A 56,653-nucleotide genomic window follows, 5' to 3' on the forward strand; every position below is an offset into this window, starting at 1 on the left:
CTGACGAGTCTTCGAGAACGCCGGAATCCATCCCGCAAAGCGGCGCGGCTCGCTGCCATCGCCCGGGTCGATGACGAAGGTGGCCGGACGATTCAGGTAGTCGGCACGGTCCAGTTCCAGCGGATGGGTCAGCTGGACGGTGACCTCGTAAGGCTTGCCGAGGGTCTCGACGGCCTTGAACGAGACCACCGACAGGGCGATGGCGGTGGGCGCGGCGGGGACTTCGAGGCGGTAAGCGGCCCGCCCGGTTGCGAGCCCGGCGAGATCGACGCCGGATACCAATCGATCTTCGACAACCATGATTTGCGTATCGATGCACTGGTGTAGTGCGTCGCACGCTACATGGATTGCCAACTTCTGAGACCGCTGAATGGCTGATGTCTAATTCAGCGCAAGGGAGGAGGGGGGTAAAGCAGGAATTCGTGGTATTGCGATAGACAAGAAACATCGAACGCGATTCCGCGGCTCCGGTGCGTCGTCAGATCACTGGCGACGCGCCGGAGCCGACTTCGGAAAACGCCTATTGATTCTTCATCGCCTCGGCCAGGCGCGAGATGATTTCACCTTCGCTCTTGAAGGCCTTCTGGGCGTAGGCCGCGTATTGCTCAGGGCCCATGTAGTTCGTGACCATGCCGTACTGGCGGGTCACGTTCAGGAATTTCGGGTCCTTGAGCGCGTTGCGGAAGGCTTCGTCGAGGCGCTTGACCACGGCCGGTTTCATGTTGGCCGGGCCGATGATGCCGAACGGCGAGTTCGACCACACCGGGTAGCCGATTTCCTTCAGAGTCGGGGCGTTCGGAAAGTCGGCCGCGCGCTTTTCGGAGAGCGTGGCGAGCACGCGCATCTGTCCGTTCTGCACGTAGGGCAGCAGCGTGTTCGACAGCACGGCCACATCGGACGAGCCGCTCAGCAACGCGGTGATGGCCTCGGCGTCGCCCTTGTACGGCACGTGCGTCCAGTTCGATTGCGACACGCGCGCCAGTTCGGAGATCGTCAGGTGCTGGCTGCCGTAGATGCCGGTGGTGCCGTAGCTGATGCCTTTCTTGTTCGCCTTGGCGTCGGCGATCAGTTCCTGCATGGTTTGCCACTTCGCATCCTTCTTCACGGCCACAGCAAAGTTGTAGTCCGCGATCATCGATACGTAGGTCAGGTCCTTGAGCGCGTCGTAGCGCATCTTCTGGACGTGTGGCAGGCGGAAGATCACCACGGGTGCCATGCTCAGCGTGTAGCCGTCGGGCTCGGTGGTCACCATCTGGGTGGCGCCCAGCGTGCCGCTGACGCCGGGCTTGTTTTCGACGACGATGGACTGTCCCAGTTCGCGGCCGGCGGCGTCGGCCAGCGCGCGTGTCACCTGGTCGGTCACGCCGCCGGCGCCGTACGGCACGATGAGCCGGATCGGACGGGTGGGGAAGTCATCGGCAGCCAGTGCCTGGGGGCCGAGCGATGCCGCCAGCGTCAGGCCGGAAGCGGCCAGCGCGACGCGGAAGAAACGACGTCGTTGCATGAAGTTGTCTCCTGATTGTCTGCCGGATCGCGCATGTCCGGTCTGCGAGGTTGTCCGCGCAGTATGACAATGCCGCCGGGCGGCGGCTATCGGGAAACGGCGGGGGTGCCGGGCTTATCCACCGATTTCATCGCCCGCATGCGGGGGCTGCATGCGGGTTCTGGTCGGGAAAGCGGATGCCTAGCGGTTTTCGATCACGCGCGAGCGGATGAACGCGTCGTGCGCCATCAGCGTTTCGGCCCAGCCGGCCGGCGGCACCAGGCTGATATCGGTAATGACGTAGCCGATGTCGCCTTCGGTCTGCAATTGCTGGGCCTCGATGTTGGCGCCGATTTCGGCCAGCGCCTGGTTCAGATGCGACAGCGTGCCGGGACGGTTGTAGTGAATGTTCAGGACCCGCGCCGGCGAATCGAGCGGATTGGGCTGGATCTGCGGCAGATTCACCGCGCCGATCGTCGCACCCGTTTCCAGGAAGTTGGCCAGTTTGGTGGCCACTTCCACGCCGATATTCTCCTGCGCTTCCTCCGTGCTGCCGCCCACGTGCGGCGTCAGGATCACGTTCGGCTTGCCCTGCAGCGGCGTGACGAACCGGTCGGCATTGCTGCGCGGCTCTTCCGGAAACACGTCGATGGCGGCCCCGGCGATATGGCCATCGTCTAGCAGTTTCGCCAGTGCCTCGATATCGACGACGGTACCGCGCGAAGCATTGAGCAAAATGCTGCCCGGCCGCATTGCAGCCAGCGCCTTGGCATTGAGCAGGTTGCGCGTCTGGGGTGTGGCAGGCACGTGCAGCGTTACCACGTCGGCGGCGCCCAGGGCGTCTTCCAGCGAATGCATCGGTACCGCACCGCCAATCGACAGGCGAGGGCGGATATCGTAGAACACCACGCGCATGCCCATGGCTTCGGCCAGGATGCCCACCTGCGCGCCGATATTGCCGTAGCCGATCACCGCCATGGTCTTGCCGCGGATTTCGAACGATCCCTTTGCCGACTTCTGCCATTCGCCCTGGTGCGCGGCGCGGCTTTTCTCGGGCACGCGGCGCATCAGCATGATGGTCTGGCCGATCACCAGTTCCGCCACCGAACGCGTATTCGAGAACGGCGCGTTGAATACCGGAATGCCGGCATGGGCAGCCGCGTTCAGGTCGACCTGCGACGTACCGATGCAGAAGCAGCCCACGCTGAGCAGGCGTCCGCTGTTGCCAAAGTGTTCGGCGGTCAGGTGCGTGGCCGATCGGATGCCCAGCAGGTCGTGGTCACGTACGGCGGCCAGCAGTGGGTCGCCAGCCAGCGCCTTGCTCTGGGTGGCGACGTCGATATGGTGGCGGCCCAGTAGTTGCTGCCCGCTGGCGTGGATGTTTTCGAGGAGGATTGCGCTTGCCATGATTCGGGCGTGCTTCAGGAGAGTTGAGAAGGCATGTCAGGCGTCCTGTCCCGGACGCGCACACCCAGACCATAGCACCGAACCTTTCCCGTGATGGCGATGTGGGCAAGGCACATGGGGCATGCATGTCATCGTACAAGTGCTTGCTGTGTGGCGATTTTTCTCATAGGATGTCGGACAACTATAAAGGTCCGTCCGGACCATTTCCAATCCGATGAGGAGACAGCATGGATACGAAAAAGGCGGGCGTGGACGCCCGGCGTCGTCACTGGCTCAAGGCTGGCGCCGCGCTCGGCGCTGCAGCCGCCAGCGGCCAGGCGCTGGCCCAGGCCTTCGACTTCAAGGCCGCGCAACGCTACCCCGACCCGGCCGTCGAAATCCTTGACCCCAGTTTCGGCAAGTACCGGCTGTTCAGTTCCACCGTGGAGCAGGTAGCCACCGGATTCCGCTGGGTGGAAGGTCCGATCTATTTTGCCGACGGCCGCTATCTGCTGTTCTCCGATATCCCGAACAACCGCATCATCCGGTTCGACGAAACCTCGAACCAGTGGAGCGTGTTCCGCTCGCCGGCCAACTTCACCAATGGCCATTGCCGCGACAAGCAGGGTCGCCTCGTCAGCTGCGAACACCTGACGCGGCGCGTTACCCGTACCGAATACGATGGCTCGATCACGGTGCTGGCCGACCGTTACCAGGGCAAGCGTTTCAATTCGCCGAACGACATCGTGTGCAAGTCGGACGGCTCGCTGTGGTTCACCGACCCGCCGTTTGGCATCGCGGGCGACTGGGAGGGCGACAAGGCAGCCCCGGAACTGCCGCACGCCGTCTATCGGATCGATCCGAAGGACAACAGCGTGACGCAAGTCATTGCCGACCTCAACGGGCCGAACGGGCTCGCATTTTCGCCAGACGAGAAGAAGCTCTACGTGATCGAATCGCGCGCCCAGCCGTATCGCGTGATGTGGGCCTACGACGTGGGTGCCGACGGCCAGCTTGGCAACAAGACCAAGCTGATCGACGCCAATGGCCCGGGCGCGCTCGATGGTTTCAAGGTGGACGTGGATGGCAATATCTGGGCCGGCTGGGGCAGCAGCGGCGCACCGGGTGCCGATCCGTCGAAGCTCGACGGCGTACGCGTGTTCAACGCCCAGGGCAAGGCCATCGGCCATATTCACCTGCCGGAGCGTTGCCCCAACCTATGCTTCGGTGGCCCCAAGCGGAACCGCCTGTATATGGCCAGCAGCCATTCGGTCTACGCGCTGTATGTGGAGACGCGCGGCGCGGTCTGAACGAATGTCGGATTTACTTCCGAACATTTAGCCCGATCGCGATGGGCCGCTGGATCCAGCTTTCGTAACTGCCCTGCGCCAATACGAAAACGCTGCCCGTGTAACGTCCGGCAGGCAGGTCGGGATTATCTGCCGGACGATATTCGAGTTCGAGATCGCTTTGCTTGCCATATCCTCCGCAAGCAAAGGTACTGTTCATTCGGACCTTGCCGCATTCGCCGGTCAAGCGTCGCGCGCGCACCACAACGGGATAACGTGCTCCGGTAGCCGCATCGGCAACGGTCAGCTTCAATTTTGTGTCCTGCGGTGCCGTATCCAGTATTGGGGTTCGGGGTCCTGCTGCGTCAGACTGGGCCGGCACCAGAAAACCAATCGTGCCAAGCTTGATATGGCGATCCATGCCTCGCACCGCCGCCGGCATTCCCGGCCGGAGTTCGCGCCATACGCCAGGCACGAATATCCTGATATTGGCATGGATGGAACGCCGGTACGCGATGTCTTTCCAGCCGATTGCTTCTATTGTCAGATTTCCCTCATAAAGGCCTTCGGGCAGGCCGCGATTATCTTCACGATCGAAAAACAGTTCGAGCCGGCTGTTCTTGCGATTCTGGCAATCCATTGCGACATGCATCGCCGCATAGGTGCATCCGTTATGCCGGTAGCCACGGATATTGACGGTCCGGCGGCTGCCATCGAGCCGGTTTGTCAATACGACCGCGAACATCGCCCGATCCGCAACGCCCGCCGACCATACCAGCGATGCCGGGCCGCCGGTGACGCCGGCCTGTTGGGGAACGACAAATCCGACCGTGCCTTTTTCGACGTCCCGGCCAAAATCGATCGGGAACAGCAGACTGCCGGTACGCCGGTTGCCATGCCATTTGTCCAGCGTCCCGCTGACAACGGGTGATACCTCGCCATAGCCCGCGTCACTCCGCCCGATGCGCATGTCGCTGACTCGCACCACGATCGACGGCTCGCTGGTGGTCGAATCCTTGCGCGCCGGCCGGTAGATACCGGTCTTCAGATAGGGCGTGCGGGCGATGGAAAGGTGGTACGCGTTCTGCCCCTTTTGCCGGTACACAAGCGTGCCATCCTTCCAGATTTCGACGATGCCGCTGGCGTCGGTTGCCCATTTCGCGTGGATGACCCAGTTGGTCAATGTACCCGGCACCACGTTGCCCGGCAGCTCGGTGGTGGAGCTCTGGATATTGGCGGGGCTGCCCCATGCGCGGGCCACCACCCATTTGTCGCCTTTATGATGAATGGCCAGGTTCGGAAAATTCCTATTCACCTTGTCCTTGCCCATGACCGCATGCCATTGCAGGACGATATATCCGGCCCGATCCGCGATCTGGTCGACCGCGATGCGCGCGCCGTACCAGCGTTCCTGCAGCCCTTCCTCGGCGGGAAGCGCCAGTTCCGAGCGGAATGCCCCCGGCGTGCCGGGCAGCGTGAATGTCGCGGGCAGGCGGCCAGGCAAGCCAGCCAACGGCTCCCTGGTAACGCGGTTGGACGTCAATGGCCGGACAGCCGGGTCATACAGCGCGTCGATTGAAAGCGTCCATTTCCGGAAATCGCCGCGAAAATCGTCCCGGAAGATGACTTTATCCGTCGTGTCGAATACATCCGACGGCCTGAGCTCCCGGGATGCATATTGCGCATTCGCAGCCGGCAGCCATGTGTTCGATATCAGTAACAAGGCGACCGTCGCAAACCAGCGGCGCCAGCTTCGGCGTGCGAGAAAACCTCCATGGATTCGCAGCATGGTGAACTCCAGTTCAATAATGATGGAAGGAACCAAGGCAAAAAGAAGTGCGGGAATAAAATCCCGCGCCAGATTCCATCAGCACCTGCCGGTTAGTCCGTTGTCTGCGGTCAACATGGAAACCATGGCGTACCGGATTTCAAGGCGATGCCACGTTTCAAAAAACATTGAATTCACTCATTTAGAAAAGTGAATTCCAGATGGGCGGGAATCTGAGACGATTCAGTACCTTTTCCGCTACCGCAGCACCCATCGCCCGCTAGGAGGCCCCATGAATCGCGCACGTTCGGCCGTCGTCGGTGTCTTGTCCGTGGGGAGTCTGCTGGCGCCATCGGCCGGACATGCCACCGAAGGCGCGCTCGGCCGGCCGGTGGCGGGCACCAGCGTGTCGGCGAACGTGGCGGTGATTCCTGACCAGCCGGTGTGGATCGCCAACCTGCAGCAGCTATATATGGATGGCTCGATCAGCAGCGGCCGCGAGGTGCCGATTGGCGGGCGGACCACGGCGGGCATCGACGCCAAGATCGCGTTCACGCTGGCGACGATCATGAAGGTCTGGGACACCGGGCCCGGCGCGTGGAATTTCGCGTCGAGCTTTACGCTGCCGTATGTCTGGACGACCGTGCATACAAGCGCCGTATTCACCGGGCCCGGCGGCGGTACGTTCTCGCGCGGCGCCTCCGATCGCGCGTCGAACCTCTATGACATGTACTTCAGCCCGCTGATCGCCGGCTACCACTTTTCCAAGACCACCCACATGGCGTTGAGCTTCAACGTCTGGGCGCCCACGGGCCAGTACGACAAGAACGCGCTGGCCAATCCCAGCCTGAACAACTGGACCTTCGTGCCGCAGGTGGCCTTCACGCACCTGATGCCGCAATACGGGCTCGAATTCAACGCCGTGGCGGCCTTCCAGTTCTACACGCGCAATACGGCCACCGACTACCAGAACGCGCCGCTGTTCACGCTGGACGTCATGGGGGTGAAGAAATTTGGCAATTGGGGAGCGGGGCTGGTCATGGGCACGGTCCAGCAGCTCGGCAGCGATACCGGCCCCACGGCCGACCGCCTCAATGGGTTCCGCGGCCATGATTTCACGATCGGGCCGATCGTCACGTACGACACCAAGCTGGGCGGCAAGGCGCCGCTGTCATTCAGCCTGCGCTGGGTGCCCACGGTGACCAGCAAGAACCGGCTCGACAGCACGGCCACCGTCATGGGCACGGCCACGCTGGTGTTCTGAGCCCGCGTGCCCGACCCGCAAATATCACCAAAACATCACATTCCTCCTTCGGTGACCAGGTCATCTTCCCGCCTGAAGATGACCTAGTGCCCCAGCGTCTGAAGCCAGAAGGGCAGGCCGGCGCCCGCCATGGCCACCGCCAGCGGGGCCAGCTGGGCCAGGCCCGCGCCAAGGCTGCGCAGGGTGGGGTAACGCGGGGACAGGAGGGTGCGAGAACGTGACATGGTGCTTGGGTTGTGGGAATCTGGCGGGCATCATGCGCCGTGGCACCTGAATGGCACCTGAGCATGCCGTTCAGGCGGCGTTCAGCTTGCCCGGCCGAGAATGCCGCAAATGACTGTCTCGCCCCCGCCCCCAACCGCCGTCCCGTGCTTGTCCGCCGACCGTACCGCCGCGCGCCTGCGTGGTGCCTGCCGCATGCTGATCCTGCTGGCCGTGCTGGGCGCCACGGGCGGTGCCGGCCTCGCGCTGGCCGATACCGACGCCGACCGGGCCCGCGCGGCCCTGCGCTCCGGCGAAATCCTGCCGCTAGCGCGCATCCTCGACACGGTCTCGCGCCAGTACGCCGGTGACGTCATCGACGTGAAACTGGACCGCGACGACGGCATCTGGCAATACGAAGTGAAGCTGTTGCTGCCCACCGGCTCCGTGGCCAAGCTGGAGTACGACGCCCGCGATGCCAGGCTGCTCAAGGCCAAGGGCCACGATCTCGACCGCGCCCGCAAGCCCTGACCCCCATGCGCATCCTCCTGGTCGAAGACGAAAGCACACTTGCCGCCCAGCTTGCGCAGGCGCTGACCCAGGCCGGCTATGCCGTGGACCACGCTGCCGACGGCATCGACGCCGAGCACCTGGGCACCGAACATCCCTATGACACCGTCGTGCTCGACCTGGGCCTGCCCCGGCTAGACGGCCTGACCGTCCTCAAGCGTTGGCGCCAGGCCGGCATCGACGTGCCGGTGCTGATCCTGACCGCGCGCGACAGCTGGGTGGAGAAGGTGGAGGGCATCGACGCCGGCGCCGACGACTACCTGACCAAGCCGTTCCGCACCGAGGAACTGCTGGCCCGCATCCGCGCGCTGATCCGCCGCTCGGCCGGCCGCACATCGCCCACGCTGGCCTGCGGCCCCGTGCTGCTGGCGCCGGGCAGCGGTCAGGTCAGCGTCAATGGCAATCCCGTCACGTTGACCTCCCACGAATTCAAGGTGCTCGACTACCTGATGCACCACCAGGGCGCCATCGTCAGCAAGACCACGCTGACCGAGCATATCTACGCCCAGGATTTCGACCGCGACAGCAATACCATCGAGGTCTTCGTGGGACGCCTGCGCCGCAAGCTCGGTGTCGACGTCATCGAGACCGTGCGGGGCCTGGGCTACCGCATGCGGCCGCCGGCCGACGCCGCATGAAGCGCGCCTCGATCGCCCGGCGCCTGCTGGGCATCGCCACGCTGTGGATCGCGGGCACGCTCTGCACGACCGGCTGGCTGCTCGATACGCTGTTCGGCCGGCACGTCGACCGCACCTATATCGCCGAACTTGACCGCGACCTGACCAGCTTGGCCGCCGCGCTGGAATGGCGCACCGACGGCAAGCTGGAACTGACGCGCCAGCCCGCCGATCCGCGCTTCGAACTGCCGTATGCCGGCGCCTACTGGCAGGCGTCTTCGGGCAGCCAGACGCTGCGTTCGCGTTCGCTCTGGGATGTCGATATCCCCGTTGCCGTGGAACGCCGCGTGGGCGAGGGGGATGCCGATATCCGCGGCGGCCCGCGCGGCCAGTCGCTGCTGGTGAAGTCGCGCCGCCTGCAACTGACCGGCGCCGATGCCCCGGTAGACATCACCGTGGCACTGGACCGCACCGAGCTGCGGCAGGCCAAGCGGTCGTTCCGCCATCTGCTGTGGCTGTCGCTGGGCGTGCTGGGCCTGGGCATCCTGGGTGCGGTGTGGGCGCAGATCCGTTTCGGGCTGGCGCCGTTGTCGCGGCTGCGTGCCGCGGTGGCGCGCCTGCACGCGGGCCGTGACCCGACGCTGCAAGGCGCCTGGCCGGCCGAGGTACAGCCGCTGGTCGACGAGATCCACCTGCTGCTGCGGCGCAATCACGAAGCCGTGGAACGGTCGCGCCGGCAGGCAGCAGACCTGGCGCATGCGGTCAAGACGCCGCTGGCCATTCTGGCCAACGACGCGGCAACGTTGCCGGCGCCCGCGTCGCAGCGCGTGATGCAGCAGGTGGACGCCATGCGCCAGCAGGTGGACCGCCATCTGGCACGCGCCCGGGCGGCCGGGGCGGGTGGGGCGGCCGGCGGTGCGGTGGCGGTGCGGCCCGCCGTCGATGAACTGGTGCGCGCGCTGAGCCGCCTGCACGCCGACAAACTGATCGCCGTCGATATCGAAGGCCAGGCCAGCTTTGCCGGCGACCGCCAGGATCTGGTCGAAATGCTCGGCAACCTGCTGGACAACGCGTGGCAGTGGGCGCAGACCAGAATCCGCGTCGATCTGGTGGCGCAGGCGGCCGAGCTGGAAATCCGCATCGACGACGATGGCCCAGGCATGCCGGCCTCCGCCATGACGCGCGCCGTGCAGCCGTACGCGCGGCTCGACGAGTCGGCCGAAGGCAGCGGGCTGGGGCTGGCCATCGTGCGCGATGTCTGCGCGCTGTACGGCGGCCGCTTCGAACTGGCCAGGTCGCCGCTGGGCGGGCTGGGCGTGCGCGTGCGGCTGCCGGCTGCGGTCAAGGCCGACTGACGGTTTTCGCCCCGCTCCGGGCAAGGGGAGCGGAGCGCCGCTCCGCCCATCGGGTATCATCGCGCCCTTTGCCGTTTGCGGTGTCCCCGCTGTCATCCCTTGTCTTCCGCCGTACCCAGCGCCGGGCAGGCCATTCGCCGGCGCCAGCGCCCGCCGGTCGCCCCGGCGCGTCTGCTCGGCCCGCAACACTTTGCCTACTACCGTGGCTACCTGCAGGGTCTCGACCTGGCCCGGCTGGCCACGCGCTATCTGACGCCGGGCCTGGACCTGCGCCAGGCCCGCACCACGCTGGGCTGGATCGAGACGGAACTGGCACGTGGCGTGAAGCGGCTGGCCACGCGTGTGCGCGCCGACGGCGAGGCAACCATCCTGACCGAAAAGACCTGGCTGGCGCTGATCGTGCCGCCAGCAGCCGAGAGCGCCACGGCACGGCAAACGCGCCAGCGCAAGCTGCTGCGGGCGCTGGATGCGCTGCAGCCACTGCTGCTGGTGCGCCCATTGGCGGGCGATGCCGTGGCGGGGTGGTTCACGCCGGCCATTGCCAGCCGGCTCGCGCAGACGGGTTGGACCACGCTGGCGACGCTGGCGGCAGCCATCGCCGCCGATCCGCGCAGCTGGCATCGGCACGTCCGCGGCATCGGGGAGGCCACCGCGCGCGAGATCGAGGCATGGCTGCGGATGAATGCGATGGTGCCGCACCGCGCGGGTATTGCCGATCCGCGACATGCCGAAGCCCCGGCGCTGGTCCCGCTCGAGGCGCTGCGCCACGTATCAGCGCAAGCCGATGTGCAGGCCATCCAGGCGTGGCTGGAAGACTACGGCCCGGAAGGCAGCCACACCTGGCGCGCTTACCGCGCGCAGGCCGAGCGGCTGCTGCTCTGGGCCATTTTCGTGCGGGGCAAGCCTCTGGCCAAACTGGACGCTGACGACTGCCACGCCTACCTGGCATTCCTGGCCGATCCCCAGCCGGCCGCGCAATGGGTCGGCCGGCGGGGCGCGCCGCGCAGTGGTCCCGACTGGCGGCCGTTCGAAGGCCCGCTATCGCCGTCAAGCATCCGCCATGCGACGCGGATTCTGAAGACGCTCTGTGCGTGGCTGACCCGACAGGGGCACCTGCGCGACAACCCGTTTGCATCGGCGGCACAGCCCACCGTGGCCGCAGCACCGCGCATCCAGGCCGGGCGCAGCCTCAGCCGCACCCAATGGCAGCACCTGAAGCGGTACGTGGGCGGGCTGCCTGCCGACGATCCGCGCACGGTACGCCTGCAGTTCATGCTGCGGCTGGTCCATGCCACGGGCCTGCGCGTATCGGAGCAGGCGCAGTTGACGGTGGCGCATCTGTCGCAATCCGACGGCTGGCGGCTGCACGTGCCAGGTAATCGGCCTCGCACGAACGACCTGCCCGAGACGGTGGTCGATGCCTTGCGCGATCACATGGAAGCACGCGGGCTGGGGCGCGACGTCGAGCGGTTGCCGGCCGACACGCCGCTGATCGGCCGCGTACTGCGCGAAGGCGATGACACGCCGCTATCCGTCGCACAGGTAGCGGCGATCTGGAAGCGGTGTTTCACGCGTGCGGGCCAGGCGCTGGGGGACGATGACCCCACGGCCGCCACCCACCTTGCCAAGGCCAGCGCGCACTGGCTGCGGCACACGGCTGGCGCCCACGCGCTGGCGCGAGGCATTGGCCGCAAGGCCGTGCAACACCAGCTGGGTCACGCGTCGGTCAGTACAAGCGCCGCCTATGCCGACCCGGACCTGCACTGAGTGCCACACGTACAGGCGTGGCGTGCCTATGCGTGGTCGCGGTGCGGCGCGTTGCCCACGTAGGGAATCGCGTCCTCGACGACATCCCAGATATAGCGGCCCGATGGGCTCTGCTGTTCCTCGACGATGTGGGCCACCAGACCGGCCGCGCGCGAAATCACCGCAAAGCCACGCATCACGTCCGTTGGCACGCCGATTTCGCCCAGCAGGGCGGCCACGGCGCCCGTGGCGTTGATCGTGATCGCGCGGCCATGGACCTCGTCCACGGCGGCGGACAGCCGCTTCAGCGCGCCAATATGCGCCCCGGCCAGATCGGCTTCCGCTTCTCCCAGGTCCAGCAGCTTGTAGGCGCGCGGGTCTACCGGCTTGTGCAGATGGTGGCCAAAGCCGGGCACGGGCGCCTTGCGCGCCTTGCAGTCGCGGGCAATGGCCAGCGCCTCGGCGTCAGGGTCCTGCGCGGCCAGGATGCGGTCCAGCAACACCGAGCAGTTTTCCATGGTGCCGACGAACGAACTGCCCACCGCCAGCAGCCCGGCCGACACCGCGCCCTGCAGGTTCTCGGGGGCGCTCATGTAGATCAGGCGCGTGGCAATGGCGCTGGGCGTCAGGCCATGCTCCATCAGCACGACCAGCACCATGTCGGCAATGCGGATGTCCACCGGCCGGGGCGTGCGGCCCAGAATCTGCATCAGCATGACCTCGGTGAACGTGGCCTTGCCGAGCAGGTCGTCCACGAGATTGGCGTCGCCATAGTGAAGGCTGGTCAGCGTATGGCTGCAGAGGCGGGTCACCGGCTTGTCTTGTTGGCTCATGCGTGGTCTCCGGATGGCAGCGCGGCCACGGCGTGGTCGCGCACGGTGTTCTTCAGTACCTTGCCCACCGTCGAGCGTGGCAGGCTGGCGTGGAAATGAATCTGCTTGGGCGTCTGCACGGGGCCGAGCCGCTCGCGCACGAACGCGATCAGGTCGGCGGCGGCGGCCTGGCAGCCCTCCCGCAGTTGCACGGCGGCGTGGACGGCCTCGCCCCATTTGTCGTCAGGCACGCCGAACACGGCGCACTCATGCACGGCGGGATGCTGGCCCAGGGCGTTCTCCACGTCGATCGGATAGACGTTGAAGCCGCCGGTGATCACCACGTCGCGCAGGCGATCCTTCAGGTACAGGAAGCCGCGCGCATCGATCAGGCCGCGGTCGCCGGTATGCAGCCAGCCGTCGATGATGGTGGCGGCGGTCAGGTCCGGACGCTTCCAGTAGCCGGTCATGACCAGGTCGCCACGCGCCACCACTTCGCCCACTTCGCCGGCGGGCAGCAGGCGGCCGTCGGGCGACATGATCGCCACGTCGCTGAACCAGGTGGCGCGGCCCACGGAGGCCAGGTTGCGCTCGTCGTTGAAATCGTCGGGGCCGATCACGGTCAGCAACTGCGGTGCCTCGGTCTGGCCGTAGGTGGTGGCCACCACAGGGCCGAAGAAGTCGCGCGCCCGGCGGATTTTTTCCGGGGGCATCGGCGCACCGCCGTAGATCAGCCGGCGCAGCGCGGGATAGTCGGCGCGGGTGGTGCCGGGCAGCGCCATCAGCATGTAGATCAGGGTGGGCGGCATGAAGCAGACCGTGCCGCGCCGGTCGCGGAAGGTGGCGCGTACCGCTTCGGCACCGCTGCCTTCCATGATCACGTGGCAGCCACCCTGGGCCAGGATCGGCATCACGTAGGTGGACGTGCCATGGGTGATCGGCGCGGCCATCACGTAGCGGTCCGACTCGGTGAATCCCCACGCGTGGATCTGGTTGACGATATTGGCCAGCCACGCGCGATACGGCTGCATGACCCCCTTGGGCGCGCCGGTGGTGCCGCCGGTGAACTTGATGGCCTGGGTGGCATCGCGGTCCAGATCCAGCACCGGGCGCGCGGCGTCGGCGTGTTGCGCGATGGCCGAGGCCAGCGTCCGGCCCCGATCGGGCGCGTGGTCGGTATGGATGCGCACGCCCGGCGCGCCGTCGAGCAAGGTTTCGCAGGCGGCATCGAGCACGATGATGCCGGGCTCGGTGGCATCGATGATGCGCCGCAGTTCCGGCTGCGTGCTCTTGGGATTCAGCGGCACCCAGATCTTGCCGCTGGCCAGCACGGCCAGCAGTGCCACGATGTGCTGGGCCGAGTTGCCGGCGCAAATGCCCACGCAAGTCTGCGGGGCGGGGTCGAGCTTGATGAAGTGGGCGGCCAGCGCGGCCACCTGCGCAGCCAGCTCGCGGTAGCGCAGAGAGCCGTCGGGGGCATCGATGGCGATATTGTCGGGCCAGCGGTCGGCGGCGCGCCAGAACAGATCGATCGGAAACATGGTGCTGTCGGACTCCTTAGTTGACGCGCACGCCCGATTGCCGCACCACGTCGTGCCAGCGTTTGATTTCGGACATCGCGAAGGTGCGGCATTGTTCGGGCGTGCCGGGTTCGGGCGTGGCCGCCAGGTCGCGCATGCGCTCGCGCACGTCGGCATTGCCAAGCGCCTTGTTCAGCGCGGCGTTGAGGCCATCCACCACGGGGCGCGGCGTGCCGGCCGGGGCGGAGATGGCGAACCACGACTGCACGTCGAAGCCCGGATAGCCGGATTCGGCCACCGTCGGCACGTCGGGCAGCAGCGGCATGCGCTGCGCGCTGGTCACCGCGATGGCACGTAGCTTGCCGGACTTCACGTGCGGCAGGGCTGACGGGGTGTTGTCGAACATCGACTGCACCTGGCCGCCCATGAGGTCGGTCACGGCCGGCGCGCTGCCCTTGTAGGGCACGTGCAGCATGTTGGCGCCGCTGCGCGTGCGGAAGATCTCGCCGGACAGGTGGATCGACGATCCACTACCCGATGACGCAAACGTCACCCCATTGGGCGATGTCTTGGCCAGCTTCACGTAGTCGGCCACGGTCTTGACGGGCACGCCCGGATTGACCACCAGTACGTTGGGAATGCGGGCGATCATGCCGACCAGCTCGAAATCCTTGGCCGGGTCGTAATTGAGCTTGTCGTAGAGCGTGGCGTTGATGGTGTTGGCGATGGTGTAGACGTACAGCGTGTAGCCGTCCGGCACGGCCTTGGCCACCACCTCGGCGCCCACGTTGCTGTTGGCGCCGGCGCGGTTTTCCACCACCATCGGCTGGCCCAGCGCCTCGCCCATCTTCTGCGCCACCAGCCTGGCCAGCACGTCGGTGGCGCCACCGGCGGCGTACCCGACCACCAGCCGGACGGGGCGGCTCGGAAAGGCGGCGTCGGTGGCCAGTGCCGGCGTGGCACCGCACGCCAGGGCCGCGGCAAGGAGGGCGGGCATTACAGCGGGAATAAGCGCGATGCTGCGAAGAAGGCGCCTGCGCGCCCGGCTGCGGATGGTCATGATGGCTGTCTCCTGTTTTTGGATATCGTGGCCGGCACCCGCTGTCCCGATGCTTCTGCGGCATACTGCGGGCTGCTTCCCGGCCAGCGAATTCTTTCCCATGCGTGCTCGTACTGCGAATCAAAACGTCCGCCAGGCGGACGTTTCTGCTCCGGCTGCCGAAGAGGGCGCACGGGCGTTGCGACGCGGCCTGATGCTGCTCGACGCCATCCTTGCCGGCGGCAAGGACGGGCTGCGCGTGGTGGATCTATGCCGTGCCGCCGGGCTGGAGCGGCCCACGGTCTATCGCCTGCTGGCCACGCTGATCGAATGCGGCTATGTGGTGCAGCGCGGGCGGTTCCGGTATGTCAAGGGCCCCAGGCTGGACGCGCTGCCGCAGCACGGCGAGTCGGCGGACCTGGCCGAGCGTCTCAATCCGGTGCTAGCCCGCGTCAGCCAGGCCTGCGGCGACGCAGCATTTGCCATCGTGCGCGACGGGGCGCTGTCGCGCTGTATCGCGCGCCATGTCGGGACGCATCCGGTGCAGGTGCTGGTGATCCAGGTGGGCACGCGACAACCGCTGGGTGTGGGCGCGGCCGGCCTGGCGCTGCTGTCGGCGTTGCCCGACGGCGCCGTGGACGACGTGATCGCCACCAATGCCCACGCCCTGGTGCAGTACGGCGGCATGACGCCGGACCGCATGCGCATCCTGATCCGGGCCACCCGCGAACGCGGCTATTCGGTAATCGGCAACCACGCCACGCGGGGCGCGCTGGCGGTGGGCCTGGCCGTCGCGGATCGCGATGGCGAACCGGTGGCCGGCATCAGCGTCGCCACCACGCTGGCCCGCATGCCCCGCGAACGCCAGCAGTTGCTGGCGCGCGTGATGCGGGATGCAGTGCGGGACCTCCTGCCAGACGGCCTGTAGCGCGGGGCTGTAGCCCGCGTGGCGGCCGGGGCCGGTTACCGAAATCGCTAAATATCGGCGCCAAAAACTCTGAATTCGGTTTCCGCCGGTCACGGCGTAACCTGCCCGCATGCAGTCGGTCCGGCCCGGCCCGGGATGTTCCGACCTGTCACGAGAGGACTCACACGGTGAACGACCTGGCCGATATCGTCACGCCGCCCCCGCCAGCCTGGTGGCCCCAGACGGCGGGCTGGCTCGTGGTCGGCATCTGCGTACTGTGCGCGTTGCTGTGGCTGGGCTGGCGGATGTGGCGGCACTGGCGCGCCAACCGCTATCGGCGCGCCGCGCTCAAGGAACTGGGGCGCCTGCAAGCCGGGCTCGACGCCAATGGTCCGGACCGCGCGCAGGCGCTGCTGTCGCTGGCCGAACTGCTCAAGCGTACCGCGCTGGCCGCGTGGCCGCGCGAGACCGTGGCGGCGCTTTCCGGCGCATCCTGGCGCGATTTCCTGCTGGCCCACGCCGGCAAGGCCGCGGATGCCGTACCGCCTCTTGCCATGCTGATCGAGACCGAATACCTGGACCGCGCCGCACTCGGACGCTGGCCGGCGCAACAGGCCCGCGACACCGCCGCCGCCTGCCGCCGCTGGATCGCGGAACACCGGGCGCCGCCCGCATGATCGCGTTTGCCTATCCATGGCTGTTCGCGCTGCTGCCGCTGCCGCTGCTGGTGTGGTGGCGGGTGCCGCCGTACCGCGAGACCAGCGCCTCGGTGCGGCTGCCGTTCTTTGGCGAGGTGGCCAGCGCGGCCGGTTTGCAGCCCGCCGCCGGCGCCCACGTGCCACGACGCAACCTGGTGCAGCATCTGCTGGCGCCGCTGGCCTGGGCCCTGGTGGTGACGGCCCTTGCGCGGCCGCAGTTCCTGGAGCCACCGGTCTACAAGAGCGAGCCCGTGCGCGACCTGCTGCTGGCGCTGGATCTGTCGCAGTCGATGGACACCCGCGATTTCAAGGACCCGGCCGGCGTGGTCGAAGCGCGCGTGCATGCCGTGCGGCAGGTGGTCAGCCATTTCGTGGCCCACAGGCCCGGAGACCGCATCGGGCTGATCGTGTTTGGCGATGCCCCGTATCCGCTGGCGCCGTTCACGCTCGACCATGCGCTGGTGCGCACGCTGATCGACGACATGGTGCCCGGCATGGCCGGCGCCAGTACGTCGCTGGGCGATGCCATCGGGCTGGGCATCAAGATGTTCGACAATAGCCACGCCGCCGAAAAGGTGCTGATTCTGCTGACCGACGGCAATGACACCGCCAGCCGCATGCCGCCGGCACAAGCCGCCGATATCGCCCGCACGCGCGGCGTCGTGGTGCATACCGTCGGCATTGGCGACCCTGCCGCCACGGGCGAGCAGAAGGTGGATCTGCAAACGCTGCAGCGCATTGCCAGCACCACGGGCGGGCGCTACTTCTTCGGCGCGGACCAGACCGCGCTGGCGTCGATCTATGCCACGCTGGACCGCGTGACGCCGCACAAGGAAAAGACGCTGAGCTGGCGTCCGCGCCGCGAACTGTTCATGTGGCCGCTGGGCGGCGCCGTACTGCTGGTACTGGCGTATCAGGTCGCCATGGCGCTCTACGCGTACGGCGTGGCACGCGCGCCATTGCCCGCCGCACGCAAGGAGCCCTCGGCATGAGCGACGGGTTGCACGCGCTGGCGCAGTTCCATTTCCTGCGGCCCGCATGGCTGCTGGTGCTGATTGCTGCGGTGTGGCTGCCCTGGGCCGTGCGCCGGCAGGGCGATGTGCGCCGCCGCTGGCGCGGTACCATTGCGCCGCATCTGCTCGATGCGCTGGTGGTGCGCGAGGGCCACCATCGACCGGTGCGCCCGGTGCATCTGACCGCGCTGGCCCTGGCGCTGGGCGCGATTGCGCTGGCCGGCCCTACGTGGGAACGCGAGCGGCCGCCGTTCCTGTCGGACAAGGCGCCGCTGGCCATTGCCGTGGACCTGACGCCCGACATGGACGCGATCGACGTCACGCCGACGCGGCTGGAACGCGCCAAGCTCAAGATCAAGGCGCTGCTGGCCCATCGCGACGGGGGGCGCACGGCGCTCTATGCCTACGCCGGCTCGACCCATCTGGTGCTGCCGCTGACCGACGACGCGGCGCTGTTGCAGACCTTTGTCGATGCGCTGCAGACGGCCATCATGCCGGTGCCCGGCAAGGATACGGCGCGGGCGGTCCAGACCATCGGCACGGCGTTGTCGAAGGAGCCGGTGCCCGGCACGATCCTGCTGCTGACCGATGGCGTGGAGCCTGCGGCAACGGCTGCCCTGCAGCAGCGCGACAAACGCACGCAGATCGTGGTGCTGGCCATCGGCACGGCGGCGGGCGGCCCGCTGAAGGCCGGGGATGGCGCCGCCCCGGGGCTCGACGCGGCGGCGCTGCACCGGCTGCGCGACACTGGCGTGCCGGTGGCCACGCTGACCACCGACAGTGACGATGACGTGGCGTGGGTGCAGCGCCACGTCCAGTCGCATGTGGAGCAGGGCAGTGCGCAGGACACGCTGCGCTGGCACGATGCCGGCTGGCGGCTGACGATACCGATTGCCGTGCTGGCGCTGCTCTGGTTCCGCAAGGGCTGGACCATCCGCTGGATGGCCTCGCTGGCGCTGGCCGCGCTTGCGGCCGCGCCACAGGCGGACGTGCGGGCCCAGCCCAGCCCACCGGCACGCGGCTGGCATGTTGTCGATCTCTGGCTCACGCACGATCAGCAAGGGCGGCGCGCCTTCGCACGTGGCGATTACGCGGCGGCGGCCACGCTGTTCGATGACCCGATGTGGCGCGGCGTGGCGTACTACCGCGCGGGGAAGTTCGATGAAGCGGCGCGGGCCTTCGAGCAGATCGGCACCACGGACGCCCAGTACAACCTGGGCAACGCGCTGGCGCGACAGAACAAATATCCCGAGGCGGCCGCCCGTTACCGGCTGGTACTGCAGCAGCGTCCCGGCTGGGCACCCGCGCAGCGCAACCTGGCGCTGATGCAGCAGGCCATCGAGCGCCAGAAGCAGGCCGAGAAGCACGACAAGGGCGACGAGGAGCCGCCCGACCTGAAGCCCGACAAGATCGAACTGGATCCCAGCAAGCCCGCGCCGCCCCCGGGTGGCGACAAGGTGCAGCAGGGGCTGGTGCAGCAGAACGCCGACATGTGGATGCGCGCGATCCAGACATCGCCCACCATGCTCCTGGCGCGCAAGTTCGCGCTGCAGTCGCAGGCGCCAGAGGCGCGGCCATGACGATGCGCTGGCTCGCCGTCATGCTCCTGATACTGTCCGGCATGGCCCATGCCGCGGCGCCCACGGTGCGGGTGCGGGTGCTGGGCCAGCAGCCCGTGGTGGCCGGGCAGTCGGTCCAGATCGAGGTCACGATCCTGGCGCCGAACTTCTTCCTGTCGGCGCCGGCATTTCCGGCGCTGCAGGTGCCCGGTGCGGTGGTCACGATGCCCGACGAGCGCGGCGTGAACGCCACCGAAACCATCGATGGCGCCAGCTACGCAGGCATCCGCAAGACCTACGTGTTCACGCCCCAGACCGCCGGCGATTTCACGCTGCCGACGCCCGAGATTCGTTTCAGATGGTCCGGCGACGATGGCAAGCCGCAAGACGCCACCGTGACCCTGCCGCTCACCACCATCCATGCCGGCGGGCAGCGGAACGCAAGCCAGGCCAGCGCCGCGCAGGCGTCAGGCCTGGCGCCACTGCTGCCGGCGTCGCCCATCCATATCCGCCAGACCTTCGACCAGGCCATCAGCGGCAAGGACGCCCATTTGCGGGCTGGCGATGCATTGGTCCGCACGATCACGATCTTCGCGCCCGGCACGCCCGCCATGATGATCGAGCCGCCGCAACTGGCCGCGCCACGCGGCGTGCGGCAGTTCCGCGCCGATCCGCAATTGCAGGACGGCGCGGCGGCCGCTGGGGACGAGCCGGCAGGCGCCACGGGCGGCCGGCGCGTGGAAACGGTGACCTATGTGTTCGAAGGTAGCGGCCATTACACGCTGCCGGCCGTCTCCGTGGCGTGGTACGACCCGGCCACCGGCAAGCGCGCGCAATCGTCCGCGCCGGCCGTGACCATCGACGTCGCCCGTGCGGCGCCGGGGCTGGGCCTGGCGCCCACCGGTGGCGCGCTGATGCGCCTGCCCGGCTGGCTCGACTGGCGGATGGCCACCCTGCTGGCCGGCATGGCGCTGACGGCCGGCTACGCAGCGTGGCGCTGGCGCGGCGGCTGGCGTCCACGCGGACCGGCCATACACCCGGGCAAGACGCACCGCAGCAAGGCGCCGCCGCTACCTCCGCTGAACCCGTAGTCAAGAAATCATTCACATCAACATTCCAAAAGTTTGCATTCCGCTCTGACAGGAACCCCACCCATACTGGGATGGCTGGATCAGGTGATCGAGTCGTATCGTGAAGGAGTGTCGATGGGACGGAAGCAGCAGGCCATGGTCATTGCCACCGCCACGCCGGTGTGGCGCCAACGCATATGGCTGGCGGCGCTTGCACTGGCCATGGTCGTGGCCGGTGCGGGCGGCACGTGGTGGTATCACGCGAAGAATGGGCGCGCCGATGCGCCGGTCATCCGCGCGGGCGATGGGGTGAACGGTCCGCGCGGCATGGTCCATGTGCCCGGCGGCGACTTCCAGATGGGCAGCGATCACAAGATGGCGCAGGCCAATGAACGGCCGGCGCACAAGGTCCACGTCAACGGTTTCTGGATGGACCAGCACCACGTCACCAATGCCGAATTCCGCAAGTTCGTCGAGGCGACGGGCTACGTGACCACCGCCGAACGCGCGCCGGACTGGGAAACGATGAAGGTGCAGCTGCCGCCCGGCACGCCGCGCCCGCCCGACAGCGCGATGGTGCCCGGCGCCATGGTCTTCGTCGGCACCAACAGCCCGGTGCCGCTGCGCGAATACTGGCGCTGGTGGCGTTTCGTGCCCGGCGCCGACTGGAAGCACCCGAACGGCCCCGGCAGCCATATCGAAGGCAAGGACAACCACCCGGTGGTGCAGGTCTCGTACGAGGACGTGCAGGCCTACGCGCGCTGGGTGGGCAAGCGCCTGCCCACCGAAGCCGAATGGGAGTTCGCGGCCCGCGGCGGTCTGGAACAGTCCACGTATGCCTGGGGCGACCAGTTCGCGCCCGATGGCCGCCAGATGGCCAACGTCTGGCAAGGCCAGCAGGTGCAGCCGTTTCCGGTGGTCAGCGCCAAGGCGGGCGGCGCGGCAGGCACCAGCCCGGTGGGCACCTTTCCGGCCAATGGCTACGGCCTCTACGACATGACCGGCAACGCCTGGCAATGGGTGGCCGACTGGTATCGGGCCGACCAGTTCCGGCGCGAAGCCCGCTTGACGACGGCCGTGCTGCAGAACCCGGCGGGGCCGTCCGATTCGTGGGACCCGACCGAACCCGGCGTGCCGGTGTCCGCGCCCAGGCGCGTCACGCGTGGCGGGTCGTTCCTTTGCAACGAGGACTTCTGCCTGAGCTATCGGCCCAGCGCACGGCGCGGCACAGATCCTTACACGAGCATGTCGCACCTGGGCTTCCGGCTGGTGATGGATGACCGCACCTGGGCCGAAGCGCGCAGACAGCCCGCACTGGCGGCACGGCCGTAGGCCGCATCCCGTCTGCACAATCGAGGAGGAACGCAACGATGCCATTCGCCTTGGCAGGAAGCTACCGGCTTGTTCGCCGCGCGGCGTCCGGCGTGACGACGCTCGCGGCCCTCGCCGTGCTGGTGGCGGCCCTTGGGGGGTGCGCGCCGGCACCCACCGCCGACACCGCCGCTGGCGCGCAGCCGGCGGGCGCGGCCAATGTGGCAGGCGCGGCGGCATTGCCGTCGTGGCGGGATGGCGCCGCGCGCCAGACCATCGTCCGCTTCGTGGAGGCGGTTACCCGGCCGGGCACGCCGCAGTACGTGCCGCCTGCCGAACGCATTGCCGTCTTCGATAACGATGGCACGCTGTGGAGCGAGCAGCCGCTGTACTTCCAGTTCTTCTTCCTGCTCGACCAGATTCGGGCCGCCGCGCCCCAGCATCCCGAATGGAATAGCAATCCTGCCTTCAAGGCGCTGATGGCCAACGACATGGCCGGGCTGATGCGCGAGGAAAAGCGCCTGCTGCCGCTGATCGCCCAGGCCAACAGCGGCATGACGGTGGACGAGTACGACCGCACGATCCGCGCGTGGCTCGACACCGCGCGCCACCCGAAATTCAACCGGCCCTATACCGACCTGGTGTTCCAGCCGCAAATCGAGCTGCTGAACTACCTGCGTGCCAATGGCTTCAAGACGTTCATCGTGTCGGGCGGGACCATCGAGTTCATGCGGCCGTGGTCCGAACGCGTGTACGGCATTCCGCCCGAGCAGGTGGTGGGGTCCACGCAGACGGTGACGTACGAGCTGCGCAATGGCCAGCCAACGCTGGTGCGCGGGCCCAAGCTCGAATTCATCAATGACGGCGCCGGCAAGCCCGTGGGCATCTATCGGCAGATTGGCCGCCGGCCCATCCTGGCCGTGGGCAATTCCGACGGCGATCTGCAGATGCTGCAGTACACGATGGCCGGCACCGGCCAGCGTCTGGCCGTGCTGGTGCACCACGACGACGCCGAGCGCGAGTTCGCCTACGACCGCAAGTCAGGGATCGGCAAGCTCGACAAGGCGCTGGACGAAGCCGTCACGCGCAGCTGGACGGTGATCAGCATGAAGCAGGACTGGGCACGCATTTATCCGGCATCCCAGCCTTGATCCTGGCGATGTCCAGAACCTCCTGACGCCCTGGACCAAACCAGAGGGAGCTTTCGATGAGACCAGAAGCGGGTACGCGTCTGACAAGGCTGGCCACCAGCGCGGCGATTGTCGCCATCCTGGCCGTGGCCGGCTGCAAGAAGGCCGACGAGAACAAGACGGCGCCTGGCGCTGCGTCGGCCCCGGCCGCCCAGGTGCCGACCGCGCCGCCCGCCGAGGCCACCGCGCCAACCGCGCCGGTGGCCTCGGCCCCGGCCGCCAACGGCGCGTCGCCCGTGGCGGCAGCGCCGGCCAGCGGCACGGTGGCGCAGGGCAGCCGCGGCGGCAAGCCAAACATCCTGGTGATCTTTGGCGATGACGTCGGGCTGGGCAACGTCAGTGCGTTCAGCCATGGAGTGGTGGGCTACAAGACGCCGAACATCGACCGCATTGCCCGCGAGGGCATGATGATGACCGACTACTACGCCGAAAACAGCTGCACGGCAGGACGCTCGACGTTCATCACGGGGCAGTCGGTATTCCGCACGGGCCTGTCGAAAGTGGGCCTGCCCGGCGCGCCTGTGGGCCTGCAGGACCGCGACATCACGATCGCGCAGGCGCTCAAGCCGCTGGGCTATGCCACGGCGCAGTTCGGCAAGAACCACCTGGGCGACCAGGACCGCTTCCTGCCCACCAAGCACGGCTTCGACGAATTCTTCGGCAACCTGTACCACCTGAACGCCGAGGAGGAACCCGAGCGCCCGTACTGGCCGAAGGACAATCCCGACTTCCTCAAGTTCTACAACCCGCGCGGCGTGCTGCACAGCACGGCAGACGGCAAGATCGAGGACACCGGCCCGCTGAACCGCAAGCGCATGGAAACGATCGACGACGAAACCACCGGGGCCGCCGTCAACTACATCCAGAAGCAGGCGCAGGCCAAGCAGCCGTTCTTCGTCTGGATGAACTTCACGCGCATGCACCTGTTCACGCACGTGCGACCCGAATACCAGGGCAAGGCCGGACTCGGCGCTGGCCATGAGTACGCGGACGGCATGTGGGAAATGGACCAGAACGTCGGCAAGCTGCTCAAGGTGCTGGATGACACGGGCATCACCAACGACACGCTCGTCGTCTTTACCACCGACAACGGCCCCAACTTCTTCACGTGGCCCGATGCGGCCAATACGCCGTTCCGCAGCGAGAAGGACTCGAACTGGGAAGGCGCGTTCCGTGTGCCGGCGATGGTGCGATGGCCGGGCAGGATTCAGCCCGGGTCCGTGACCAACGGCCTGATGTCCGGCCTGGACAGGTTCCCGACGCTGCTGGCCGCGGCGGGCGACGGCGACGTCAAGGACCGCCTGCTGAAGGGCACAAGCCTGGGCGGCAAGAGCGCCAAGGTGCACCTGGACGGCTACAACCAGCTGCCGATGCTCACGGGCCAGACCGACAAGAGCGCGCGTAACGAGTTCTACTACTTCAATGACGATGCCGAACTGGTGGCCATGCGCTATGACGTGCTGACCCAGGGGGCGACGCAGCCCACCGCATGGAAGATCGTGTTCTGCGAGCAGCGGCAGAACGGATCGTTCATGGTGTGGAAGGAGCCGTTCACGTGCCTGCGCGCGCCCAAGTACTTCAACCTGCGCATGGACCCGTACGAGCGCGCCGACACGGGGCCGACCAACCGGTACTTCGACCTGGAAACGCAGAACCCGTACCTGTTCATCGAGGGCAACCGCCGGGCGATCAGCTTCCTGCAGACCTTCGTCGATTACCCGCCAAGCCAGTTGCCGGCGAGCTTCACGATCGACCAGGCCAGCGAGAAGATCAAGCGCCAGGTGGCCGACCAGATGGCCAAGGTCCAGCAACCGCAGCAAAAGAAGTGACGGCAGCCCATCGCAAGCTGGAGCCCGGCGTGAAGCGTCAACGCGTCTCACGCCGGCCGTCGGCCTCCGGCTCCGCAGCAGCGCAGGCGCAAGTACAGGCGCGCGGCGGCAGTGCCGGACTCCGGCAGGCCGCGGCGTTGCTGTGTCTGTCCGGCGTGGCCGGTCTTGTCTATCAGGTGCTGTGGATCAAGCAGCTGTCGCTGGTGGTGGGCGTGGACGTGCATGCGGTCACCATCGGCGTCAGCGCATTCTTCGGCGGGCTGGCGCTGGGCGGCTGGGCCGTGGGCCGGCTGGCGGACCGTACGGCATCGGCCTGGCGTCTCTACCTGTGGCTGGAACTGGCCATCGCCGTGCTCGGCATCGCGGCGACGCTGGCGCTGGCCCGTTCCGCCGCGCCGTTCGCATGGCTCGAAGTGCGGGCCGGGGCTGCCGCATGGGCGCTGCCGCTGGCACTGGTCGGGCTACCGGCCATCGCCATGGGGGGCACATTGCCGGCGCTGATGCGCGCGGTGCGCGGCGACGGTGTGGCACTGGGTGCCAATGGCGGGCGGCTCTATGCGGCCAATACCGCTGGCGCCATCGCCGGCACGCTGCTGGCGGCCTTTGTCCTGATTCCGCTGCTGGGCATCACCGGCAGCGCCTTGGCGGCGGCCGCGCTCAACGGGCTGGCCGCGCTGGGCGCCTGGTGGTTCGGTCGTTCCTGGACCGATCCTGTCGATGTACCGGCCGCGCCGGCGAACGCCCCACGCGCATCGGGCCAGCGCGTGCTGGCGTTGACGCTGTACGCGCTGGCCGGCGCGATTGCGCTGGGCTACGAAGTGGTCTGGTCGCAGGCCATCGTCCAGTTCCTGAGCACGCGAGCCTTTGCCTTTGCCGTGATGCTGGCAACGTACCTGGCCGGCCTGATGATCGGCAGCCTTGTCGTGGCGCGCCGCGTGGACCGGGCGAAAGACCCGTGGGGCATGTTCGCGCTGCTGGTCGTGGGCGCCGGGCTGGTGGCGCTGGTCGAATTCGCATGGCTGGGCGAATGGCTGCCTGCCGCACAGCAGGTGGTGTCGCAACGCGTGCTGGGCGCCACTGGCAATCTGCTGGTGGCCACGTGTGCCAGCTTTGCCGTGGCGGCGCTTTGCATTGTGTTCGTGCCGACACTGCTGCTGGGGGCCGCCTTTCCGTACGTGGTCCGCCTGTCGGTCGATCCTTCGCGCACCGGGTCGGGCGTGGGTGCCGTACTGGCGCTGAATACACTCGGCGGCATTGCGGGGTCGGTGCTGGCGGGCGTCTGGCTGGTGCCGACGCTCGGCGTGGTGCATACGCTTGGCGTGCTCGCCTGCGCCAGCGGGCTGGTGGCCGTTCTGGCGGTGGCGTTCGGCGACGGCACCGGACGCCGCGCGCGCTTTGCCATCCCGCTGCTGGCCGTCGTCACATTGATCGTTGCCGTGGCCACGCCCGCCGACCGGCTTGCCGCACTGCTGGCCCGGACGCGCGGGGGCGATCTGGTGTTTTACGAAGAAAGCCGGGGCGCCACCGTGGCCGTGGTGGAGCAGGGCCGCGCCGCGCAGCGGTTTCATCGGCTCTACATCCAGGGTGTCTCGAATTCGGGCGACACGATGACGTCGTTGCGCTACATGCGCCTGCAGGCATTGCTGCCGCTGATCGTCCACAACGGCACGCCGCGGGCATCGCTGGTGATCGGTCTGGGCACCGGCATCACGGCTGGCGCCACGCTGCAGTACCCAGGGCTTGAGCGGCGCGTGGTGGCGGAACTGCTGCCCGCCGTGGTGCGCGCGGTGCCTCAGTTCCAGGGCAATTTCGACGTCAGCCGCAGCCCGCAGGTCGATATCCGCCTGCGCGACGGCCGCCGCGAACTGCTGCAAAGCACGCAGCGCTACGACCTGATCACGCTGGAGCCGCCGCCCCCGTCGGCCAGCGGCGTGGTCAACCTGTATTCGCGCGAGTTTTACCAGTTGGCCGCCGCGCGGCTGCAGTCGGGCGGCATCGTGGCCCAGTGGCTGCCGCTGCCGACGCAGAATCGCGACGACACCCGGTCGCTGGTGCGCAGTTTCCTCGACGTCTTCCCGCATGCCACGCTGTGGACCACCGAACTGCACGAAATGCTGCTGGTGGGATCACTGCAGCCGATGCCGCTGGATGCGGCCACCATCGCATCACGCTTTGGCCAGCCTCAGGTGTCGGCGGCGCTGCGTGCGGTGGGGGTGGCATCGCCGGCGGCGCTGCTGGCCACCTATGTCACCGATCGGGCCGGGCTGGACTGGTTTGCGGGCGATGCGCCAGCCGTGACCGACGACCGGCCGCGCATCGAATACGCCGGGTGGGTGCGGCGGCAGGACTTTCCGCCGGTGCTGCGCGAACTGCTCGACCTGAGCGCCGATCCGCCGCTCCGGGGCGCCAGCGACGCGCTGCACCAGGACATCCGCCGCGAGCGCGCCACGCTGCATACGTTCTACGCGGCCGGGCTCGACGCCTATCGCGGCGACCGCGCGCAGTGGATGCGCGATATCGGCACGGTGATGCGCGCGGACCCCGACAACCCCTACTACAACTGGTTCACCGGCGGACGCCCGGATCACCAGGAGACACGATGAGTGCGCGCGACGACATCCTGCAGCTTCAGGCACGCATGGGCGAGTCGATCGTTGGCCAGGCACGCATGATCGAGCGGCTGCTGCTGGGCCTGCTGGCCAACGGCCACCTGCTTGTGGAAGGGCTGCCGGGGCTGGCCAAGACGCGGGCGATCAAGAGCCTGGCCCGGCATCTGGACGCCCGGCTGTCGCGCGTGCAGTTCACACCCGACCTGCTGCCCGCCGATATCACCGGCTCGGATATCTACGTCACCGACGGCGGCAAGGGCGAATTCCGCTTTCAGCCCGGGCCGCTGTTTGCCAACCTGGTGCTGGCCGATGAAGTGAACCGCTCGCCCGCCAAGGTGCAGGCGGCCCTGCTGGAGGCCATGGAGGAACGGCAGGTGACCGTCGGCGGCAAGACGCACCGGCTCGAACCGCTGTTCCTCGTCATGGCCACGCAGAACCCGATCGAGCAGGAAGGCACGTATCCGCTGCCCGAGGCGCAGATGGACCGCTTTCTGATGCACGTGAGCGTCGGCTACCCGCAGGCCGATGCCGAGGCCGAGATCATCCGGCTGGCCCGCGCCGAAGAGGACGACGGCAGCACGGCAAATCCGCAGCGGCAGCAGGCAGGCGAACAGCGCCTGTCGCCCGAGGCCATCTTTGCCGCCCGCCAGGCCATTCACGGCGTGACGGTCAGCGAGCCGGTGGAACGCTACATCGTGACGCTGGTACAGGCCACGCGGGATGCGGGGCGATTCGACGATGACCTGAAACGGTGGATCCAGGTCGGGGTAAGCCCGCGAGGATCGATCGGGCTGGACAAGGTGGCCCGCGCCATCGCGTGGCTGCGCGGTCGCGACCACGTGACGCCCGACGACGTGCAGGCGGTGGTTCACGACGTGTTTCGCCATCGGCTGATCCTGTCGTACGAAGCCCACGCCGCGGCCGTGGGCGCCGACGCCGTGATCGACCGGCTGCTCGAACGCGTGGCGGTGGCCTGACCGCGCCGCACCACGTGCCATGACCCGCGACATCGCCGCGCGCGCCCGCTCCCAGGCCAGCGCCACGCCGTCGGCCTCGCAGGCCGTGCCCGGCGTCAGCGTGGACCTTGCCGCGCTGGCCGCCCTCGAAGCCAGCGTGCGGGACTTCCATTTCCGCACGCGGCAGCCCGTGCACAGCCTGCTGTCGGGGCGGCACGGGTCGCGCGTGCATGGCCGGGGCCTGGCCTTCGAGGAACTGCGCCTTTACCTGCCCGGCGACGATGTGCGGACGATGGACTGGCGCGTCACGGCGCGCACCGGCAAGCCGCACGTGCGTCTGTATGCCGAGGAAAAGGAGCGGCCGGTGCTGCTGGTGGTGGATCAGCGCATGAACATGTTCTTCGGCAGCCGGCGCGCCATGAAATCGGTGACGGCGGCCGAGGCGGCGGCCCTGGCGGCGTGGCGGGTGCTGGCCGATGGCGACCGCGTGGGCGGCGTGATATTCGGGGACGCCGACCAGACCAGCATGGCGCCGCAGCGCAGCCGCCACGGCGTGCTGCATCTGCTGGGCGACCTGGCCCGGCACAACCAGCGGCTGCGCGCCGATGCCCGGGCGCAGCGCGGTGCCACCCAGCTGAATGGCGCGCTGGAGCGGGCGCTGCGGCTGGCGCACCACGACCACCTGGTCATCGTGATCAGCGATTTCGATGGCGGCGACGACCAGACGCGGCACCTGATGCTGGCGCTGCGCGGGCGCAACGACGTGCTGTCCGTGCTGGTCTACGACCCGTTTCTGCTGGAGCTGCCCGCGTCGGGGCAACTGGTGGTCAGCGACGGCGAGTTGCAGGTGGAACTGGGTTTTGGCCATGAGGCGCTGCGGCGCAACGTGCGCAGTTTTGCCGATGGCCACAGTGCCGCGCTGATGGACTGGCACAAGGCCATCGGCGTGCCGCTGCTGCCGTTGTCGGCCGCCGAGGACACCGCCGCCCAGCTGCGCAGGCTGCTGGGCGGGCGGCCTCCGGCGCGCCGTAGGGAGACGTCTTGTCACGGAAATGAAAGGAGGGCGCCGTGATGGCGCCCTTGGCGATGCCATTTACCGCGCGCGCAGGTCGCCCGCGAATGGCTTCGGCGGCACTGCGGGCGGCTTAGTCGGCCGTGATGTTGCCGGTCTGGATCACCTTCTTCCAGCGCGCGAATTCCGACGCCTGGAACGCCGTGAACTGCTCGGGCGTATTGGCCACGACTTCGAAGCCCAGTTCCAGCAACTTTGGCTTGTTGGCCGGATCGTTCATCGCCGCGACCACCGCGCTGTGGAGCTTGGCCTTGATATCGGCCGGCAGCCCCTTGGGCGCGGCAATCGCCTGCCACGAATACACCGTCACACCCTTGTAGCCCAGCTCTTCCATGGTCGGCACGTCGGGCAGGATTGGCGACCGCTTGCTGCTGGTGATGGCCAGCGCGCGCAGCTTGCCGGCCTTCAGGTGCGGCACGGCGGTGTTGATGTTCATGAACGTGGCATCCACCTGGCTGCCGAGCAGGTCGTTCAGCGCCGGCGCACCGCCCTTGTACGGCACGTGCAGACCCGTGGTGTTGGTCTGCTGCCAGAACAGTTCGGCGGTCAGGTGGTCGCTGGTGCCATTGCCCGCCGACGCGAACGTCATCTTGTTCGGGTTGGCCTTTTCGTATTGGATGACGTCCTGCAGCGACTTGTACGGCGAACTGGCCGGCACCGCCAGCACGTTGGGCGCCTGCACGGCCACGCTGATGTAGTCGAAGTCCTTGGTCGGGTCATAGCCGGGATTCTTCGTCAGGTGCGGGCCGATCACGAACGGCCCCAGCGACGACACGAACAGCGTGTAGCCGTCTGCCGGTGCGCGCCTGGCGGCCGCCGCGCCGATCATGCCGGCCGCGCCGGGGCGGTTATCCACCACGAAGCTGCCGCCAAACGTCTGCTGGAACTTGGCGCTCAGAATGCGCGCGATGTTGTCGGTCGATCCGCCCGGCGGGAACGGCACGATCATCGTCACCGGCTTTTCTGGCCAGGCGGCGTGGGCTGCCGCCATGGTGACCCCAAGCAGTAGCGTTACCAGCGCTTTCTTCATCATCGTTGTCTCCTTGTGTTTCCGTTTTACTGATGTTTGCGGTGATGGTGTCTGACGACCGCGGGCAGCGACCGTGGATCAGCTGGCGCCGAATTCGGCGTGCTCGCGCGTCCAGGCCCGCGCCTGTTCGCTGACGGTGAGCCCCAGGCCCGGGCGGGTCGGTACGACGATGCGGCCGTTCGCGATGTCGAGCCGCTCGTTGAACAGCGGTTCGAGCCAGTCGAAATGCTCGACCCACGGCTCGCGCGGATACGCGGCGGCCAGATGCACGTGCAGTTCCATCGCGAAGTGGGGCGCGATCATCAGCCCGGCATGCTCGGCCAGCGCGCACACCTTCAGGAACGGCGTGATGCCGCCCACGCGCGGGGCATCGGGCATCAGGTAGTCGGCGGCACGGTGACGGATCAGGTCCCAGTGCTCGGCGGCGCTGGTCAGCATCTCGCCGGTGGCGATGGGCGTGTCGAACTGCTGCGCCAGCGCGGCATGGCCTTCGTGGTCGTAGGCGTCGAGCGGTTCCTCGATCCACACCAGGTTGAACGATTCGAAGGTGCGGCACATCCGCTGCGCGGTGGGGCGGTCCCACTGCTGGTTGGCGTCCACCATGATGGGTACGGCATCGCCAAGCTTTTCGCGCACGGCCGACACGCGCTGGATGTCGATCTTGCCGTCCGGCTGGCCGACCTTGAGCTTGATGCCGCCGATGCCGCGCTCCACCGACGCGGCCGCGTTGACCAGCAGCTGGTCCAGCGGCGTATGCAGGAAGCCGCCCGACGTGTTGTAGCAGCGGACGGAATCGCGATGCGCGCCCAGCAGCTTGGCCAGCGACAGCCCGGCACGTTTGGCCTTGAGATCCCACAGCGCCACATCGAACGCGCCGATGGCCTGCGTGGACAGGCCACTGCGGCCGACCGACGCGCCGGCCCAGCAGAGCTTGTCCCACAGCTTGGCGATGTCGCTCGGATCCTCGCCAATCAGGGTGGGGGCGATCTCTTTGGCGTGCGCAAACTGGCCGGGGCCGCCGGCGCGCTTGGCATAGCTGAAGCCCAGGCCTTCATGGCCGCTGGCGGTGCGGATTTCGGCAAACAGGATGGCGACTTCCGTCATCGGCTTCTGTCGGCCGGTCAGCACCTTGGCGTCGCTGATCGGCGTGGCCAGGGGGAGGTAGCAGGACGACAGGCGGATGGCGGTAATCACGTCAGAGGCGGGCGAGGCGGTCATAAGGCGGTGCTTCCTGATCGAGCGTCCGAGTCTTCGGACATCGTATGACATCGTTGTCAAAAAATGGCCGGATACGGCCCATGTGCGTTGCTATAATGCTGGCCCCCGCGATGGCGACACGCCGATCTACGCGATAACGCACTGCAACATGCGACAAACATTCGTCTTCACGCGACACCTGGAATTGCGCAGGACAGCGGGGTGTGAAGAATGCTAACGTTGTCATTTGCGGCGGTCAACCATTGAGGCGGCACCTGGCGTCGTCGTTTACCCGCACTTCCAACTCTTGATCCGAGCAGGCATGTCCGATTTATCCGGCGGCAAGTCCGTCACGCTGCACGATGTGGCGCGCGAAGCGGGGGTTTCCCTGATCACGGCATCGCGGGCGCTCAGCAATCCGGGGCTGGTCTCCGCCAAGACGATTGCCCGCGTGCAGCAGGCCGTCGAGCACACCGGCTATATCCCAAACCTGCTGGCTGGCGGCCTGAAATCGCGCCGCAGTCTGACCGTGGCGGCGCTGGTGCCGAATATCGCCGTCGCGCAGTTCCTGCCCACCGTCAAGGCGCTGACCGACGCGCTGGATGCGGCGGGCTATCAGTTGATCCTGGGGCAGACCGGCTATGACCATGCGCGCGAAGAGGCGCTGCTGGGCACCATGATCAGTCGCCGGCCCGATGGCATCGTGGTGACGGGGCTGGTCCACGCGCAGGCATCGCGTGACCGCCTGCGCCGCTCCGGCATTCCGGTGGTGGAAACCTGGGATCTGAGCGACCGGCCGGTGGACATGGCTGTGGGCTTCTCGCACCTGAAGGTCGGCAGCGCCGTGGCCGGCTACTTTCTGGCAAAAGGTTGGCGACGGTTCGGCATCGCTACAGGCGACGACCAGCGCGCAGCCGTGCGCCGCGAGGGTTTTATTTCGACGTTGGGACACGAAGTGCCGACCGCGCGCGTGCCCGCGCCCAGCAGCCTGGGCCTGGGACGCCAGGCCCTGCGCAGCCTGCTGGCACAGGACCCGGCCATCGAGGCGATCTTCTGCAGCTCTGACCAACTGGCCCAGGGCGTCGTCGAAGAGGCCCGGGCGCGTGGCCTGCGCATCCCCGAGGATCTTGCGGTCTGCGGCTTCGGCGACGCCGACTTCGCAGCGGACATGGCCCCGCCGCTGACCACGGTTCAGGTCGATGGCGCCGGCATCGGCACGCTCGCCGCCGGCCTGCTGCTGGCACGCTGCCGGGGCGAAACGGTGGCAGAGCCGGTGGTCGATCTGGGGTTCAGGATTGTGGAGCGGGGAACGACTTAATTAGCGTGGTTCAGCACGGATGGCCGCGCTGCCAATCACCCCCGCCAGCCGCCGCGCCGCTTGCTCGATTTCCAGATCGCCGAATCCACCAAAGCCCAGTATCAGCCCCGCAGGCGGCTTGTCGGCGGTGTAGGTGAGCGACACCGCGCGTACCGCCACGCCGGCCTCGGCGGCGCGCCGGACCACCTCCCGGTCATCGATGCCGGGCGCCAGCCATAGCACAAGGTGCATGCCCTGGTCAGACGGCTGAAGCCATGCCAGATCGGCGGGAATCTCCCGTTCGATGGTCCGGATCACGAATGCTCGCCGCTCGGCATGCACCCCGCGTACGCGCCGGATATGGCGGTCGAGATGGCCTTCGGCGATAAAGGCGGCCAGCACGTGCTGGTCTGCCGTGGGCGGATGCCGGTCCATCAGCACCCTGGCGCCGATGTAGGCGTCGACCAGCGGCTCGGGCACCACCGCATACCCCAGCCGCAGCGACGGATAGAGGATCTTGCTGAACGTGCCCAGATAGACCACGCGCTCCGGCGCCAGCCCCTGCAGCGACGGAAACGGGTGGCCGGCGTAGCGCAGTTCGCTGTCGTAATCGTCCTCCACGACCCACGCCTGCTGCCGGTCGGCCCAGGCCAGCAGGGCCTTGCGGCGCGCCATGCCGAGCGGCATGCCCAGCGGATACTGGTGCGACGGCGTGACAAACGCGGCGCGCGCCTGCGGAGCCAGTGCGATCCCGGCTTCGACGTCGATGCCTTCGTCGTCCACCGGCACGCGCACGATGCGCTCGCGCGGCCCGATGCTTTCCAGAATGGCGGTGATGCCACGATAAGCCGGGTTCTCGACCCAAACGGCATCGGCGGGGTCGAGCAGTACCTGGCAAGACAGGAACAGCCCCTGCTGCGTCCCGGTGGTGATCACGACCTGGCTGGCGTCGCAATGCACCGAGCGCGAGCGGCGCAGGTAATCGGCAATCGCCTCGCGCAATGGCAGCGCGCCCTGGGGTTCGCCATAGCCAGCCGGCGCGGCGCTGCCGCCGGCGCGCAAACGGTTGCCAAGCCGGCGCCAGTCTTCGTTCGGCGCGGCGGCGCCGGCCGGTACCGACACCGCGAATGGCACCTGCGGCAGGGCGGTGAATTCTCTGGCGATGGCAGCAAACTTCTGTGCGGCAGGGGGCAGCACGATGCCCTCGCGCGCCCGCCGCCGCGTCAGCGGCGCAGGCGCCAGCGCGGCCACACGGGTGCCGGCGCCGTGCTGTGCGGTGAACACCCCCTCGGCAACCAGTTGCTCGAACGCCTCGACCACGGTGCCGCGCGACACCTTCAGCGCCTCGGCCAGCGCGCGCGTGGACGGCAGCGATTCGCCAGGCTTCAGGTCGCCATGCGCGACGGCGTCGCGCAGCGCCTGCACCAGCTGGCGGCCAAGCGGCCCCGCAGCGCGGTCCAGCACGCCAATGAACGGAATCTCGGGCACTTGTGCGGTTCTGGGCATGACGGGCAGAAGCGGAGGAGGGCAGAAGGGGCCGGAAAGTGGTCCGATGAAGTCGGCACAAACTGGCCCTACACTCTACTCCAGTTTATGGCCAGAATACGACTTCAACATCCCCCAGACACCACGCCGGAGCAGTCATGTACGTCCCCGCCCATTTCGAACTGGCCGACCCGCAGGCCATGCACGCGCTGATCGGCGCCAACCCGTTCGGCACGCTGTTCACGCACGGCCGCAGCGGCATGGATGCCAACCATATCCCGTTCGAAATCGACCCGGACCAGGGCGAATCGGGCATGCTCAAGGCGCACGTGGCCCGCGCCAATCCGGTCTGGCAGGACGTTGCCAACGGCGACGAAGTGCTGGTGGTGTTCCGCGCCGGCGATGCCTATATCTCGCCGAACTGGTACCCCAGCAAGCACGAAGCCCACAAGCAGGTGCCAACCTGGAACTACCAGGTGGTGCACGCCCATGGGCGCATCACGGTGCATGACGACGAACGATACGTGCGCGGCGTGGTGGCCCGGCTCACGCGCCACCACGAGGCCAGCCAGCCGCGGCCCTGGAAGATGTCCGACGCGCCCGCCGATTTCATCGACACGCTGCTCAAGTCCATCGTCGGCATCCAAATCGAGATCACGCGCCTGCAAGGCAAGCTGAAGCTGGGTCAGCACAAGGACGCCCGCGATATCCGCGGCCCCGGCGAGGCCCTGATGACCCAGGGCAGTACCGTGATCGGGCAGGCGATGCTGGACCGGGCGGTGGAGAGGGAGCGCGGTTGAGGTGCGTCGTCCTCCGGACCCTGAGCCTTACCCCCGCATCACCTCCCGCACACATCGCAGGAATTCCTGTGCCAGCGCGGGCACGGGGCGCTGGGGATTGGTCAGCACGAAGCTCTCGAACTCGATGGCCGGTTCGAATGGCAGCGCCTTCAGGCCCGGGAACCGCAGGGTGCGCACCACCAGCGGGTTGACCACGCTGACCCCAAGCCCCATTTCCACCATCGTGCAGATGGTGGCGGCATAGGGCGTTTCCAGCGTGAGCACGCGCCGATCCGGGATAAACGCGGCATCGACGATGGCGCGGGTGCCGTCGCCGCGCGTCAGCGAAATGAACGGCTCGCCGGCCAGATCGTCGGCACGCACACGTCGTTTTTTCGCCAGACTGTGCGCGGCCGGCACGATGCAGACGCCGGCCTCGCGGTGCAGCGGATCGCCTTGGATACCCGCCATTTCCACCAGATAAGACACCAGGCCCACGTCGCAGAAGCGCGCCGCGGTCCATTTGGCGACGGTCGGCGAATCGCTCGTGTGCACGGCGATCGGCACGTCGGGATACCGGCCGCGGAAGCGGGCGATCGCCGAGGGCATCACCGTCATGGCGATCGACGGTACCGTGGCCACGCGCAGCGTGCCGACGCCCGCCTCGCGGATCGAGCGCGCGGACGCCTGCAGGCTGTCCAGGCCGACAAAGGCGCGCTCGACGTCGCGGAACATCGCATCGGCCTCCACGGTGGGCGTCAGGCGCCCGGCAATCCGCGTGAAGAGCCGGAAGCCGCACGCCTTTTCCAGTTGGGCGATCACCCGGCTGATATTGGGCTGCGACGTATGCAACTGCGTGGCGGCAGCGGTCATCGAGCCGGACAACATCACGGCACGAAAGGCTTCGATCTGCTTGAAATTCATGTGACAGGCGTGGGTGCGACAGGCTGCGAAAGTGCGCCGATGGTATATCAAATCTGCATGGCGATGATGAAACGTCTGATTTGACGATATGACGAGCCGATTCCCATACTGGCCTCCAACAACGAGGAGAAAGTTGCATGGAATCAAAGGTCAGCCGCCGCCTGACGCAAGCCACCGCCCCCGAAGTCTGCGAGCACATCTACCTGCCGCGGCTGCATCGTGAATTCGGCCCTGGCTTCCGCTATCTCACCGACATCAACCAGGCGCACCTGCTGATGCTGCATGACGCCGGCCTGATTCCGGCCGACGTGGCCGGCACGCTGGCGCGGGCGCTGCGCCAGATCGAGGCAGAAGGCCCGGCCGCCGTGCCGCTGGACCCCGAGCGCGAAGACGCCTATTTCAACTACGAGACTCGCCTGATGGCCGTGGCTGGTGCCGATGCCGGCGGCCGTCTGCATGTGGCGCGCAGCCGCAACGACATCCTCGCCACGCACGACAGGCTGCGCGCCCGCGATACCGTGCTGGCGCTTCTGGCCACGCTGGCCGATACGCGCGACGTGGTGCTGCAGCAAGCCGCCGCCCACGTCGATGCGGTGATGCCGGGCTATACGCACCTGCAGGCCGCGCAGCCGATCACCTATGGCTACTACCTGTGCGGCGTGGCGCAGGCGATGGGCCGCGACATCGCCCGGTTGCGCCATGCGCTGGAAGGCCTGGACGCCTGCCCGCTGGGCGCCGGGGCGCTGGCCGGCACGGCATTCCCGATCAATCGGGCCGCCACGGCGCGTTGGTTGGGCTTTTCCACTTACGTCCCCAATTCGCTCGACGCGGTGGCCTCGCGCGACTTTGCCTGGGAGATCCTTTCCGCCATCACGATTGCCACCGTCACCTGGGGCCGCGTCGCGCAGGACCTGTACATCTGGGCGACGCCGGAATTCGGCCTGATCGACTTCCCGGACAGCGTGGCCGGCATCTCCAGCATCATGCCGCAGAAGAAGAACCCGGTCGTGCTGGAATACCTGAAGGGCAAGGGCGGGCACATGATCGGCCTGCTGACCGCGTCGCTGGCCGCGCTGAAGGGCAGCCACTTCACGCACAGCGGCGACGGCAACCGCGAGAGCATGCGCGGCTTCTGGGAGGCCACGGACGAGGCGCTGCGCTGCGCCAGCCTGCTCCGGCTGGTGCTCGAAAACGCCACGCCACAGCGCGCCAGCATGCTGGCCCGCGCCCGGCGCGACTTCTCTTCGGCGACCGATCTGGCCGACATGCTGGTGCGCGACGCCGGCATGTCGTTCCGCGAGGCCCATCATGTGGTGGGCGCGGTGGTGCGCGAGGCGCTGGACCGGCACGTCCCGGCCTGCGACATTGACAGCGACATGGTGAACCGGGCGGCCGCGCATCACACCGGCCGCGCGCTGGCACTGGATGCCGCGTCCGTGGCGCGCTGCCTGGACCCGGTGCAAGGCGTGGCCGCGCGCGTGGCCGCCGGTGGCCCCGCACCAAGCCTTGTCCGTGATCAGGTCGACGCCCAGCTTGCCTCGCTGGCCCAGGACCGCCACGCCATCGACACGCTGCGCCACACCGTGGGGACCAATCGCGCCACGATGAAGCGCGCGGTCGAACAACTCGCCAGCCGATAGCCATCGACACATCACCGACGCTTCGACCCAGCATTCGGCTAGCCGATTTAACCGATATCGATAGACAAAAGTCTTCGTTGTGTGTGAGCGCGCCGCTTCGCAATACTGCGAAGGGAACTGCACTCATCACACCACAATATGGCCTCCGAACTTTCCTCTCGCGCGCCCGGCCGCCGTGGCGCGCTCAAGCAACTGGCATCGCTGGCAGTGGCCGGCAGCATGGGTCCGCTGCTGGCCGCGTGCTCGAAGGGCGATTCGGCGGCCAGCACCGCCGCGCCGGCCGCGCCGGCCGTCATCGGCAAGGCCGGCGACAAGGTCAGCTTCAAGTATCCGGACAATCCCACCTTCGACCTGGTCTACCTGGCCGACCAGCTGGGCTACTTCGAGGGTACCAATACGCGGCCAAACTACATCGGCAAGGTAGCCGCGCCGCAGATCATTCCGCTGACCGGCACCGGCGAGATCGATTTCGGCTCGCGCATGGTGCCGCTGGTGATCTCGGCCGTGGCGGCCGGGGCCGACCTCAAGATCGTGGCGGCGGGCAACAAGACGCTGCAGGATGCCCCGCACATGAAGTACTTCGTGCGCAAGGACTCGGGCATCCGCGCGCCGAAGGACCTGGAAGGCAAGACCATCGGCATCAACAGCTTCGGCGCCTGCGCCGAGTTCGTGACCAAGACCTTCCTGCGCCAGAAGGGTGTGGACGTCAACAAGATCAACTTCGTGGTGATTCCGGACGACCAGGCCGAGCAGACGCTGGTCACCGGCAATACCGACCTGGCCATCATCCACGCGCCGTTCTCGGGCCGCGCCGACCATGCCGACAAGCTCACGCGGCTGTGGAGCGATTTCGACCTCGATGGCGGCCTGGGCGGCATGCAGCCGTACAGCGTGCATGGCAAGTTCCTGCGCGAGCACCCGGAAAACGTGCGCGACGTGGTGACTGCGCTGGCCAAGGCCGCCAACTGGGTCAACGCCAACCCGGAAGAGGCGCGCAAGCTGGTGTCCAAGCGCATCAACCTGCAGCTGGAATTCGTTGACCGTTACGCGTACGTGGACAACCTGGTGGTCACCGAGCCGCCGATCCAGTACTACATAGACGTGCTGGAGGCCGAGGGCAAGCTGAGCCGGGGCAAGGTGGCCGCCCGCGACATCTACACCAACGATTTCAACCCGTTCGCCAAGGCATAGGACCGCCCCCATGAGCCACAAGATCGTGGCGCGCGGTGTCAAGATGGACTATGCCGTGCGCAATGAAGCGGGCCGCGCCGACAACGTGGCCGTGCTGCGCGACTTCGACCTCGATATCCGCGAGGGCGAGTTTATTTCCATCCTGGGGCCGTCAGGGTGCGGCAAGTCCACCTTTCTGAGCATCCTGGCCGGGCTGACCGAACGCACTGGCGGCGACATCGCCATCGACGGCCAGCCGCTGCGCGGCATTCACCCCGCGCAAGGCGTAGTGTTCCAGGGCTATGCGCTGTTCCCGTGGCGCACCGTGCTGCAGAACATCGAGGTCGGGCTGGAGATTCGCGGCGTGCCAAAGGCGAAGCGCCGCGTGATTGCCGAGGAATACCTGGAACTGGTGGGGCTGACCGGTTTTGGCCAGCGTTATCCGCACGAGATCTCGGGGGGCATGAAGCAGCGGGTGGCCATTGCCCGGTCGCTGGCCTATCAGCCGGAAGTGCTGCTGATGGACGAACCGTTTGCCGCGCTGGACGCGCAGACCCGCGAAATCCTGCAGGGCGAATTGCTACGCATCTGGGAGCAGCGGCGCAAGACCATCGTGTTCATCACGCACAGCCTGGACGAGGCCATCTTCCTGTCCGACCGGATTGCCGTGATGACCCGGCGCCCGGGCACCATCAAGCAGATCATCGACGTGCCATTGCCACGCCCGCGCGCCGCCGAGGTGCGCAATTCCGAGGCGTTCATCCGGCTGCGCCAGCAGGCGTGGGACATCCTCAAGGACGAAGTGCAGATGGCCAACCCGGCCGCCGTGCCGCGCCCGCTGGGCGCCACGGCCAACCCGGGCGAACGCCTGCAGGGCGAGCGCGCGCCTGTCGGGCAGGCCGTGGAGACCGGGCAGAAGGCCGTCGGGACCGTGGCGCCGCCCGTGGCAAAGGCGGCATCATGAGCCGCGCCGCTTCGCTTTCCCGGCTGGGCGACCGGGCGCTTGGCCTTCTGGGCATCGTTGCCTTCCTGCTGATCTGGGAACTGGTGCCGCGTCTGCATATCGTCAGCGACGCCTACCTGAGCCCGCCATCGCAGATCATCGTCACGATCTGGGATCTGGTCAGCAGCGGCGCGCTGTTCAAGCACCTGTTCGCGAGCCTGCAGCGGTCGCTGTACGGGCTGCTGTCCGCCATCGGACTGGGCGTGGTGCTGGGCCTGCTGATGGGGTGGTTCAGCCGTTTCGAGGCCATTGTCGATCCCATTCTGCAATTGTTCCGCCAGACCTCGGCCTTTGCGTTGTTCCCGGTGTTCATCCTGTTCCTGGGCATTGGCGAGACGTCCAAGGTGGCCATCATCTTCTGGGCGTCGTTCTGGCCGGTGTTGCTGAGCACGATCAGCGGGGTCAAGCAGGTGGACCGGCTGCTGATCGATTCGGCGCGCTCGATGGGCGCCAACCGCCTGTTCGTGTTCCGCAAGGTGGTGCTGCCGGCGGCTTCGCCGTCGATCTTTACTGGCGTACGGCTGGCGGGCACCTATTGCATCACCGCGCTGGTGGCAGCCGAGATGATCGGCGCCCACTCGGGGCTGGGCTTCCTGACGCTGAACTCGCAGGAAGTCTTCCAGATTCCGACGATGTACGCGGGCATCCTGCTGCTGGCCTTGCTGGGCCTGACGCTCAACTATGTGCTGGCGGTGGTGGAACGGCGGCTCACGCGCTGGCGCAAGGGGTTGACGCTCAATGGCTAGGTTGCGCCGATACCGCTGGCTGGCCGCGCTGCTGGCGCTGGCCGTCATTGCCGCGGCCTATGCGGTGACGCGGCCCGTCGCGCTGGGTCCGTGGCTGGAATCGGTGCAGCAGCGCGGCACGCTGGTGGTCGGCGTGCGCCAATACGCGCGCCCGGCGCCGCCCAAGGCGCCCACGCCGCCCGAGCCCGACCAGTTCGACGTGGCCATGGCGCGCTTTCTGGCGGACCGCCTTGGCGTGAAGCTGCAGGTCATCGGGCTGCCCGGCGAGCCGGGGTCGCCGGCGTGGCAGGCCGCGCAACGTGAGGTGGACGTGGTCGTGGCCGGCGCCCGCCCGTCGCTGCCCGACGAATCCGTGGCGCCTGTCGGGTCGGCCTACGCCATCGGCGAGGGATCGCTGCTGGTGCTGCGCGGCAGCCGCTACCAGCGCACCGGCGACCTGCGCGGGCAGCCGGTTTGCGTGGGGCAGGGCAGCGCCTATGCCACCCGTATCGTGCAGGACTTCCAGGGCGTGCCAAAGGTCTACGCCTCGTCGATTCGTGCCGCCACAGGCTTTCTGGCTGGCGAATGCCAGGCGCTTGCCGACGATGCGCCGGTCGTGGCGCGCCTGCTGACGCTCCAGGAATGGCGCTTCTATCGCAAGCTGGACGCCAATCTGCCGGCTGACGCTGGCGCCGCGCGCATCGGCCTGCATGCCGTCGATCCGCAGTCTGCCGCATGGTTCGACCAGACCACGCGCGACTGGCGCAACAATGGGGCGTTGCAACGCGCCCGCGAACAGCGCGCCGGCGACGTCGCCTACGAGGCCAGCCAGCTGCAGGACGGCCTGGTCTGCCATTCCTGAGCCGGCGGGCCGGCGTGACACGTCAGGCCTTTACATAGCGCGGGGCCGGCGTGCGGTTCGACAGTACGCCAGCCATTGCACCGCGTGCGGCCTCATAGGCGTTCCAGTGCTCGATCGCGTGCAGCGACGGGATCGTGATCAGCTCGCCATTGTCGAAGCCAACCAGCGCGGCATCGACCATATCGGTGGCCTGCATCACGATGGCCGGGTCCAGATTCTCCACGGGCAGGCCGCCGGTTTCCCAGAAATCGGTGGCCGTGGCACCGGGCAGCACCGCCTGCACGCGCACACCCCGGGCGCCGACCTCATGGTGCAGAGACTGGCTGAACGCGGTCACGAATGCCTTGCTGCCGCCATAGACCCCGTTGAGCACCTCAGGCGCGATGCCGACAATCGACGAGATATTGATGATCGCCCCCTTGCCGCGCGCCACGAAGCCCGGCACGGCGGCGTAGGTCAGACGCGTCAGCGCGGTGACGTTCAGGTCGATCATCTTCGTCATCGCGTCTACGTCGCTGTCCAGCAGCGGCGTGTGCGTGCCGATGCCGGCGTTGTTTACCAGCAGCGTGATGCTCGCATCGGTGCGAAGTTTCTCTTCCACACGGGCCAGCGATGCGCGGTCGTTGAGATCGGCCGCGAATACTTCGACGGCCCGGCCCGTTTCGTCGGTGATGCGGCGCGCCAGCGTGTCTAGCTTGTCGCGATTGCGCGCCACGAGCACGAGGTCGTAGCCGCGCCGTGCCAGCCGGTCCGCATAGATGGCGCCGATGCCCGACGATGCGCCGGTGACGAGTGCCGTGCCCAGGTGATGTTGCTGCGTCATGATGCTTCTCCATTCAGGGTTGAGTTCGGATGCGCTGCATCCATGTGAAGCATCGTAGATCGGTTCGCGTTTGGCCGAAATGACGTATATAGTCATGTTTCAGGACATCGGACAAAAACTGGGTGATGACATGCACAGGGTGGGTTTTCTGCTGATGGATGGCTTCCAGGTGATGGCGCTGGCGGCACAAAGCGTGTTCGAGTACGCCAACCTGGTAGCGGGCGAGCCGTTCTACCGGATCGACAGCTACTCGGTAGCAGGCGGCCAGGTGCGGTCGTCACTGGGCATGGCCGTCGACACGCGACCTGCCGGTGCGCGGATCACCGTGGACACCTGGGTGCTGGCCGGCGCGGCGGACCCGGTGGCCACGCCCACGCCGCAGCCGGTGCTCGACCTTGTGCGCAAGGCCGCGCCCCGGGCACGCCGGGTGGCGTCGATCTGCACCGGGGCCTTCATCCTGGCCGAGGCAGGGCTGCTCGACGGCCGGCGCGCCACCACGCACTGGTTCTACGCGCGAGACATGCAGCGCGCGCACCCGCAGATCCGGGTGGAAGACGACCGCATCCACATCGTGGACGGACCCATCTGGACGTCCGCCGGCATGACGGCCGGGCTGGACCTGGCGCTGGCGATGGTGGAAACCGATCTCGGCGCCGATGTCGCGCGGTCCGTGGCGCACAAGCTCGTGATGTACCAGCGCCGCTCCGGCGGGCAGTCGCAACACTCCGAACTGCTGGACCTGGCGCCCAAATCCGACCGCATCCAGAGCGCGCTGGACTACGCTCGCAAGCATCTGCACCAGCCGCTGACCGTGGAAGAGCTGGCCAGTGCCGTGCATCTGAGCCCCCGTCAGTTCAGCCGCGTGTTCACGGCCGAAACCGGGCAGTCACCGGCCAAGGCCGTGGAAAGCCTGCGCCTGGAGGCCGCCCGGCTGATGATCGAACAAAGCCGCCATCCACTGGACGTGGTGGCAAAAGAGACCGGGTTCCGCGACCGCCGTCACCTGCGCGAGGCATTCCTCCGCGGCTTCGGCATGCCTCCGCAGGCGGTGCGGCGCGAGGCGAGGGGGTAGAGCAGGGACAGCCAGATAAAGCAGGCGACAGACCCCCAAATGTGACAAGATAAGCGCACGGGCAACAATATGTACACACTGGATGTACATACGGTGCTGGCGGTATATACTCGTTCGCAAGCACGAATCGACATGAAAGCCGCCATGCACCGAACCAAGCTGTTCCGTAACGGAAACTCACAGGCAGTGAGAATCCCGGCAGACCTCGCCTATCCCGACACTGATACGCCTTTCGAGATCGAGCGTGTGGGGGACGAACTACGAATCCGCCCGGCGCGGCGGCGATTGACCGGGGTGCTCGATCTCTTTGCGGCATTCCCCGACGACTTCATGGCCGATGGCCGCGGCGAACAATCCCAGGCAGAGCGGGAGCCGTTCTGATGCCCACCTATATGCTGGACACGAGCATTTGCATCTACCTGATGAAGCAACAGCCCCCTCAGGTTGCGGAGCGAATGGCGAACTGTTTTGAGGGAGAAGTCGTGCTGTCGGCCATTACGCTCGCGGAGCTTGAATACCGCGTGTCGGTATCCAGCGAACCTGGCAGGGCGCGTCAGGCTCTGGATGCGCTCGTCGGCCGCCTTCCCGTCATGCCATATACGGCCGCTGCCGCGCATGCCTACGGCCCGATTCGCTCCGCCACGCGCCAACGCAAAGCGGACGCGCTCGACAAACTGATTGCATCGCATGCGCGTTCGATTGGCGCCATCGTTGTGACCAGCAATGTACGCGACTTCGAAGCTTATCCCGGAATCCAGATCGAAGACTGGACGAAGCCCGTCGTGATCGGCAGCTAGGCCAGAAGCAGGGGTGGATGCCCCTGCCGCGCGTGCAGGCGCGGCGACAGGGGACTTCACGCATGGCAGATCAGCCGTCGATGCGGATCTGCACGCCGTTCGCCGAGTAGACCGGCGTGGCCTTGTAGCCGTCCACGGCGACGGTGGCGAACTGGCCCTTGATGCTGCTGCCGGTGATAACGGCGATCGTGTCGCCTGCCTTCGGCACATAGCCCTCGACAAATGCGACGTGCAGCGTGCCGCCGGCGATGGTCGTGATGCCCGCTACCGTCATGCGGCCCTGGCCATTGGGGCCGACGCGCAGGTCGAGCGTGGTGTCGGCAAGTTGGGTGTACTTGCCGGCGATCGCCACGCTTTGCGGTGCGTTGATGATGACCGACCCCGCGCCCAGGTAGACATCGCCCGTACCAAACGCCTTGGCCGACACCGCCTCGAGCGCGCCGCCAGCCACCTGCGTGCCGCCGGAGTACGTGTTGGCGCCGCCGAGCTTCAGGTTGCCGGTGCCGGCGAGCGTGAACTTGCCCGCGCCCCCGATATCGTTGCGCCAGATGTCACCGGCGTTGAAGCCGCCCTTGCTGGCATCCATCGATACCACGACGTTGCCGTTGAACGCGCCATAGCCGTCGCCGGCGGCGAACAGGTTGAGGCGGCCCCAGCCTTCCGCATCGTCCATGACCGGATAGCCCGACGCGATCTCGGTGGTCTTCAGCACCACGCGACGCTGGTCGGCGCTCAGGTACGGGAAGCGCGTTTCCAGCATCACCTCGGCGCCCTTGGGCACCACGGGGTCGGCAGTGGCCGAGCCGATCTGCGCGAAGCCGAACGTCATGCGGCGCAGGAAGTTGGCCTTGTTGGCGGCGTAGTCGGCAAAACGGTCGTTGCTGGCGGTACCCGACTGAGCGAAGGTGCGGAAGGTGGCCGGCGTGGTGCCGGTGGCCGCCATCAGCGTGGTATGGGCCTGGGCATAGGCCGAGGCCTTCAGCGTGGCGTTGGCCGGTGCATAGAGGTTGGCCGCTGCCGAGGCAATGCCAAGCATGCGGCCGCCGATCACGTCGAGCGGCGAATGCATGCCCGCGAGGATGCGGTTTTCGCCCAGTTCCATGCCGCGGCTCAGCATTTCCTGGAACCGCTCCGGAACCAGGTAGGCCATCACCACGGCATTGCGCAGCGCCTCGGCCGTGTGGCCGCTGATGAAGCCGCCGTCGGTCGTGGGATCGGTGCTGATGGCCGGCACCAGCGTCGGCGCCAGGACCACGCTGGAACTCCAGCGGTACGGACGGGCGTACTTGTAGAAGCGCTTGGCTGGCTCGGTCGAGGCGTTGTCGCCCACCTTGTTGACCATCGTGATCACGTCGCCGAACGCCGCGTTGCCGGCGCCGGCCACCCCGGCGTTGTTGCCGCCATCGTCATACTTGACGGTGTTGGCGTCGGCCGGAACGCTGGTAATGGTCGTGGTCTGCTGGGCAGCGGCTCGCCATGCTGCCGTGAGCGGGCCCATGCCGTCGGTCACGCTGTAGTTCTTGCCTCGGCGGTCGTCGAAGTAGGCGGCCTCGGCCTGCGCGGCCGTGCGCTGCGTGGTGGCGTTGATGACGTACCGGATGTTCGCATTGTGCACGGTGGCGTTGGTCACCGAACCACCGGCCGTGCCGTCGTTCGGCAAGCCGGTCCACGCGGACGCCGCGACGGCCGGAAAGCTGCCGTTGGCCGCGGCCGGCGCACCGGCGTCCACCAGCCGCGTCAGCGGCTCCCAGACATCGAGGAAACCCTTGACCACGCGGACGCCGGCATTGGTGTCGACGGTCGCATAGCGTGCGTCACCGCGCTGGTTGGTGGCGATGTTGTCGACAAACGGCAGCACCGACGCCTGTACGGGGGCGCTGTCGACGAAGCCGGGATCGGCCGGCGGCGCCGGCACGGCCAGCGGCGTGGCGGTAGAGGCGCTTTGGCTGTTGTTGTCGTCGCCGCCGCAGGCGCTGAGCAGGAAGGCAAGGCAGGCGACCGTAATGGCCGATGGAATCCCGGGCCGGGAAAGAGACATGACAGGGTCCTCTGAAAAAAAACGGCGGGCAGGCCGTCGAAACAGGACGCAGTCTAGGGACGTCTCATGTCATACATGTGAAACAATCGCCGCCCCTCATCGATGGAGGATTCGGTTTCCGGACATGGTGCTGACATATCCGTGTGGGCGATCGGCCCGCTCGGCTTCGCACCTAGCCCCAGCTTCGTACGCGCCCCGTGTCCACATGGACGAAGTTCTCGGACTTGTAGAAGCCGACACCACCCGCCTGCAGCGTCTGCGCCGCATCGCGCAGGTCGGCCAGCGCCACGCCTGGCAGCCGGATGTCGATGGCCATGCCATCCATGTGGAGGCTGCGCCTGGCGACACCACCGCCACGCGTCTTGCGCAGGCGCTCGTTGGTCAAGGGGCAGCGGTAGCCCGAAATCACCTGGAACGGGGCGTCGCTACCCAATTCGCGCCGCAGCGAGAACAGCAGACCGAACAGCTTCGGGTCGATTTCACCGACCGTGCCCGAGTAGTGATCGCGCAGAAAGTGGTTGAGCGAGGTCTGCGCCTGGGGCAGAACCTGATCGCCCATGGCATAGACCAGCGAAAGGTGCTCGCCGGTATGGGTGTGTTCGAAGGACAGCGAGCGGGCATCGGGACCCAACGCCGCCAGGGCGGCGCGAGGTGCCAGCGTGGACAGGCCCGCGCCTAGCGCGATGGCACCTGCACGATGAAAAAAACGGCGACGCTGGCTGGAACTGGAATCGGACATGGAAACTTTTACAACGGCGCGGCATTCATGAAGGCCGTACGGCAGGCTTGGCACCCGTGCGCTGCCGCAGCGCCTGGTCCAGCAGTTTGTCCTGTCCGTAAATGTCAGGCACGAAGTATACCCGCCCGTCGGCGCGCGCAATGGCAGTGCCATAGGCCAGCACCACCGGCACCGGTTGCTGTAGCGCAATGGTCTTCGACTTGCCCGCCGTCATTGCCTCACGGATACGGGCCGGGGTCCATTCGGGCATGCCCTGAAGCGTGAATTGCGCCAGCGCGACAGGGTCTTCCACGCGGATACAGCCGTGACTGAAATCGCGCCGGCCGCGCTTGAACAGTTCCGGCGTGGGCGTGTGGTGCAAATAGATGGCCTGGTTGTTCGGGAAGATGAACTTGATGTCCCCCAGCGCATTGAGCGGGCCGGGCCGTTGGCGGATGCGCGCCTGCCCGTTCAGCACCGCATCGACATTGGCCTGGCTGAACGTGGCATTCGCCTGGGTGCCGTAGACGAACTCGAAGCCCTGCCGCGTGAAATAGCCGGGATCGCGCTGGGATTTCGGGATGACCTCCTTGCGCGCGATCGACGACGGCACGTTCCAGTAGGGGCTGAACTCGATATAGCGCATGTCCTCCTTGAACAGCGGCGTGCGCGTATCGAGCGCCTTGCCCACGATGACCTTCATCTCCAGCCTGATGTCCAGCTTGCCTTCGTCGTAGTCGTAGGCGCGCAGCACGAATTCGGGAACGTTGACCACGATCATGCGCGGGCCTTCTGCCAGCGGCGTCCAGCGCAGGCGCTCCATCGTCAGCACGATCTGGTCGACGCGCGCGGCCGGCGTGACGTTGAGCTGGGCCAGCGTGCCCGCGCCGATCACGCCATCGGCATCGAGCGCGTGGCGCGTCTGGAACGCCTTGACGGCATCGACCAGCGCGCCTTCGTAACGCTGTGGTACCGGCGTGTCTGGTGACAGGTCGCCCAGGGCTTGCAGCCGTTGTGCCAGTTGCGGCAGGCCGGCGTAGGACTGTCCGGGCGTCAGCTTGCCGCCGGCAACGGCGGGCAGGGGCGTCTTCCAGAACGGCTCGGCGGCGAGCCTGCGATACTTCGCCAGCGCGTCGCGCAGCGTGCCGTAGAGCGGGAACGACGGGGCGGCTTCGCGCATCGCGTCGGCCAGCCGGTTGGCCTCCATGGCGTTGCGCAAGTAGCTTTCCGGATCGAACGGGGGCAGATTGCCGAGCGAGAAATTCGCGTGGACCTTGCGCGGATCGACGCGACCCCGATGCAGATCGGTCAGATATCGCTTCATGGCACCCGTCAGGGCACCGTCAAAGCGTTGCGCCGCGTCCGATGCTGGCGTCGGGGCATCGACCAGCTGCGCCAATGCGCGCTGCAGGCCATCGGCGTCGTAGTCGCGCGGCTCCAGCCCATCGGTACTGGCCCCATTCAATGCCTTGACCGCGGCTTGCGCCGCCTGCGAGGGGCGCCCATCGGCAAACCAGAGCAGGCCCTGCGGCGGCTGGGCCCACGTCGGCGAAGCACTGCACAGCAGCCAGGCCGTGCCGGCACTGGCAAGGCATGCAATGCGAGCGGGGACAGGCGCGGAAAACCGCGCGGCAATGTGCGAAAGGCGCCGCAAACAAACGGCCGTGGCGGTCGCCGTCGAGGCTGGCATGGCTGCAGGGGCAACAGTCATCGTATGAAGGTCGATAGCGTTTGTCCTTTGCGTATCGTATCCGAACATCGTGACGTATCCCTCCCTTGGTACATCTGAAAACAAAGTTTCTGCTATTGACTAGCGTTTGACACAGGTCAATTAACAAGCCACGCCGCGAACTATGCTGTCTACAGCGACAACGTCAATGCGGAGGTGGATCGATGTACGAACGGATTCTCGTGGCAGTGGACGGCGGCCCATCGTCGGAACTGGCCATTTCGCAGGCAGTGGGGCTGGCGAAGCAACTGTCGGCCGAAGTCAAAGTGCTGTTCGTGGTGGACGACAGCGAACTGTTCTTCGAGTACGCCCATATTGACCCCAGCCAGATCGTGGGCGGCATGATTGACGTGGGCCAGAAGGCCCTGGCTACCGCTGCGCGGCGCTTCGAGAATGCCAATGTCCGCTGCCTGACCGAACTGGCCGAAAAGCCAGTGTCCCCCGGCAATATCTCCGGGACCATCGTCAAATGCGCCTATCATTGGCCGGCCGATCTGATCATCATGGGCACCCATGGCCGGCGTGGCATGCGGCGCGTGATCATGGGCAGCGTGTCGGAAGGCGTGATTTCGAAGTCCAGCAAGCCAGTCCTGCTGATTCGCGGCGAGACCGTGCATTGATGTGTCCCCCCGGCCCGGCTCGCCCAGCGGCGACGATCCGGGCTAGCGTTTCAACGATACCTGCAGGCTGAGCAGATTCTGCGGCATGACCCGGATAAGCCCGCCCCGGGGGCTGTCAATGTCGGCGATCAGCGCCAGCGACAACGACACGGTCAGCGGCACCACCAGCAGGAGAACGATCTTGGTGCTCTCGGTGCGCGCGCCGTAGCCCTGCATCAGGCTGCTGCAGAAGGCGATGATGATCATCAGCCCCCAGGCCGCCAGCGGTATGTGATTGCGCCAGGCCGCTTCCGTATAGCCCTGCGAATTGATCACGTCGTTCATGCCGGCCACCGCCAGCGCCGTGATCGGATTCGGCGCCGTACGGGCGCCGTCACGCACCCGCTTCCACATCTCGTCTTCGATCTGCGCCGTCGCGGCCTCGATGTCGTCGACTTGCGCCTTATCGCGGGTCAGGTAGTAGTGGATACGCTGGTCCAGATAGCGCACCAGCAACGACTTGAGCGCGTCGGTGTCCCGTTCGAGCAATTCCACGCGCAGATACTCGGTGCCGATCGCGTTGGCTTCCTCTTCCTCCAGGTTCTTGCGCTGGTCGTACCGGCCCACGGCCATCGACAGCGTGAACCCGATCAGCAGGGCCAACAGCGTCAGCGTGGCCCCCTGGATGATGTTGAAGTCGTCGCGGCCGTCGCTGCCCAGCGGACGCATGCGGCGCAGCACCGGCGCGCCGATGGCCGTGGCAATGCCCATCAATACCAGCAGCACGACAAACAGCAGGCCTGGATGGCTGATGAGCGGTCGCATGGCACGTCCCAGATCGGTGGTAGGCCCATGCTGCCCAAGCCGCGCCGGTGGATCAAGTGAAAGCTTCTTTTGCCTATCTTGAAAGGATTCTTCGGGTCCGCCATCCCCTTTGCGCCGGCCCCCGGTTCCCGCTCGCCATCCATTTCATTGCGATAACTTTTCTTATCGCAATATATCCATGCGAATGCTAAACTTCGCCGCATGAAAAGCCGCCCGTCCCAGCCGTATGCCTTTCCCGATGCCGATTCGCTTGCCGCGCTGCGTGCGTGGCACGCCGGCATGTCCACGCGGGCGGCCGTCACGCAGTATCTGGATGCCGACCGCGCGCACGGTCAGTCGTCGCGGGGCATCCTTGGCGGCATACGCCGGCAACTGGCCGCCTACGCGCGCTACCGGCGCCGCGAGGACCTGGCGGTCCTGTTCGAATTCACGGCGGCTTGCCGGGCGCAGCAGGGCAGGGCGGCGGACCAGGCCATCGAGACGCTGCGCACCATGCCGCCGCCCGCGCCGGCCATCGCCGACGACATCGGCATGTGGCTGGCCCCAGCGGCCGTGGCCGCGCTGCGCGCGCAGGACATCCACACGCTGGCCGACCTGACTGTCCGTATTCCGCGCCGCCGCCAATGGTGGGCCACGATCCCGGGACTGGGCGTCAACGGCGCCAGGCGGATCGAGGCATTTTTTGCGGAATGGCCTGAACTGACGGCCCGCGCCCGCGCGCTGATCGCCACGGAACCGCGCGGCGTCATCGTGCCGTGGGAGCAGATGGGGCGCCTGCCGCATGAGGTGGATGGGTCGCTGGGCCAGTTCCGGGCACCGCGCGAGACCTGTTCGCTCAACGCGGACAACGACTACGCCGCCGTGCAGGCCTGGCTGGGGCTGCACGAATCGCCGGCCACGCTGCGCGCCTATCGCAAGGAGGCCGAGCGGCTGATCCTCTGGGCCATCATCGAGAAGGGCCGGCCTTTGTCGTCGCTGACGACCGAAGACGCCACCGCCTACCGCAATTTCCTGCGCCAGCCGTCGCCGCGCGAGCGATGGGTCGGGCCGGCGCGGCCACGCAGCGCGCCAGACTGGAAACCGTTCACCGACGCCCTGTCGCCGCGCTCGGCCGCCTACACGCTGCAGGTGCTTGGCGCGCTGTTCCGGTGGCTCGTGCAGCAACGGTATGTGCTGGCGAACCCGTTTGCGGGCCTCAAGGTGCGGGGCGGCGCCAAGACGGCCGCGCTCGACGTGTCGCACGCTTTTTCCGAGGGCGAATGGATGCTGACCCGCAGCATCGCCGACGGGCTGGAATGGTCATACGGCTGGGAAGCCCCGGCCGCCCAGCGCCTGCGCTTCATTCTGGATTTCACCTATGCCACCGGCCTGCGCGCCAGCGAACTGGTAGGCGCCACGCTGCGCAATATCGAGACCGATATCCACGGCGACCACTGGCTGCACCTGGTGGGCAAGGGCGCCAAGGCCGGCCGGGTCGCCCTGCCGCCGCTGGCGCGCAACGCGCTGGATCGCTACCTGGTGGAGCGCGGCCTGCCGGTCACCCGCGCGCAGTGGGACCCATCCACGCTGATCGTCGGCAACCTGGGGCCGGACGAAAGCGGCGGCATCACCGGCGCCCGGCTGTGGATGATCATCAAGCGGTTCTTCGCCACCGCAGCGGACCAGCTCGATGCCGAGCGCCCGGCCACCGCCGAAAAGCTGCGCCGCGCCAGCCCGCACTGGCTGCGCCACACCCACGCCACCCACGCGCTTGCCCGGGGCGCGGAACTGACCACGGTGCGCGACAACCTGCGCCATGCGTCGGTCTCGACGACATCGCTGTACCTGCACGGCGACAGCGTCAAGCGCGCGCGCCAGATGGAGGATGCGTTCGGCGGATGACTCTGGGCGGGCGCGGCCGGCTACGGCGTCTTGCCGATGTCGCCTGCCGCCAGTGCCAACGTCGCGGCCGCGGCCAGTGCCGCGCTGTAGGCATCGGCCGACGCATTGCGCGCCAGGAGCAGCTGGTTCTGCGCCAGGTTTGCTTCGGTCACAGTCCCCACGCCCTTGCGATAGGCGGCGAACGCCGCGTCGTAGGTAATCTGCGCGGCATCGGCCAGGGCCCTTGCGGCATCGTAGGCGGCCAGGCTCGATTCCAGCGCGCTCTGGCTGACCACCACCTGCCGCACCGATTCCTCCTTGGCTCGTGTCAGCCTGGCCTGCGCACTGTCCACGTCGTTGCGGGCCTGCGCCAGCACGGCGGAACGCATGCCGCCGTCATAGATCGGCAGCGTCACCCCCAGGAACACGCTGTTGCCGTACCGGTAGCCATTGAGGTTGACCGTGGGCGGCTGCTGGCCGACCGGCGGAATCGCGGTAATGGCCGAGCCGCCAGACGCATACGAGGCAAACGCCGACATGAAGACCTTGGGCAGGAACGCCGCTTCGGCCGCCTTCACACGGGCCTGGTTGGCGCGTTCCAGTGCGTAGGCGCCCAGCACGTCAGGCCGCTGGGCAATCGCCCGCTCCACGATCTGCTCGACCGAACTGCGCAGTGCCGGCGACAGCGGCCGCAGCGGCATCTCGGCAATGACGGGCTTCGACAGCGGCGAGATGCCGATGGCGGTGACCAGCCCCAGGTACGCATCGGTCTCCGCACCTTGTGCCTGCACCATCGCCAGGTTGGTCTGGGCGCGGTTCTGGTTGGCCTGCGCCACCTCCACCACCGTCCCTACGCCACGCGCATAGCGCGCCTTGGCCGCCGCCAGCACCGCATCGGCATTGGCCATGGCCTGATCGACCGTGGCGCGGCGCGAGCGCGCGGCCTGGTAGCGGTAGTAGGCCACGCTGACGTCGTGAATGATGCGCTGGTGCTGGGCCGTAAAGGCGATGTTCGCGGCCACCGTGGCCTGTTCCGCCGCTTCCACCAGGCCCGCGCGCTCGCCGAAGTCGAACAGCAGCCATTGCAGCGACACCACCGAGATCGCGCCATGGCGCGACGTATCCACGCCGGCCGACCCCAATGCCGTGTTGCTGGATAGCCGGCCGTTTGTCCAGCCGCCCATCGCCGCCACGGAAATCTGTGGCAGATAGGTACTGCGGGCGATGCCGGTGGCCAGCGCCGCGTTGCGCGCATCGTTCCAGGCCACCCGTGTCAACGGGTTCGACGATTCCGCCAGATCGATCAGTTCGGCAAGCGTATAAGGGTGCGCAGCATCGAGCTGGGCGGGCGGGGCGATGGTCGCCAGCGCCGAATTGGCCGGCAGCGTGTAATCGGACGGCCGATCCTGTGGCGCGGGGCGGCTGGCGACGCCGGCCATGATCTCGCCGTTGGCCGCGGTTTGCGGCTGCCACGGGCGATCGGCCTGCGGCGGGGCCAGGTCCAGCGCCGACGTGGCGCAGCCGGAAAGCGCCGCCGCGGCTGCGACCAGCGCGAGGCCTATCGGCGGGCGAGCCGGCGGATCAGGTGTGTGCATGCGGGGCAGGGGGGGTTGGCAGGCCCGGACGGCGAGTCGGCCAGCTGTTTGTCGACAATGGCCAGCAGCGCATCGCGTGTGCGGGCATCGGCATGGGTCTCCAGCGGTGCGGGCGAGGCCGGCGCCAGCGGCGCCGCCGTCTTCACGGCATGGAGCCGCGCCGCGACGTCGGGATCGCCCGGAAATCGCTCCGCCAGCAGGAACAGCGGGCCCGCCACGGCGTCGAGCACGCCGAGCCGCCGCCGGTGATCGTCGATCCACGCCGGTCCGGGGCCGACCATGGCGGGCTCGTAGCGGGCCAGTGCCAGGTCTTGCGCGATGGCGCCCTGCAGCCCAAGCGCCGTGGCGGCATGCTGCCGGCGCTGGTCGGGATGACGGGCCGCCACCAGTTCCTGCCACTGGCTCACCAGGGTGGCCAGGGCACCTTCGATACGGTCGGCGATGCTGACCGGCCAGATGCGGGTGAACACCAGATAGACGACCAGGTTGCCGATCAGGATGCCGATCACGCGATCGCGGGCAATCGTCAGGTCGAACCCCGGCGCCGCCCCCTGGATCACGCAGAGATAGAACGCGAACGCAATCTGAAAACCGGCGTAGGCAATGCGTGGCGAGCCCATGGCCACCCACGCCGACAGCCATGTGCCCGCGAACACCAGCGCCAGCAGGCCGCCCACCGAATCGAGCGCCGGCACGACGAAGACGATGGCTGCCGTGCCCAGCGCCGCGCCGACCAGGCAGCCGGCCAGCCGCAACACGAGCTTTTCCACCGATTCGGCCGCCGTGCCCAGCGACACCAGATAGACGGTGATAAAGCAGGTATGGATGCCCGGCCAGTCCAGCTGCTGATAGAGCAGATAGCAGAACATGGCCGCGCCGGTGGTCTTCAACGCGTAATGAATATGCGAGCGGTTGGTAAAGGCATCGGCATCGAGAAAGCCGCCGCGCTTCTTGTCGATGGCTTCCTGTGCGGCATCGGCAGGTTCGACGGGTGCGGCCGGGCCGACGGCAGCGGCGGCTTCGGGCTCGGCATAGTGGGCGATGGCCTGGACAATTTCGGCCACGACCGACTGCTGCAGCGGCGACAAGGCGGCGGCCGTATCAGGCAGCGGCACGGCAATTTCCACCGGATAGCCGCCCGCATCGAGCATCCGCGCCATGGCATCGAGCATATCGGCCAGCGAATCGGCAAGCGGGGCGGGAAGGCTCGCACCGGGCTGCCGGTAGGCCACGTCGGCGGCCATCAGGATGGCCATGGTCGACGTCATCGCCTGGCGCAATGCCGCGACGTCGGCTGCATTCGCGCTGCCTTCGAACTTCGCCAGCTTCAGCCAACTGGCCACGGGCTGCACGCCGTCGCGCAGGACCCGGGCGATGGCGGGGCCGCCGGTTTCAGGGTGTCGCAGAGCCTGCGCGGCCACCCGCACGCAATGCGCCAGGCGTGCGCCGGCCAGGCGCCGGGGGGATGGGCCCATTAGCAGGTTCACCACGACATTCGCGCCGATCGGGATGGCCACCATCAGCCATGCGTAAAGCAGCGCCCGGGTGGCCACCTCGCCGCCCGGGACCAGACCCAGTTCGTCGAGTCCGAAGCCAATGATCATCGCCACGATGGCGCCCACCGGCCGCAGCTTGCTGGCCGAGGTCAGGAACAGCAGCGAGGCGGACGCGACGGCCATGCAGGCCACGCGCAGCAGCGCACTGTCGAGCGTGAGCCCCGCCAGCACGATCACCAGCCCCACGATCAGGCTGATCAGCACCAGCATGCCCACGCTCATCACGATGCTGCTGGTACGGTCGGCACGGTTGATAAAGAAGATCACGTAGGCCGAAGTGGCCGCTTCGGGCGTGCCATAGATGGCTGCGATCAGGCAGGTGAGTGTGCTGGCCGCCGCAATGCGCGTGGTGGCGGCGGCGCGCCCCGGGAACGGGGCGAGCAGGGCGCCGATATCGGCCAGCCCCAGGCGCGATGCCTCAGCGGCAGGCTGCGCCATGCCGCACCTCGACCGTTGCGCTGGCACCCACCCGGGCCAGCGTTTCCGGCGGTTCTTCGAGCTTGATGCGCACCGGGAAGCGGCGCGCCACGCGCACCCAGTTCACCGATGGCTGCACATAGGGCAGGGCGCGCGGCAGGTTGAGCCTGTCCGTATCGGTAATGCCCACGCCGATACCCTGCACCGTGCCGCGCAGCGCGTGGCGCCGGTCGATCATCGAATAGACGGTGGCACAGTCGCCCACATGAATGCCGGCCAGGTCGGTTTCACGGAAATTGGCCACCGCGAACCATTCGCCGGTATCGACCAGCAAGAACAGCGACTGGTTCGGGATCACGACCTCGCCCGACAGCGACCGCAGGCTGCTGACGCGGCCGGCGTGCGGGGCGCGGACCACGGTGTCGTCCAGCGCGCGCTGGGCGATGGCTACAGCGGCCTCGCGTGCCTGCACGGTCGCCACGGCATCGTCCTCGCTGCCTACGGCCTGCGCCGTCGTGGCGCGCTGCAGCTGCGCCTGCTTCAGGGTCACGGCCGCATCGCGCCAGGCCACCTCCGCCTGGTCAAGCTGCTGCTTCGGGACATAGCCCTCGGCAGCCAGCGGGCGAAGGCGCTCCACGGTTCGCGCCGTCAGCGCGTAGTTCTGCTCGGCACGCGCGATCTGTTCCGATGCCACCGACGCCGTACCACGCTCGGTGCCGAGGGCTCGGCGGCGCGTCCCCAGCATGGCGTTTGCAAGCGCCAGGTCTGCCTGCGCCTGCGCCAGGGCCAGGCGATACGGCACGGGATCGATCTCGAACAGGATCTGGTCTTTGGCGACGTGCTGGTTCTCGCTGACCAGGATGCGGGCAATGCGCCCGCCGACCGGGGAGGCCACATGCACGAAGTCGGCATCGAGCGCGGCATCGTCGGTGGAAGGGTAGCGGACCGCGCGCTGCCACGCATAAATGGAAAGCAGCACCGCCAGCACGATAATCGCCAGGGCAATCCATTTGCCACGCATCGGCGCCCGCCTGATACCTGCCATTTTCATGGAAAATGCCCCGTGCCGATTAACCATACGATTTCGGCAATCATGAGTCCGATCGCCGTATTGACCAGCAGCTGCCAGCGGACGGTTTCCGCCCAGCCGGTCGTCACGAATATCCGCCAGGCCACCAGGGCGCCCGCGATGCCGACCAGCGCACTCAATAGCCAGAGCGGGAAATAGGCCCCGACGAGGGGCACGGC

The 56,653-nt window shown here is 67.4% G+C and carries 49 protein-coding genes and 1 pseudogene (1 of these 50 cut by a window edge); 29 read left to right on the plus strand and 21 right to left on the minus strand.

Annotated features, from left to right (window positions below; genetic code table 11):
* The 3 genes and pseudogenes from AC3FJ6_RS18405 to serA form a co-directional block, all read right to left on the minus strand.
* A pseudogene (locus tag AC3FJ6_RS18405) lies at positions 1-300 on the minus strand (type VI secretion system tip protein VgrG); the annotation flags it as partial.
* 220 nt (positions 301-520) lie between these two features.
* Positions 521-1,504: a tripartite tricarboxylate transporter substrate binding protein gene (locus AC3FJ6_RS18410; protein WP_488773169.1), complete on the minus strand. Its 984-nt coding sequence runs from the start codon at positions 1,502-1,504 to the stop codon at positions 521-523.
* A 180-nt stretch (positions 1,505-1,684) separates the two neighbouring features.
* Positions 1,685-2,890 (minus strand): phosphoglycerate dehydrogenase, encoded by a 1,206-nt coding sequence (gene serA / locus AC3FJ6_RS18415; RefSeq protein WP_488773170.1) that lies wholly within the window; start codon positions 2,888-2,890, stop codon positions 1,685-1,687.
* A gap of 227 nt (positions 2,891-3,117) precedes the next feature.
* On the opposite strand from serA, the gene AC3FJ6_RS18420 reads away from it, so the two are divergent.
* On the plus strand, positions 3,118-4,179 hold the full coding sequence (locus tag AC3FJ6_RS18420) for an SMP-30/gluconolactonase/LRE family protein (protein ID WP_488773171.1): 1,062 nt from the start codon (positions 3,118-3,120) through the stop codon (positions 4,177-4,179).
* 13 nt (positions 4,180-4,192) lie between these two features.
* Here AC3FJ6_RS18420 and AC3FJ6_RS18425 read toward each other — a convergent pair whose 3' ends face one another.
* Positions 4,193-5,947, minus strand: a complete 1,755-nt coding sequence (locus AC3FJ6_RS18425; protein WP_488773172.1) for a heparin lyase I family protein — start codon at positions 5,945-5,947, stop codon at positions 4,193-4,195.
* A 271-nt stretch (positions 5,948-6,218) separates the two neighbouring features.
* Between AC3FJ6_RS18425 and AC3FJ6_RS18430 the strand changes: the two genes are divergently transcribed.
* Positions 6,219-7,190 carry a SphA family protein gene (locus AC3FJ6_RS18430; protein ID WP_488773173.1) on the plus strand — a complete coding sequence of 324 codons (972 nt, stop codon included), beginning with the start codon at positions 6,219-6,221 and terminating at the stop codon, positions 7,188-7,190.
* Between the two features lie 83 nt (positions 7,191-7,273).
* On the opposite strand, the gene AC3FJ6_RS18435 is transcribed toward AC3FJ6_RS18430, so the two are convergent.
* A complete protein-coding gene (locus tag AC3FJ6_RS18435; RefSeq protein WP_153949480.1) occupies positions 7,274-7,414 on the minus strand; it encodes a hypothetical protein in 141 nt (46 codons plus the stop codon).
* Between the two features lie 148 nt (positions 7,415-7,562).
* On the opposite strand from AC3FJ6_RS18435, the gene AC3FJ6_RS18440 reads away from it, so the two are divergent.
* The 4 genes from AC3FJ6_RS18440 (at position 7,563) to AC3FJ6_RS18455 (ending at position 11,700) form a co-directional block, all read left to right on the plus strand.
* Positions 7,563-7,922 carry a PepSY domain-containing protein gene (locus AC3FJ6_RS18440; protein ID WP_488773174.1) on the plus strand — a complete coding sequence of 120 codons (360 nt, stop codon included), beginning with the start codon at positions 7,563-7,565 and terminating at the stop codon, positions 7,920-7,922.
* A 5-nt stretch (positions 7,923-7,927) separates the two neighbouring features.
* A complete protein-coding gene (locus AC3FJ6_RS18445) occupies positions 7,928-8,599 on the plus strand; it encodes a response regulator transcription factor (protein ID WP_488773175.1) in 672 nt (223 codons plus the stop codon).
* The gene (locus AC3FJ6_RS18450) at positions 8,596-9,933 is read left to right on the plus strand and encodes a sensor histidine kinase (protein WP_488773176.1); all 1,338 of its coding nucleotides are present in this window, start codon (positions 8,596-8,598) and stop codon (positions 9,931-9,933) included. Before AC3FJ6_RS18445 ends, AC3FJ6_RS18450 begins: the two co-directional genes overlap by 4 nt.
* Before the next feature lie 99 nt (positions 9,934-10,032).
* Complete coding sequence (locus tag AC3FJ6_RS18455) at positions 10,033-11,700, plus strand: site-specific integrase (protein WP_488773177.1); 1,668 nt, start codon at positions 10,033-10,035, stop codon at positions 11,698-11,700.
* A 26-nt stretch (positions 11,701-11,726) separates the two neighbouring features.
* On the opposite strand, the gene AC3FJ6_RS18460 is transcribed toward AC3FJ6_RS18455, so the two are convergent.
* Genes AC3FJ6_RS18460 through AC3FJ6_RS18470 form a run of 3 tightly spaced genes read right to left on the minus strand, consistent with a single transcriptional unit; the run spans position 11,727 to position 15,071 of the window.
* Positions 11,727-12,512: a citryl-CoA lyase gene (locus AC3FJ6_RS18460; protein WP_488773178.1), complete on the minus strand. Its 786-nt coding sequence runs from the start codon at positions 12,510-12,512 to the stop codon at positions 11,727-11,729.
* Positions 12,509-14,032: a class I adenylate-forming enzyme family protein gene (locus tag AC3FJ6_RS18465; RefSeq protein WP_488773179.1), complete on the minus strand. Its 1,524-nt coding sequence runs from the start codon at positions 14,030-14,032 to the stop codon at positions 12,509-12,511. The genes AC3FJ6_RS18460 and AC3FJ6_RS18465 overlap by 4 nt, the downstream gene beginning before the upstream one ends.
* A gap of 16 nt (positions 14,033-14,048) precedes the next feature.
* Positions 14,049-15,071 (minus strand): Bug family tripartite tricarboxylate transporter substrate binding protein, encoded by a 1,023-nt coding sequence (locus tag AC3FJ6_RS18470; RefSeq protein ID WP_488773180.1) that lies wholly within the window; start codon positions 15,069-15,071, stop codon positions 14,049-14,051.
* A 100-nt stretch (positions 15,072-15,171) separates the two neighbouring features.
* Between AC3FJ6_RS18470 and AC3FJ6_RS18475 the strand changes: the two genes are divergently transcribed.
* The 11 genes from AC3FJ6_RS18475 (at position 15,172) to AC3FJ6_RS18525 (ending at position 29,264) form a co-directional block, all read left to right on the plus strand.
* A complete protein-coding gene (locus AC3FJ6_RS18475) occupies positions 15,172-15,978 on the plus strand; it encodes an IclR family transcriptional regulator (RefSeq protein ID WP_488773181.1) in 807 nt (268 codons plus the stop codon).
* A gap of 167 nt (positions 15,979-16,145) precedes the next feature.
* Positions 16,146-16,634, plus strand: a complete 489-nt coding sequence (locus tag AC3FJ6_RS18480; RefSeq protein ID WP_488773182.1) for a DUF4381 domain-containing protein — start codon at positions 16,146-16,148, stop codon at positions 16,632-16,634.
* Positions 16,631-17,647, plus strand: coding sequence for a vWA domain-containing protein (locus AC3FJ6_RS18485; protein WP_488773183.1), 1,017 nt, complete (start codon positions 16,631-16,633; stop codon positions 17,645-17,647). Before AC3FJ6_RS18480 ends, AC3FJ6_RS18485 begins: the two co-directional genes overlap by 4 nt.
* Positions 17,644-19,248, plus strand: coding sequence for a VWA domain-containing protein (locus tag AC3FJ6_RS18490; protein ID WP_488773184.1), 1,605 nt, complete (start codon positions 17,644-17,646; stop codon positions 19,246-19,248). The genes AC3FJ6_RS18485 and AC3FJ6_RS18490 overlap by 4 nt, the downstream gene beginning before the upstream one ends.
* Positions 19,245-20,318, plus strand: coding sequence for a BatD family protein (locus AC3FJ6_RS18495; protein WP_488773185.1), 1,074 nt, complete (start codon positions 19,245-19,247; stop codon positions 20,316-20,318). Before AC3FJ6_RS18490 ends, AC3FJ6_RS18495 begins: the two co-directional genes overlap by 4 nt.
* Positions 20,319-20,432: 114 nt before the next feature.
* The gene (locus tag AC3FJ6_RS18500) at positions 20,433-21,629 is read left to right on the plus strand and encodes a formylglycine-generating enzyme family protein (RefSeq protein ID WP_488773186.1); all 1,197 of its coding nucleotides are present in this window, start codon (positions 20,433-20,435) and stop codon (positions 21,627-21,629) included.
* A 38-nt stretch (positions 21,630-21,667) separates the two neighbouring features.
* Positions 21,668-22,759 (plus strand): HAD family hydrolase, encoded by a 1,092-nt coding sequence (locus AC3FJ6_RS18505; protein ID WP_488773187.1) that lies wholly within the window; start codon positions 21,668-21,670, stop codon positions 22,757-22,759.
* A gap of 56 nt (positions 22,760-22,815) precedes the next feature.
* The gene (locus tag AC3FJ6_RS18510) at positions 22,816-24,627 is read left to right on the plus strand and encodes an arylsulfatase (RefSeq protein WP_488773188.1); all 1,812 of its coding nucleotides are present in this window, start codon (positions 22,816-22,818) and stop codon (positions 24,625-24,627) included.
* Complete coding sequence (locus tag AC3FJ6_RS18515) at positions 24,624-27,230, plus strand: spermidine synthase (RefSeq protein ID WP_488773189.1); 2,607 nt, start codon at positions 24,624-24,626, stop codon at positions 27,228-27,230. Before AC3FJ6_RS18510 ends, AC3FJ6_RS18515 begins: the two co-directional genes overlap by 4 nt.
* Positions 27,227-28,213 (plus strand): AAA family ATPase, encoded by a 987-nt coding sequence (locus tag AC3FJ6_RS18520; protein WP_488773190.1) that lies wholly within the window; start codon positions 27,227-27,229, stop codon positions 28,211-28,213. Before AC3FJ6_RS18515 ends, AC3FJ6_RS18520 begins: the two co-directional genes overlap by 4 nt.
* 19 nt (positions 28,214-28,232) lie before the next feature.
* A complete protein-coding gene (locus tag AC3FJ6_RS18525) occupies positions 28,233-29,264 on the plus strand; it encodes a DUF58 domain-containing protein (RefSeq protein ID WP_488773191.1) in 1,032 nt (343 codons plus the stop codon).
* Between the two features lie 73 nt (positions 29,265-29,337).
* Here AC3FJ6_RS18525 and AC3FJ6_RS18530 read toward each other — a convergent pair whose 3' ends face one another.
* Positions 29,338-30,294 carry a Bug family tripartite tricarboxylate transporter substrate binding protein gene (locus AC3FJ6_RS18530; RefSeq protein ID WP_488773329.1) on the minus strand — a complete coding sequence of 319 codons (957 nt, stop codon included), beginning with the start codon at positions 30,292-30,294 and terminating at the stop codon, positions 29,338-29,340.
* A gap of 78 nt (positions 30,295-30,372) precedes the next feature.
* The gene (locus AC3FJ6_RS18535) at positions 30,373-31,512 is read right to left on the minus strand and encodes an L-talarate/galactarate dehydratase (protein ID WP_488773192.1); all 1,140 of its coding nucleotides are present in this window, start codon (positions 31,510-31,512) and stop codon (positions 30,373-30,375) included.
* A 301-nt stretch (positions 31,513-31,813) separates the two neighbouring features.
* On the opposite strand from AC3FJ6_RS18535, the gene AC3FJ6_RS18540 reads away from it, so the two are divergent.
* Positions 31,814-32,809, plus strand: coding sequence for a LacI family DNA-binding transcriptional regulator (locus tag AC3FJ6_RS18540; protein ID WP_488773193.1), 996 nt, complete (start codon positions 31,814-31,816; stop codon positions 32,807-32,809).
* On the opposite strand, the gene pdxR is transcribed toward AC3FJ6_RS18540, so the two are convergent.
* Positions 32,810-34,294, minus strand: coding sequence for a MocR-like pyridoxine biosynthesis transcription factor PdxR (pdxR, locus tag AC3FJ6_RS18545; protein ID WP_488773194.1), 1,485 nt, complete (start codon positions 34,292-34,294; stop codon positions 32,810-32,812). It lies immediately after the preceding gene.
* 137 nt (positions 34,295-34,431) lie between these two features.
* Here pdxR and AC3FJ6_RS18550 point away from each other — a divergent pair, with 137 nt between their 5' ends.
* Positions 34,432-35,073, plus strand: a complete 642-nt coding sequence (locus tag AC3FJ6_RS18550) for an FMN-binding negative transcriptional regulator (protein WP_488773195.1) — start codon at positions 34,432-34,434, stop codon at positions 35,071-35,073.
* Positions 35,074-35,100: 27 nt separating this feature from the next.
* Here the strand turns inward: AC3FJ6_RS18550 and AC3FJ6_RS18555 are convergent, their stop codons facing one another.
* On the minus strand, positions 35,101-35,976 hold the full coding sequence (locus AC3FJ6_RS18555; protein WP_488773196.1) for a LysR family transcriptional regulator: 876 nt from the start codon (positions 35,974-35,976) through the stop codon (positions 35,101-35,103).
* 137 nt (positions 35,977-36,113) lie between these two features.
* Here AC3FJ6_RS18555 and argH point away from each other — a divergent pair, with 137 nt between their 5' ends.
* The 5 genes from argH to AC3FJ6_RS18580 all read left to right on the plus strand — a co-directional run bounded on the left by argH (position 36,114) and on the right by AC3FJ6_RS18580 (position 41,376).
* Complete coding sequence (gene argH, locus AC3FJ6_RS18560) at positions 36,114-37,616, plus strand: argininosuccinate lyase (RefSeq protein ID WP_488773197.1); 1,503 nt, start codon at positions 36,114-36,116, stop codon at positions 37,614-37,616.
* Between the two features lie 138 nt (positions 37,617-37,754).
* On the plus strand, positions 37,755-38,807 hold the full coding sequence (locus tag AC3FJ6_RS18565; RefSeq protein WP_488773198.1) for an ABC transporter substrate-binding protein: 1,053 nt from the start codon (positions 37,755-37,757) through the stop codon (positions 38,805-38,807).
* 10 nt (positions 38,808-38,817) lie between these two features.
* Positions 38,818-39,750 (plus strand): ABC transporter ATP-binding protein, encoded by a 933-nt coding sequence (locus AC3FJ6_RS18570; RefSeq protein ID WP_488773199.1) that lies wholly within the window; start codon positions 38,818-38,820, stop codon positions 39,748-39,750.
* Positions 39,747-40,535, plus strand: coding sequence for an ABC transporter permease (locus AC3FJ6_RS18575; RefSeq protein WP_400395944.1), 789 nt, complete (start codon positions 39,747-39,749; stop codon positions 40,533-40,535). Before AC3FJ6_RS18570 ends, AC3FJ6_RS18575 begins: the two co-directional genes overlap by 4 nt.
* The gene (locus AC3FJ6_RS18580; protein ID WP_488773200.1) at positions 40,528-41,376 is read left to right on the plus strand and encodes a type 2 periplasmic-binding domain-containing protein; all 849 of its coding nucleotides are present in this window, start codon (positions 40,528-40,530) and stop codon (positions 41,374-41,376) included. Before AC3FJ6_RS18575 ends, AC3FJ6_RS18580 begins: the two co-directional genes overlap by 8 nt.
* A gap of 22 nt (positions 41,377-41,398) precedes the next feature.
* Here AC3FJ6_RS18580 and AC3FJ6_RS18585 read toward each other — a convergent pair whose 3' ends face one another.
* The gene (locus AC3FJ6_RS18585; protein WP_153950397.1) at positions 41,399-42,199 is read right to left on the minus strand and encodes an SDR family NAD(P)-dependent oxidoreductase; all 801 of its coding nucleotides are present in this window, start codon (positions 42,197-42,199) and stop codon (positions 41,399-41,401) included.
* Between the two features lie 130 nt (positions 42,200-42,329).
* Here AC3FJ6_RS18585 and AC3FJ6_RS18590 point away from each other — a divergent pair, with 130 nt between their 5' ends.
* From AC3FJ6_RS18590 to AC3FJ6_RS18600, 3 genes are all read left to right on the plus strand, one after another.
* A complete protein-coding gene (locus AC3FJ6_RS18590) occupies positions 42,330-43,271 on the plus strand; it encodes a GlxA family transcriptional regulator (protein ID WP_488773201.1) in 942 nt (313 codons plus the stop codon).
* A gap of 144 nt (positions 43,272-43,415) precedes the next feature.
* Entirely contained in the window at positions 43,416-43,652 is a 237-nt protein-coding gene (locus tag AC3FJ6_RS18595) for an antitoxin (protein ID WP_487522964.1), read from the plus strand.
* Positions 43,652-44,068 (plus strand): type II toxin-antitoxin system VapC family toxin, encoded by a 417-nt coding sequence (locus tag AC3FJ6_RS18600; RefSeq protein WP_488773202.1) that lies wholly within the window; start codon positions 43,652-43,654, stop codon positions 44,066-44,068. Before AC3FJ6_RS18595 ends, AC3FJ6_RS18600 begins: the two co-directional genes overlap by 1 nt.
* 70 nt (positions 44,069-44,138) lie before the next feature.
* On the opposite strand, the gene AC3FJ6_RS18605 is transcribed toward AC3FJ6_RS18600, so the two are convergent.
* From AC3FJ6_RS18605 to AC3FJ6_RS18615, 3 genes are all read right to left on the minus strand, one after another.
* Complete coding sequence (locus tag AC3FJ6_RS18605) at positions 44,139-46,106, minus strand: acid phosphatase (protein WP_488773203.1); 1,968 nt, start codon at positions 46,104-46,106, stop codon at positions 44,139-44,141.
* A gap of 172 nt (positions 46,107-46,278) precedes the next feature.
* Complete coding sequence (locus AC3FJ6_RS18610) at positions 46,279-46,845, minus strand: YcbK family protein (RefSeq protein ID WP_488773204.1); 567 nt, start codon at positions 46,843-46,845, stop codon at positions 46,279-46,281.
* A gap of 25 nt (positions 46,846-46,870) precedes the next feature.
* A complete protein-coding gene (locus AC3FJ6_RS18615; RefSeq protein WP_488773205.1) occupies positions 46,871-48,514 on the minus strand; it encodes a L,D-transpeptidase family protein in 1,644 nt (547 codons plus the stop codon).
* 203 nt (positions 48,515-48,717) lie between these two features.
* On the opposite strand from AC3FJ6_RS18615, the gene AC3FJ6_RS18620 reads away from it, so the two are divergent.
* Positions 48,718-49,173 carry a universal stress protein gene (locus AC3FJ6_RS18620; RefSeq protein ID WP_488773206.1) on the plus strand — a complete coding sequence of 152 codons (456 nt, stop codon included), beginning with the start codon at positions 48,718-48,720 and terminating at the stop codon, positions 49,171-49,173.
* A 42-nt stretch (positions 49,174-49,215) separates the two neighbouring features.
* On the opposite strand, the gene AC3FJ6_RS18625 is transcribed toward AC3FJ6_RS18620, so the two are convergent.
* Positions 49,216-49,977 (minus strand): bestrophin-like domain, encoded by a 762-nt coding sequence (locus AC3FJ6_RS18625; protein ID WP_488773207.1) that lies wholly within the window; start codon positions 49,975-49,977, stop codon positions 49,216-49,218.
* A gap of 201 nt (positions 49,978-50,178) precedes the next feature.
* Here AC3FJ6_RS18625 and AC3FJ6_RS18630 point away from each other — a divergent pair, with 201 nt between their 5' ends.
* Positions 50,179-51,858 carry a site-specific integrase gene (locus AC3FJ6_RS18630; protein WP_488773208.1) on the plus strand — a complete coding sequence of 560 codons (1,680 nt, stop codon included), beginning with the start codon at positions 50,179-50,181 and terminating at the stop codon, positions 51,856-51,858.
* A 20-nt stretch (positions 51,859-51,878) separates the two neighbouring features.
* Here the strand turns inward: AC3FJ6_RS18630 and AC3FJ6_RS18635 are convergent, their stop codons facing one another.
* The 4 genes in view from AC3FJ6_RS18635 to AC3FJ6_RS18650 are tightly spaced (each overlapping or abutting the next) and all read right to left on the minus strand, a layout consistent with a single transcriptional unit that may run on beyond the window.
* Positions 51,879-53,432: a TolC family protein gene (locus AC3FJ6_RS18635; protein WP_488773209.1), complete on the minus strand. Its 1,554-nt coding sequence runs from the start codon at positions 53,430-53,432 to the stop codon at positions 51,879-51,881.
* Positions 53,396-55,426: an FUSC family protein gene (locus AC3FJ6_RS18640; protein WP_488773210.1), complete on the minus strand. Its 2,031-nt coding sequence runs from the start codon at positions 55,424-55,426 to the stop codon at positions 53,396-53,398. The genes AC3FJ6_RS18635 and AC3FJ6_RS18640 overlap by 37 nt, the downstream gene beginning before the upstream one ends.
* Positions 55,407-56,456, minus strand: a complete 1,050-nt coding sequence (gene mdtN, locus AC3FJ6_RS18645) for a multidrug transporter subunit MdtN (RefSeq protein ID WP_488773211.1) — start codon at positions 56,454-56,456, stop codon at positions 55,407-55,409. The genes AC3FJ6_RS18640 and mdtN overlap by 20 nt, the downstream gene beginning before the upstream one ends.
* Positions 56,453-56,653, minus strand: the 3' portion of a protein-coding gene (locus AC3FJ6_RS18650; protein ID WP_488773330.1) for a hypothetical protein. Its footprint extends 81 nt past the window's final position; 201 of the gene's 282 nt are visible here — the last part of the coding sequence; its start codon lies beyond the right edge, outside the window; it ends in the stop codon at positions 56,453-56,455. Before AC3FJ6_RS18650 ends, mdtN begins: the two co-directional genes overlap by 4 nt.

It is taken from the genome of Cupriavidus sp. 94F1, assembly GCF_057798875.1.

Excerpts from the sequence above, each read along its gene's own strand:
- AC3FJ6_RS18615 (WP_488773205.1), bottom strand. The coding sequence starts at position 48,514 with ATGCCAGCCTCGACGGCGACCGCCACGGCCGTTTGTTTGCGGCGCCTT.
- AC3FJ6_RS18410 (WP_488773169.1), bottom strand. The coding sequence starts at position 1,504 with ATGCAACGACGTCGTTTCTTCCGCGTCGCGCTGGCCGCTTCCGGCCTG.
- AC3FJ6_RS18640 (WP_488773210.1), bottom strand. The coding sequence starts at position 55,426 with ATGGCGCAGCCTGCCGCTGAGGCATCGCGCCTGGGGCTGGCCGATATC.
- AC3FJ6_RS18610 (WP_488773204.1), bottom strand. The coding sequence starts at position 46,845 with ATGTCCGATTCCAGTTCCAGCCAGCGTCGCCGTTTTTTTCATCGTGCA.
- AC3FJ6_RS18585 (WP_153950397.1), bottom strand. The coding sequence starts at position 42,199 with ATGACGCAGCAACATCACCTGGGCACGGCACTCGTCACCGGCGCATCG.
- AC3FJ6_RS18525 (WP_488773191.1), top strand. The coding sequence starts at position 28,233 with ATGACCCGCGACATCGCCGCGCGCGCCCGCTCCCAGGCCAGCGCCACG.
- AC3FJ6_RS18535 (WP_488773192.1), bottom strand. The coding sequence starts at position 31,512 with ATGACCGCCTCGCCCGCCTCTGACGTGATTACCGCCATCCGCCTGTCG.
- AC3FJ6_RS18620 (WP_488773206.1), top strand. The coding sequence starts at position 48,718 with ATGTACGAACGGATTCTCGTGGCAGTGGACGGCGGCCCATCGTCGGAA.
- AC3FJ6_RS18570 (WP_488773199.1), top strand. The coding sequence starts at position 38,818 with ATGAGCCACAAGATCGTGGCGCGCGGTGTCAAGATGGACTATGCCGTG.
- mdtN (WP_488773211.1), bottom strand. The coding sequence starts at position 56,456 with ATGAAAATGGCAGGTATCAGGCGGGCGCCGATGCGTGGCAAATGGATT.
- AC3FJ6_RS18485 (WP_488773183.1), top strand. The coding sequence starts at position 16,631 with ATGATCGCGTTTGCCTATCCATGGCTGTTCGCGCTGCTGCCGCTGCCG.
- AC3FJ6_RS18450 (WP_488773176.1), top strand. The coding sequence starts at position 8,596 with ATGAAGCGCGCCTCGATCGCCCGGCGCCTGCTGGGCATCGCCACGCTG.
- pdxR (WP_488773194.1), bottom strand. The coding sequence starts at position 34,294 with ATGCCCAGAACCGCACAAGTGCCCGAGATTCCGTTCATTGGCGTGCTG.
- AC3FJ6_RS18490 (WP_488773184.1), top strand. The coding sequence starts at position 17,644 with ATGAGCGACGGGTTGCACGCGCTGGCGCAGTTCCATTTCCTGCGGCCC.
- AC3FJ6_RS18540 (WP_488773193.1), top strand. The coding sequence starts at position 31,814 with ATGTCCGATTTATCCGGCGGCAAGTCCGTCACGCTGCACGATGTGGCG.
- serA (WP_488773170.1), bottom strand. The coding sequence starts at position 2,890 with ATGGCAAGCGCAATCCTCCTCGAAAACATCCACGCCAGCGGGCAGCAA.
- AC3FJ6_RS18555 (WP_488773196.1), bottom strand. The coding sequence starts at position 35,976 with ATGAATTTCAAGCAGATCGAAGCCTTTCGTGCCGTGATGTTGTCCGGC.
- AC3FJ6_RS18420 (WP_488773171.1), top strand. The coding sequence starts at position 3,118 with ATGGATACGAAAAAGGCGGGCGTGGACGCCCGGCGTCGTCACTGGCTC.
- AC3FJ6_RS18425 (WP_488773172.1), bottom strand. The coding sequence starts at position 5,947 with ATGCTGCGAATCCATGGAGGTTTTCTCGCACGCCGAAGCTGGCGCCGC.
- AC3FJ6_RS18495 (WP_488773185.1), top strand. The coding sequence starts at position 19,245 with ATGACGATGCGCTGGCTCGCCGTCATGCTCCTGATACTGTCCGGCATG.
- AC3FJ6_RS18605 (WP_488773203.1), bottom strand. The coding sequence starts at position 46,106 with ATGTCTCTTTCCCGGCCCGGGATTCCATCGGCCATTACGGTCGCCTGC.
- AC3FJ6_RS18520 (WP_488773190.1), top strand. The coding sequence starts at position 27,227 with ATGAGTGCGCGCGACGACATCCTGCAGCTTCAGGCACGCATGGGCGAG.
- AC3FJ6_RS18500 (WP_488773186.1), top strand. The coding sequence starts at position 20,433 with ATGGGACGGAAGCAGCAGGCCATGGTCATTGCCACCGCCACGCCGGTG.
- AC3FJ6_RS18475 (WP_488773181.1), top strand. The coding sequence starts at position 15,172 with ATGCGTGCTCGTACTGCGAATCAAAACGTCCGCCAGGCGGACGTTTCT.
- argH (WP_488773197.1), top strand. The coding sequence starts at position 36,114 with ATGGAATCAAAGGTCAGCCGCCGCCTGACGCAAGCCACCGCCCCCGAA.
- AC3FJ6_RS18445 (WP_488773175.1), top strand. The coding sequence starts at position 7,928 with ATGCGCATCCTCCTGGTCGAAGACGAAAGCACACTTGCCGCCCAGCTT.
- AC3FJ6_RS18510 (WP_488773188.1), top strand. The coding sequence starts at position 22,816 with ATGAGACCAGAAGCGGGTACGCGTCTGACAAGGCTGGCCACCAGCGCG.
- AC3FJ6_RS18625 (WP_488773207.1), bottom strand. The coding sequence starts at position 49,977 with ATGCGACCGCTCATCAGCCATCCAGGCCTGCTGTTTGTCGTGCTGCTG.
- AC3FJ6_RS18565 (WP_488773198.1), top strand. The coding sequence starts at position 37,755 with ATGGCCTCCGAACTTTCCTCTCGCGCGCCCGGCCGCCGTGGCGCGCTC.
- AC3FJ6_RS18575 (WP_400395944.1), top strand. The coding sequence starts at position 39,747 with ATGAGCCGCGCCGCTTCGCTTTCCCGGCTGGGCGACCGGGCGCTTGGC.
- AC3FJ6_RS18470 (WP_488773180.1), bottom strand. The coding sequence starts at position 15,071 with ATGACCATCCGCAGCCGGGCGCGCAGGCGCCTTCTTCGCAGCATCGCG.
- AC3FJ6_RS18600 (WP_488773202.1), top strand. The coding sequence starts at position 43,652 with ATGCCCACCTATATGCTGGACACGAGCATTTGCATCTACCTGATGAAG.
- AC3FJ6_RS18530 (WP_488773329.1), bottom strand. The coding sequence starts at position 30,294 with ATGAAGAAAGCGCTGGTAACGCTACTGCTTGGGGTCACCATGGCGGCA.
- AC3FJ6_RS18550 (WP_488773195.1), top strand. The coding sequence starts at position 34,432 with ATGTACGTCCCCGCCCATTTCGAACTGGCCGACCCGCAGGCCATGCAC.
- AC3FJ6_RS18595 (WP_487522964.1), top strand. The coding sequence starts at position 43,416 with ATGCACCGAACCAAGCTGTTCCGTAACGGAAACTCACAGGCAGTGAGA.
- AC3FJ6_RS18465 (WP_488773179.1), bottom strand. The coding sequence starts at position 14,032 with ATGTTTCCGATCGATCTGTTCTGGCGCGCCGCCGACCGCTGGCCCGAC.
- AC3FJ6_RS18630 (WP_488773208.1), top strand. The coding sequence starts at position 50,179 with ATGAAAAGCCGCCCGTCCCAGCCGTATGCCTTTCCCGATGCCGATTCG.
- AC3FJ6_RS18505 (WP_488773187.1), top strand. The coding sequence starts at position 21,668 with ATGCCATTCGCCTTGGCAGGAAGCTACCGGCTTGTTCGCCGCGCGGCG.
- AC3FJ6_RS18430 (WP_488773173.1), top strand. The coding sequence starts at position 6,219 with ATGAATCGCGCACGTTCGGCCGTCGTCGGTGTCTTGTCCGTGGGGAGT.
- AC3FJ6_RS18590 (WP_488773201.1), top strand. The coding sequence starts at position 42,330 with ATGCACAGGGTGGGTTTTCTGCTGATGGATGGCTTCCAGGTGATGGCG.
- AC3FJ6_RS18460 (WP_488773178.1), bottom strand. The coding sequence starts at position 12,512 with ATGAGCCAACAAGACAAGCCGGTGACCCGCCTCTGCAGCCATACGCTG.
- AC3FJ6_RS18635 (WP_488773209.1), bottom strand. The coding sequence starts at position 53,432 with ATGCACACACCTGATCCGCCGGCTCGCCCGCCGATAGGCCTCGCGCTG.
- AC3FJ6_RS18580 (WP_488773200.1), top strand. The coding sequence starts at position 40,528 with ATGGCTAGGTTGCGCCGATACCGCTGGCTGGCCGCGCTGCTGGCGCTG.
- AC3FJ6_RS18435 (WP_153949480.1), bottom strand. The coding sequence starts at position 7,414 with ATGTCACGTTCTCGCACCCTCCTGTCCCCGCGTTACCCCACCCTGCGC.